This window comes from Terrisporobacter othiniensis (genome assembly GCF_000808015.1).
Taxonomy (GTDB): Bacteria; Bacillota; Clostridia; order Peptostreptococcales; family Peptostreptococcaceae; genus Terrisporobacter; species Terrisporobacter muris.
In genome coordinates, this window is sequence record NZ_JWHR01000110.1 from 1 (window position 1) to 53,686 (window position 53,686).

The window sequence follows — 53,686 nt, forward strand, 5'->3', positions numbered from 1 at the left end:
TCCTTTTATATATTTATAAGATTATTATTTGTCTTAAAAAAATTAAAATTCTTATAAAAGATTACCAGTAAAAATCATAATCAAATTATTATTTAACTATATATATTAGTAAGTAGAATTTTTAATTGCAAGTAGGATTAAATAAACTTATGATTAATATTGAAGAGTTTTTAGTAATTTTAATAAATGATAGATACATATCAGGGGGAATGTTAATGATTCAAAGACTTAATAATACTCATCATAAAAAGGTTGTTGAATATCTACACAAAGAAAAAGAAGTAAATATATTCTTACTAAGTGATATTGAAAGGTATGGATATGATAGTTATTTTTTTAGTATTTATGGTGGAATAAATGAAGATGGAGAAATTGAAGGGATTTTGTTAAAATGTTTTGAATTTATTATATTTTATGCTTATGATAAATTTGATGTGGATAGTTTTGCAAAGTTTATCAATGATAGTAATTGTGAAGAGGTTTGTGGAAAATCACAAGTATTAGAAAAATTAGAGACGAAAATTAATTTGCAAAGATATAGAAAGGTCAATATTTTTAAACTAACTAATAAAAATCTACTACCTCCATATACAGAAGATAATGTTAAACTTAGAAAAATTAGATTTGGTAATTTAAATAAAATAGTGAAGTTGTATGAAGAAATAGATGAATTTGAAAATACAACGGTAGATAATATTAAATCAAGTTTAAAAACTGGAAGGGGATATTGTGTAGAAAGAGAAGGAAAAGTAGTCTCTATGGCTAAAACCACTTCTGAAAACAAAAATAATGCTATGATTATAGGAGTAGGGACTCATCCAAAATACAGAAATCGAAACTATGCTACTAAGTGTTTAATAAAAATTTGCAATGAATTGATAGAAGAAAATAAGATTCCTTGCTTATTTTGTGATAATGAAGCAGCCAGTATTATTTATAAAATGTTAGGATTTGAAAAAATTGGATACTGGAGTATATACAGAAGATAGAAAAAATTGTAAAAAGATAATTTGAATTTTCAAGTTATCTTTTTTTATTTGTGGGTATAAAATAATTATCACTAAGTTTAAGAATTAATTCTGATAAAAATAGTCAGAAATAATCTTGACAAAAATAGTAGGAAATAATACAATGATATCAAAGTAATTCATACAAGTTTACTATGAATTGTATTGGACACAGAGGGTGATAAAAAATGAAATTATCAACTAAAGGTAAATATGGCCTAAAAGCAATATTTGAATTATCTTTACATGTTAATGAAGGCCCTATGCCTTTGAACATGATTGCTAGTAAACAAAAAATACCAGAGCAATATTTAGAACAAATATTTTCTACATTGAAGAAATCACAATTAATAACTAGTGTAAGAGGAGCACAAGGAGGATATTTTCTTAATAAAGATCCTAATGATGTTACTGTTGGGGACGTACTTACTATACTTGAAGGGCCAGTAGCACTTTCTCAATGTATTATAGATGAAGGATCCTGTGAAAATTCAAATGATTGTTCCACTAAACTAGTATGGGAGAAGTTGAAAAAAGGGATAGAAGACGTACTAAATTCCATTACACTTCAAGATATGATTGATGACTACAATAAGAAGAATCACATAAAAGAATTTGATATAACAGAGTTAATGAATAATAAAAAATAGGAGATGAATTTACGATGGAAAAAAGAAGATTGTACATGGATTATTCAGCTACTACTCCAGTAAAAAAAGAAGTATTAGATGAAATGATGCCATATTTAACTGATTATTTTGGAAATGCTTCAAGTTTCCACTTATTTGGGAGGGAAGCAAAAACAGCTTTAGATAAATCTAGAAAACAAGTAGCATCGCTTGTTAACGCGGATCCAAGTGAAATATACTTTACAAACGGTGGAAGTGAAAGTGATAACTGGGCCTTAGAAGGAACGGCTTTTGCAAGAAGAGATAAAGGAAATCACATTATAACAAGTAAAATAGAACATCATGCGATACTTCATACTTGTGAATACTTACAAAAAGTACATGGATTTGAAGTAACTTACTTAGATGTTGATGCAGATGGAAAAGTAGACTTAGAACAATTAAAAAGAGAAATAAAAGATACTACTATACTTGTAAGTATAATGTATGCTAATAATGAAATAGGAACTATACAACCTATAAAAGAAATAGCTAAAATAGCCCACGAGCATGGTGCTTTAATGCATACAGATGCAGTTCAAGCAGCTGGTAATATACCGGTAGATGTTAAAGATATAGATGTAGATTTAATGAGTATGTCTTCTCATAAAATATACGGACCAAAAGGTATAGGTTCTTTATACATCAAAAAAGGTGTAAGAATACACAATCTTATACATGGTGGAGCTCAAGAAAAAAGAAAAAGAGCTGGTACAGAAAATATACCTTCAATAGTAGGATATGGAAAAGCAGCAGAAATTGCTAAAGAAAATATGGAACATCATATAGCTGAATTAACAAGACTTAGAGAAAAGTTAATAGAGGGTGTACTAGAAAGAATACCTCATACAAGATTAAACGGACATAGAGATGATAGATTACCAGGTAATTCAAACTTCTCATTTGAATTTATAGAAGGAGAAGGAATACTACTATTATTAGATCAAGTAGGAATAGCTGGTTCAAGTGGTTCTGCTTGCACATCAGGTTCTCTAGATCCATCTCATGTATTAATGGCAATAGGATTAACTCATGAATGGGCACATGGTTCTTTAAGACTTACTGTTGGAGATTTCACAACTGATGATGATATAGACTATATATTAGAACATCTTCCAAAAGTAATAGAAAGACTTAGAGGATTATCACCTTTATATCAAACTTATTTAAAAGAGCAAAGTAAATAGAAAATAAATTAATAAAAATAAATAGACAGAGTGAATAATGTTAGGAGGAAAAAATTATGCAATATAGTGATAAAGTAATGGATCATTTCTTAAATCCAAGAAATGTAGGACAAATAGAAGATGCAAGTGGTGTAGGTGAAGTTGGAAATGCTAAATGTGGGGATATAATGAAAATATTCCTTGATATAGAAGATGAAATAATAAAAGATGTTAAATTCCAAACATTTGGATGTGGATCTGCAATAGCTTCTTCATCAATGGCTACTGAAATGGTAAAAGGAAAAACTATACATGAAGCTCTATCTGTAACTAATAAAGCAGTTGCAGAAGCACTAGATGGTTTACCACCAGTTAAAATGCACTGTTCAGTTTTAGCAGAACAAGCTATAAAAGCAGCATTAATAGATTATGCAGAAAAAAATAATATACACATACCAGAATTAGATGGTGTAGTTATAGATGATGATCATGATCATCACCATGATATAGAAGAAGACTAATATATAATAAATAAAATCTTTGGGGTAATGTATCTCAAAGATTTTTTTTGTCAAAGACTAAGGTAAACAAGGTCGTTTATTATATATAAATAAATTACATGAAATGAAAAATATACTTTTAAAAATTATTGAAAATATATATAATATAGAGAATGAGGTGATTTATAAAATGAGCAAAAGAGTAATGATAGGTATGAGTGGTGGAGTAGATAGTTCAGTAGCTGCATACTTACTTAAAAAGCAAGGATACGAAGTAATCGGTGTTACCATGAAATTATGGCAAGACGATGAAGAATATGATTTAATAGAAAATGATGGTGGATGTTGTTCTCTTGAAGCAGTAGAAGATGCAAGAGCAGTTGCAGACAAAATAGGTATACCATTTTATGTATTAAACTTTAAAGATGTATTTAAAGAAAAAGTTATAGATTATTTTATTGATGAATATTTACAAGGAAGAACTCCAAATCCTTGTATAGCATGTAATAAACATATAAAATTCGATGACTTATATAGAAGAGCTATGGCTCTAGGATGTGACTATGTGGCAACAGGACATTATGCTAAGATTGAAAAAGATGAAGAAACTGGTAGACATTTACTAGTTAAATCAGTAACTGATAAAAAAGATCAAACTTATGCACTATATAATCTTACACAGGAACAATTAGAACATACTTTACTTCCGATTGGAGACTATGAGAAAGATAGAGTAAGAGAAATAGCCAAAGAAATGGGTATGGATGTTCATAATAAACCAGATAGCCAAGAAATATGTTTTGTTAAAGATAATGATTATGCAAACTATGTAAAAAGACATTCAAATAAACGTATTAAAGAAGGAAACTTTGTAGATACTAAAGGTAATGTTTTAGGAAAGCATAAAGGGATAATATATTACACAATAGGACAAAGAAAAGGACTAGGTATTGCTTTTGGTAAACCTATGTTTGTTCTTGATATAAATCCAGAAACTAATACTGTTATATTAGGTTCAAATGACGATTTATTCAGTAATGAATTAATAGCAACAGATGTGAATTTAATTACAGTAGACGAGATTACAGAACCTATTAGGGTAGAAGCGAAAATAAGATATTCTGCAAAACCATCACCAGCCACAGTATATAACAATGGAAAAGACTCTGTAAGAATAGTGTTTGATGAACCACAAAGAGCTATTACTAAAGGGCAATCAGTTGTAATGTATCAAGGAGATAAAGTAGTTGGTGGAGGAATTATAGACAAAAGTTTATAATTATACTTGATTATAAATTAAAAATTTAGTAGAATTACTATAAGAAAATATAATTTTACAAATAATTTAAATACAGTGAAAAGAAGTAGTAAGATATTTGAAGTCTTCACAGAGAAGGAGAAATGGTGAGAGCTCCTAGAATAGAATATTTGAAGCAGTCTTGGAGTATCAGTCTGGAAATTAAGTATAGATTGACGGTAGTTACGTTATAGCTAAGGTTTTCCGAAGATATCATACTCAATATGATAATTAGGGTGGTACCGCGAATATACCTCGCCCCTATATAGTTTTATATAGGTGCGAGGTTTTTTAATTGTAGAGAAGTTATATATTATTTATTCTGTAGATAATATATAATTTCCAACTTTGTGACTTGAGCAGAGTGAATTTTTAATATATTTACTAAAACTGGTTAAATATATATTTTAATTAGTTAAAAAGTAGAAAATTTTATTTGTAAAGAAAATAAAGATATAAATTTATAGGAGGAAAAACTAATGCAAAAATTAGGAACTAATGAAATTAGAAAGAGATTTTTAGAGTTCTTTGAATCAAAAGGACACTATGTAGGGAAAAGTGCATCTTTAATACCAAATAATGATAAAAGTTTATTACTTATAAACTCAGGTATGGCACCACTTAAAAATTACTTTTCAGGTGTGGAAGTACCACCAAGCAAGAAAATGTCGACTTGCCAAAAATGTATAAGAACAGGTGATATAGAAAACGTAGGGAAAACTGCTAGACACGGTACTTTCTTTGAAATGATGGGTAACTTCTCATTTGGAGATTATTTCAAACCAGAAGCTATTACATGGGCTTGGGAGTTTATAACAGAACATTTACATATACCAGTAGATAAATTATGGGTAACTGTTTATTTAAATGATGATGAAGCTCATGAATTTTGGGAAAAGGAAATAGGAGTACCAGCTGATAGAATAGTTAGACTTGGAAAAGATGATAACTTTTGGGAAATAGGCCTTGGACCATGTGGACCATGTTCAGAAATTTACTTTGATAGAGGAGAAAAATTTGGTTGTGATAATCCAGATTGCAAGCCAGGATGTGACTGTGATAGATACTTAGAGTTTTGGAACTTAGTTTTCACTCAATTTGATAGACAAGAAGATGGAAGCTATCCAGAACTTGATAACAAAAATATAGATACAGGTATGGGTCTAGAAAGAATGGCATGTATAATGCAAGACGTAGATAATATATTTGAAATAGATACTATAAAATATATTATTGAAGGAATAGAAGAGTTAGCTAATATAAAATATGGTGAAGATGCTAAAAAAGATGTATCAGTAAGAATAATTACTGACCATATGAGAGCTATGAGTTTCTTAATAGCAGATGGAGTATTACCATCAAACGAAGGTAGAGGATATGTTCTTAGAAGATTACTTAGGAGAGCAGCCCGTCATGGTAAATTACTTGGAATAAAAGAAGATTTCTTATATAGACTATTTGACAGAGTTAAAGAAGTAAGTGGAGATGCTTATCCAGAATTAGTAGAAAAAGAAAACTACGTTAAAAAGGTAATAAAAATAGAAGAAGAAAAGTTCAACGAAACACTAGATCAAGGTGTAGAGATATTAAATTCATATATAGCAGAATTAAAAGCAAATAATGAAAAAGTTTTAAGTGGAGAAAAAGCATTTAAACTATATGATACTTACGGATTCCCTATGGACTTAACTCAGGAAATTCTTGAAGAACAAGGTTATGAAATAGATGAAGAAGGATTCCATTCAGAAATGGAAGCGCAAAGACAAAGGGCTAGAGCTGATAGAGGAGCTATGGAAGATGAAAGTTGGAAAGAAGATCCATTATCAAGACTTGATGCAAATATAGCTTCTACATTTGACGGATATGTTAACTTAAATGTATGTGGTAATGTTACTGCATTAGTAAAGGGTGATGAAGTTGTAGATACTATATGTGAAGGTGAAAAAGCTGTAGTAGTATTAAATGAAACTGCTTTCTATGCAGAAGGTGGTGGGCAAGTTGGAGATATGGGAACTTTAGAAAATGAAGATACTATATTTGAAGTTGTAGATACTAGAAAAGGTGCAAATAATACTATAAAACATGTGGGATTTGTAAAAAAAGGTAAAATAAGTGTAAATGATAAATTAGAATCAAAAGTTAATAAAGAAATAAGAATGGCTTCTGCAAGAAACCATACTGCAACTCACTTATTACATGAAGCATTAAAAGAAGTTTTAGGTGATCATGTTAATCAAGCAGGATCACTAGTAACTCCAGAAAGATTGAGATTTGATGTAACGCACTTTGAACCAATATCAAAAGAAGAATTAAAAATAGTTGAAGAAAAAGTAAATACAGCTATTTTAGATGCATTAGACATAAATTGCGAAATAATGAACATAAAAGATGCAAAAGAAAAAGGAGCTATGGCACTCTTTGGCGAAAAGTATGGTAATGAGGTAAGGGTTGTATCCATGGGAGACTACTCAGTAGAACTTTGTGGAGGAACTCACCTTAATAATACTTCTCAAGTTGGATTATTTAAAATATTATCTGAAGGTGGAGTAGCAGCTGGTGTTAGAAGAATAGAAGCTATAACAGGTAAAGCTGTTTACGACTATTTAACAAATAAAGAGGTAGTAATAAATGATATATGTGCAGCTTTAAAAACAAAAGAAGATAATTTAGTTCAAAGAGCTCATACTTTAGTAGAAGAGAATAAGTCTCTAGCTAAAGAATTACAAGATGCAAAAACTAAATTAAACTTACAATCAGTGGATTCTTTATTAGATTCAAAAGTGGATGTATGTGGAGTAAACTTATTGTGTGCTAAATTTGAAGGGATAGATATGAACTCTTTAAAAGAAACAGCAGATTCTTTAAGAGATAAAGTTGGAAGTGGTGTAGTAGTTCTTTCAAATGTAGTAGATAATAAAGTAAACTTTGTTGTTACAGCAACAAATGATGTAATATCAAAAGGAATACACTCAGGAAATATTGTAAGAGAAGTTGCAAAAATAGCTAACGGTAAAGGTGGCGGAAGACCAAACATGGCACAAGCTGGAGCAACTGATGTATCAAAGGTAGACGAAGCTTTAAGTTATGCAAGTGAGGTTATAAAAAGCCAAGTTAAATAACTAAAGGGGGGAATTATTTTGGATAATAATTTCGATTATACAGTAAAATTTGAAGGAGTTACAGAAAATAAAAGTATGAGTGTAGGCGAGACAATAAACCATGTTTATCATGCTTTACAAGAAAAAGGATATGATCCTATCAATCAAATGATAGGATATATCCTATCTGGTGACTCTAGTTATATAACAAGTTATAAAGATGCTAGAACAGTAATAAGAAAATATGAAAGAGATGAATTGCTAGAAGAAATTCTTAAGTATTATTTATCAAAATAGAAAGTAGGTCAACTTAATGAGGAAAAAAATAATATCATTATTATTGTTAATCATGATATGTGTTGGATTTATTCCTAATTATTCTTTCGCAGCAGAAGAAGGTAAAGTTATTTATATTAGCATGAATAGAACAAATATAAATGATTTACAAAAGATTCCTGTTTTGCAAGAAAAGTTAAAAAACAGTGGATATATTGGGTTAATGAATACAAGAGGAGATCAAGGAAATGACGATGCAAGGTCATATGCTACTATAGGAGCAGGGACTAGGGCCAATGTAGTTAATAATGAGGTCATATCTTTTGAAAATTTAACTGATGAGAATGGAAAATTATACAAAACAGCAACAGGAGAAGAACCAAAAGGTATAAATAATATATCTATCAATAAATCTATTAATAATAATGCAGAAAAAGGAAGTTATGGATCTACATTAGGGCTACTTGGTCAAACATTATCTGATAATAACAAAAAAGTAGCATTATTAGGTAATAGTGATATTGTAGAAAATAATCAATTGATAAAAATAAGAAATACAGGATTAATAGCCATGGATACTTTAGGTCGTGTAGAATCTGGTAATGTGGACAATATTTCTGTAAAAGATTTAAGTATGCCTTATGGATTGAGAACAGACTACAATAAATTAATTACTGATACAAAAACATATTATGAAAGTAATGATGCCTTATTTATAGAGCTTGGAGACACATATAGATTAGATGAGTACAAATCTAACTTAAATGAAAACACATATAACAAGACAAAAAAACAGATATACTCTCATATAAATACTTACTTAAAAGAAGTATTCAATATGGTAAATGAAAATGATGTTATATATATTGTTAGTGAATTCCCAAGTACTCTAGACTATAATAACAAAAGACGTTTAGCTCCTGTTATTAAATTTTCTGATAATAAAAAAGGATTATTAGAAAGTGCAACAACAAGGAGAGGTGGAATAATAGCCAACTTAGATTTAGGTGTAGACATTTTAAATGAATTTGGACTAAAAAATGAAGCTATGATAGGAAGAGCGTTAAGTAGTATTGAAAAAGATGACAATATAGACTTCTTATCTGGAGAATATAAAAAAATAGTTTCAATAAATAATATAAGATCTACAGTAGTAAATACTTTTGTTGGAATTGTATCTACATCGTGGGTTATAGCTATGCTAGCCTTATTATTCAAGGATAAGCTACCTAACAAAGAAAAAGTATTTATAGTATTAAAAGAACTAATTAAATTGGGATTAATAATGCCTCTAACTTTATTACTATCACCAATATTTAATTTTAAAAGTCAATTAGGATTAGTAAGTGGTGTTGTAATAATGACCATAATACTTTATTTATCAGGAAGAATATTGTTTAAAAATAACGATATTAAACAGATGGGATATTATGCACTCCTTACCATATTATTAATTGTTATTGACTCAGTTATAGGAACGTACTTTATGAAAAACTGTATAATGAGTTATGATGCCATAGTGGGAGCTAGATATTATGGTATAGGTAATGAATATGAGGGGGTAACAATAGCAAGTGCTGTATTTGCTTTATCTGTACTTCTTAACTATAAGAAAATGCCAAAATGGCTAACAATTGTTTTATCAGTTATAATTCTTATCACAAGTGCATTTCCTTCAATGGGTGCAAATGTAGGAGGAGCAATATCTGAATGTGTAGCGTACTTGTTATTTATTATGTTAATATTTGACGTTAAATTAGACTTAAAGAAAATTATGATATTAGGTTTAGCAGCAGTTGTTTTAGTTTTAGTATTTGCAGGTTTAGACTTAGTTTTAGGAATGGAGTCTCACTTAGGCGTATTTACACAACAAATAATACAAGAAGGACCACAAGCTATATTTAATACGTTTGGTAGAAAAATATCTATGAACTTAAAACTTGCTAAGTCATCTGTGTGGGTAAATATATTATTAGTTGGAATTGCTGTAATAGGTATATTTATATTTAGACCTTCAAAACATATGAAAAATATATCTAATAAATATCCTATGATATTTAAAGGATTTATAGCATCTATGGTAGGATGCCTAATAACATTATTAGTAAATGACTCGGGAATAGTAGCAGCAGCTACAGCATCCATATATATTCTTATACCAATATTAATTATTAGTATTAATATGATAATTTTTAATGATAAAAGAGAATAGTAATGAAAATTAGCCAGAATTTAATTCTGGCTAATTTTTGAGAAATGGACTTGTTTGAAAATGTATGACGACCGCATAGTGATTTGAAGTATTAAGGAAGATATGTAGTTGTCCATATGAATTGAGAGAATTTTAAATATAATATAAAATAAGGTATGAGAAAATTAAAATAAGATAAAATAATAGAAGTCCCTATTGATTAAAATTATGTGAAAGTAATTTAAAAATTAATAAGGATGATGATGGCTATATAAAGGAGAATAAACATGCTTGATGGAAGAATAATGGGTCTTGATATAGGAGATAAAACCATAGGAGTTGCTGTAAGTGATATAATGGGTTTAACTGCTCAAGGTGTAACAACTATAAAAAGAGTTGGTAAGAAAAAAGATATAGAAGAAATTAAAAAGATAATTTCAGAAAGACAAGTAAATAAAATAGTATCAGGTCTACCTAAGAATATGAATGGTACTATAGGAACACAAGGAGAAAAAGTCCAAAAATTCTGTGAGTTATTAAAACAAGAAACAAATTTACCTATAGAATTTTGGGATGAAAGATTATCTACAGTAGCAGCAGAAAGATCTTTAATTGAAGGTAATGTTAGAAGAGAAAATAGAAAAAAAGTAATAGATATGCTAGCAGCAGTGATAATATTACAAGGATATTTAGATTTACAAAGAAATTTCTAATAATATTTTAATAATATATTTGAAATTATCTCAGTATAATATATAATATAAAAAAGAAGAAAGAATTTGAGGTGATTTAGATGCAAGATAATATAATAAGTTTAGTTGATGAAAATGGAGTAGAAAGCGAATTTGAAGTCATACTAACTTTAGAAGCTGATAATAAGGAATATGCTATATTAATGCCTGTTGATGATGAAGAAAGTGATGAGGCTTTAGTATTTAGAATAGACCAAGATGAAGAAGGAGAAATGTTAGTTCCTTTAGAAGATGACAAGGAATATGAAATAGTTGTTGATGTTTATAATACATTAATGGACGAAGAAGGACTTAATGACGACGAATTCTAATAATAAAAAAACTACCTTTTAGTAGGTAGTTTTTTTATGTTTAAAACTAAAAATAATATACATAATTATAGAGTTTAATTTTAAAATCACTTGGGAAAAATATTGAAAAATAGTAAAGGGGATGACTGAATGAAAAAAAAGATTCTAATAACATTAATACTTATGATAATTTTTTCCATGATATTAAATAATAGTGCTCTGGCTAAAGATATAAATTCTTACACTGAAAAAGAAATTTATAATATATTATTAATAGGAAAAGATGGTATAGGAGAAAAAACTTCTAGAGCAGATACTATGATTATTTTAACTGTAGACAATAAACATAAGGGTTTAAAACTCACATCTATAGCTAGAGACACATTAGTATATATACCTGGAAAAGGATATGATAAAATAAACCATTCTTTTTATTATGGAGGTTGTGAATTATTACTTAAAACAATAAATGATAATTTTGACCTTGACATAAAAGACTATGCTATAGTAGATTTTAAAAGTTTTGTAGATGTTATAAATGTACTAGGAGGCGTAGATATAAATATTGAAGATAGAGAAATTGATGGATTAAATAAAGTAATAAATGCATGTTATGGATTAGAAATTGAAAATAAGGGTAATAATATAGAATATATAACTAGTAGTGGGAATCATTTACTAAATGGATATCAAGCTTTAGCTTACTGTAGACTTAGAAAAATAGACAACTGTTTCTATAGAGATGCTAGACAACGAAAAGTATTAGAGAGTTTAGCATATAAATTATCAAAAGTATCAGTTTTTAAATATCCAGAATTGATAAAAATACTACTTAAGCATGTAAGGGTTAATATCTCTCCAGATAAAATCTTAGACTTAGCTATAATATCAAGAGATTTAACTAATTATAAAATAAAACAATTAGAATTTCCTATCAATGAATATAGAGAAGATGGAAGATTAGAATGTAATTCACAATATGTAATTAAATGGAGAAAAGAAGAAAATTTAAAATTGTTACATGATTTTATATATAACTAAGTATAATAAATATGGTTATAAAAAAATAAATATATTAATAATTCTCTAAACATTGACATGAGTGAATTTATCATTTACAATAATTACAAAAGATTATCAATTGAAAACGGGTGGTATTATGTGTAATACAATGGAAAATTTGAAAATTAAATTAAAAGAATCAGGACTAAAAATTACTCCTCAAAGAAGAGCTATAATAAATATACTTCTTGACAATGAAAATAGGCATTTAAGTAGTGAAGAAATTTATGATTTAGTAAGGGAGAACTGTCCAGAGATAGGGCTTGCAACAGTCTATAGAACAATGCAATTATTAGATGAAATTGGAGTAATATCAAAATTAAACTTAGATGATGGATGTATTAGATATGAAATTAATTTAAATAAATCAGAAAGTCATAATCATCACCATTTAATTTGTAAAAAATGTGGGAAGATAATCGAAGTAGAAGATGATTTAATGGACAATGTAGAAAAAGAAATACAAAGTGCTTATAAGTTTAAAATATTAGACCATGATGTTAAATTTTATGGATTATGTGAAGACTGCAATAAAGATATAAGTTCTAAGTAGAACTTATATCTTTTTAATTGTAAGGAAAAAATATTAAAATTTGTTTAACAAGCTGTAAGATTTTATCTAGTAAAAAGATGTTTTAACTAGATTATGGATAAAAGTATTTTAAATATACTTAAAATATAAGGGATTTTATGATACAATAAACTTAGTTGGTAAAAAGTGCGTGATTTAATATTATTTTTATATGCAAGATTAAAATGAAAATTGAATAGACAGAGGAGATGATGCAATTGTTTAAGAAAAACACCAACAAGGTTAAGGTAATGGCTTTAGGTGGTCTTAACGAGATAGGCAAAAACATGACCGTAATAGAGTATAAGGATGAGATTGTTGTAATAGATGCGGGTTTAAGTTTTCCAGAAGATGAAATGTTAGGTGTTGATATAGTTATACCTGATATAACTTATTTACTAAAAAATAAGGATAAGGTAAAAGGAATATTTATAACACATGGACATGAAGATCATATAGGAGCTCTTCCATATATACTGAAAAAAATTGATGTACCTGTGTACGGAACTAGATTTAGTATTGGACTAATAGAAGCTAAATTAAAGGAACATAAACTTAATAATGTAAAATTAAATGTTGTTACTCCTAAACAAACAGTTAAGCTTAAAAATATTAGTGTAGAATTTATAAAGAATAACCACAGTATACCAGGATCTTGTTCGCTGGCTGTACATACTGAACAGGGGGTTATTTTCCATACAGGAGACTTTAAGATTGATCTTACACCAATAGATGGAGACGTTATGGATATTCACAGAATATGTGAGCTTGGAAGTTCGGGAGTTCTTTTAATGTTAGCAGACAGTACGAATGTGGAAAAACCAGGGTTTACTATGTCTGAAAGAACAGTGGGAGCAGGTCTAGATGATTTATTTAGAAAAGCTAATGGTAGTAGAATTATAGTTGCTACTTTTGCTTCGAATGTTCATAGATTACAACAAATTATCAATATGGCGGTTAAGTTTAATAGAAAAGTGGCTATCTCAGGAAGATCAATGGTTAATGTAATAGGTGTTGCTAGAGAACTTGGGTATTTAGATATGGAAGATGAAACACTGATAGATTTAAATGATATATCTAAGTACGATGACAATGAATTAGTAATTATAACTACGGGAACACAGGGAGAACCAATGTCAGCACTTGCAAGAATGTCAAGTAGCGAACATAAAAAGGTAGAAATTAAAAAGGGAGATTTAGTAATAATTTCAGCTCATCCAATACCAGGAAATGAAAAACTAATCTCAAAAGTAATAAATCTTTTATTTGAAAGAGGAGCAAGGGTTGTTTATAACGACTTAGCTGATATACATGTATCAGGTCATGCGGCTCAAGAAGATTTAAAACTTATAAATAGAATGGTAAAACCAAAATTCTTTATGCCAGTTCATGGAGAGTTTAGGATGTTAAAGCGTCATGCAGCACTAGCTGGTGAGCTTGGTATGCCAGAACAAAATGTATTTGTAATGCAAACTGGTCAAGTACTAGAATTAGACAGAAATTCTGCAAAAATTACTAATACGGTTCCAACAGGAAATGTACTTGTTGATGGACTTGGAGTAGGAGATGTAGGAAATATAGTTCTAAGAGATAGAAAACATTTATCTGAAGATGGCCTTATGATAGTAGTTGTAACTATATCTAAAGAAGATGGTAAAGTACTTGCAGGACCTGATATTATATCTAGAGGATTTGTTTATGTTAGAGAATCAGAAGATTTAATGGATGGAGCAAAAAATGTAATTAAAGATGTTTTACATGAATGTGAAGAAAAGAATATAAAAGAGTGGGCATATTTAAAAAATAATATTAAAGAAAACTTAAAAGAATATTTATATATAAAAACTAAGAGAAATCCAATGATATTACCAATAATCATGGAAGTATAATTAGAAATACCTCAGTATTTGAATTAAAAATACTGAGGTATTTTTTGTAAGTATAAACAAAACTATATTTAAAATGCATATATACTTATAACAACTAAAATTTAAACAGGGATTAGGAGGATAATATGAGTGTATATGATACAGCCACAAAGTTGGCCAGTGAAATAAGAAGTAGCAAAGAATATAAAGATTTTGTTAATAATATGAAAGAAATAAAAAGTGATGAGAATAATGAATATCTATTAAGAGAGTACAAAAAGACAGGATACAATCTTCAATATGCCACTATGAATAATAAAAAAATGGATAAAAAATCTATTAAAAAAATGGAAGAAATTCAGAATAAAATTAGACACAATGAAAAAATATATAATTATCTATTAGCTGAAGAAAAGTTTAATATAATGATGGATAGTATAAATAAAATAATAGCTCAAGCCATAAAAGAAGACTATAAATAGAAAAGAGGAATTAAAATGAAAATACTAGTTATTAAAGTTGATTTAAGAGCACCTTATGCACATTCTTTAAAAGAAAAGAGGATGATTGTAAAGAGTATAATAGGTAAATTGCAAAACAAATTTAATATTAGTATAAGAGAAGTTGAAAATCAAGATTTACATCAAAGAATAAGTATTGGTATGGTAAAGCTTGATTTAAATAATAAAGATAGCGATCAATCAAAAGAAAAAATTATAAATTTTATAGAAGAAAACTGTGAGGCAGAAATAATTGATATTGAAAGTGAAATTATTAATTATTGAGAAATATAACATGTAAAAGATACTAATTATAAATTAGAAATATTGGTAAAAAATAATATAAGAGAAATAATAAAAAAGTTAATAAAATTATAGACAATTAAGAGGTGAAGTGATGAAAAAGTTTATTAGCTTTCTACTTGTATTAGTTTTTGCAATAAGTCAAGGAAGTGTTATTTTTGCCAGTACCCAAGATGCTAAATTAGATATAGCATCTAAATCCGCTATATTAATGGATGCTTCAACAGGTAAAGTTTTATACGAAAAAAATAGTCACGATAAATTACCACCAGCCAGTGTAACAAAGGTAATGACTATGCTTTTAATTTGTGAAGCTTTAGAAGGTGGAAAAATTAAAGAAGATGATGATGTCCAAGTAAGTGAAGTTGCAGCTAGTATGGGAGGTAGCCAGATATTTCTTGAACCAGGAGAAATACAAAAGGTAGATACATTATTAAAATCCATAGCAGTTGCATCTGCCAATGATGCTTGTGTTGCTATGGCAGAATATATAGGTGGTAGTGTGGAAGAGTTTGTAGTTCTTATGAATAAAAGAGCTAAAGAGCTGGGAATGAATGATACAAACTTTGTTAATACAAATGGACTTCCTGTAGATAACCACTATACTTCAGCTTATGATATAGCACTTATGTCTAAGGAATTACTTACTCATAAGAAAATTTCTAAGTATTTGACTACATGGATGGACGAAGTCGTAGTTGGTAAAAAACAAGCTAAAATAGGGATTGCAAATACGAATAAGTTAGTTAAACATTATGCAGGAGCTACAGGAGTGAAAACTGGCTTTACTCAGCAAGCTAAATATTGTTTATCAGCATCAGCAATAAGAAATAATACACACTTAATAGCCGTTACATTATGTGCTGAAACTTCTCCAATAAGATTTAAAGATGCAACAAGTCTTTTAAATTATGGATTTGCAAACTACGAAAGTGTTAAAATTTGTGGCGCAAATGATAAGGTTGCTACAGTTAAATTTGAAAAAGGTGAAAAAGAAAATATTGATTTAGTAGCCAAAGATAATTTAAGTGTATTGATAAAAAAGGGTTCCAAAAGAAAGTAGAAATAAAACAGGATTTAAAACTTCCAATAAAGAAAAATACAGAATTAGGAGTTGTTAAAGTTTATAGAGGAAAAGAACTTGTGGGAGAAACTAAAATAATAAATAGTGAAGATATAAATAAGGCATCTTATTTACAAATGTTAAGAAGAGTAGTAGACAATTTATTATAATGCTAAAAAGCTATGTAGTGCATATTTTTATGTACTTCATAGCTTTTTATAATTAATAAAAATATAAATCTTTTGATTATAATTTTATAAATGATATAATAATAGTATTACAAAAAAAGTAGGAGAGAATAAATATGTTTAACTTAAGTAATTTATTAGCATCATTGGTAGGAATCGCTATGGCCATATCTATTCATGAATTTGGTCATGCTTATTCGGCACATTTACTTGGTGATGATACGGCTAAGTATAATGGAAGAATGACATTAAACCCTGCCAAACATGTGGATCCTTTAGGGTTAATAATGTTAATATTATGCCATTTTGGATGGGCAAAGCCAGTTCCAGTTAATCCAAATAATTTTAAAAGCTATAAAATAGGTAATATAATAGTTTCTTTATCAGGAGCATTAGGAAACTTAATAGGAGCGATTATTTGTGCTTTAATAGTTAAATATGTGGATATGTATGCTATTCAAGTAATATTTGATAATGCTATGTGGATTAACATAGGTTTTGGAGCATTTAACTTACTTCCTATACCACCACTTGATGGATGGGGAGTTATATCATCATTACTTCCATATAAATATAATGAATTTATCTATAAATATGAAAATATAGGTTACGTTGTATTACTAATTGCTCTATTTACAAAAGCATATACAATAGTAACAACACCAATAATGATGGTATTTTATAATATAGTAAGTATATTTATGTAAGAGGTAATTTAATGAAGTACAATATACATTTAAATGTTTATGATGGACCTTTAGACTTACTTTGTGATTTGATTTCAAAACAAAAAATAGATATAAAAGATATATCAATCTCAGAAATTACAAGTCAATATTTAGCTTATATAGATATGTTGAATGAGATGGACTTGGAGGTTGCCAGTGAATTTATAATAATGGCATCAAAATTAGTTGAGATAAAATCAAAATATTTATTATATAAACAACATCATGAAGAACATGAAGAAGATCCAAGATTAGAATTAGTAGAAAAATTAGAAGAATATAAGAAATTTAAAGAAGCTTCTTTAAACCTTAAAGAAAATGTTCACTATACTTGTGATACTTTCTTTAGAGCTAAAGAAGAAGTAATTGTAGATAATAAAATAGACTTAGATGAAATATCTATAGAAGCTATCAGGACAATTCTTCCTATGATATTAAAAACAAAAGTTATAGAAGGTTTTGATAAAACAGAAGAATTAGATATGATAGTGAAAAAAAGAGTAGTATCTTCAGAAGAAAAAATGTCGGACTTAAGAGAATTAATGAAAACTGAAGATAAAGTAAGTTTTGTTGAACTAGTCGGACCTTATGATAAGGATGAAACTATAGCCACATTTTTAGCTATTCTTGAATTAATAAAAGAAAAGCTAATAGTTGTAGTTCAAAATGAATTTTTTGATGATATTCTTATAATAAAGCGTGGAGTGTAAAATGAATAGAGAAGAAATAAAATATATAATTGAATCAATTATGTTTGCTTATGGAGAACCTATAAGTATAAAAGAACTTAATAGTGTTATCAATGAAGAACTTTCGCATAAAGAAATAGAATTTATGTTAAATTCTTTAATTGATGAATATAGAGAAAATAATAGAGGTATTCAAATTATAAAACTAGAAAATAAATACCAAATGTGTACAAATAAAGATTATGCTGACTATATAAAAAAGGTACTAGAGCCAAAGAAAAGAAAATCTTTAAGTCAAGCTACACTAGAAACTCTAACTATTATTGCATACAAACAACCTATTACTAAAGTGGAAATAGAAAGTATTAGAGGTGTTAAATGTGATAAAGTTTTGCAAACACTTTTAGAACATGAGTTAATAAGAGAAGCCGGACGACTTAACAAAATAGGGAAACCTATCATATACAAAACAACTCAGGAATTTTTAAAATTATTACAAATAGAAAGTCTAAAAGATTTACCACCAATAGATACTTTTGAAGGTGAAGAAGAAATTTAGTAAAAAATTCGCTTTGCTTGACATAGGAAGTGGACGAATTACTTACTATCATTTTAGGTAATAACCTTGCTCAAAAATCAATAAAAAAATATTATATGCTGTAAGGTGTGATAGTATTTCAATAAGAGGATAAAAAGTTAAGGGGGATAAATATGAAAAGTAAACTTGCAATGATTGTATATGTATTATTTGCAATAGTAAGTTTTTTCTTTGGAGTAATGATGTTTAGAATGGGTGATACTTTAAGAGGTGTATTATTCATGGTTGCAGTTGCATGTTGGGGTATGTGCATCTACAACAATAGTGGAACAATTAGAAGACAAAAGCAAAGAATGGCACCTTCTACAAAAAATTCTGTATCAAACAAAAATAATAAAAAGAAATCAAAATCTAGATAAAAAATCATAGGCGTATAGCCTATGATTTTTTTGCCCTAAGGCCTATCTTCTTTTATTTAGTATATATCCATAAGTTTTGCAAACAATATAGAATATGAGATATTTTAATTTGAAATATATATGTTTATGTATTTTTTTAATATTAATTTTGTTATAAAATTAAAAATTAAATTATTATTCAAATTAATAAGACTAAAAATTCAACTATATCCTTCAAAGAAAATTAAGCGTAAGAAAAAAAGAGGAAGTTTAAAGGATTTAAAAAAATTAGATGGAGAGTTAAGTAATATTATTAATTTGATAAAAAAAGTAAAAATAATAGAAATTTACTCAAATATATATTTTAGCAATAGCAATCCATATGTAACTATATATATTAATGCATTAATTAATGGTATTTATGGAACCATAACAAATATATGTGAATGTGAAAAAATATATTTAAACATAGTGCCTAAGTTTACTGAAAATAATATTAAAGGAAGTGTAAAAGTACATATAAAATTTAGACTAAACACCATGTTTAAGTCTATTCCAATACTTATAAGAATAATAAAATTAAAATTTAAATCTAAGGAAGGTGACAAAAAATGACAGCAACAAATTCAATACAAAGCATTATGGAGACAACTCTTGAGACTATAAAAAATTCCATAGATTCTAATACTATAGTAGGTAACCCAATAAAAGCGGAAACATCTGTTATTGTACCCATATCAAAGGTAACTGTAGGGTTTGGTATTGGAGGAGGGGAGTATAACAAAAGTTGTAAAACTAATACAAATTGTGATGCAAATTTTGCGGGAGGAAGTGGAGGAGCGATTACAATATCCCCTGTAGCTTTTGTTGTAGTAGAAAATGGAGAAACACGTTTAATTTCCTTAGAGGATAATGTTAATCTAGTAGATAATATATTAACAGTAACTCCAAGAATAATAGATAAGGTTCAAAGAATTTTAAAACATGATAGCAATGTTAAGTTTCAAGAGGATATGGATAATAATGTCGAAATAAATAAAAGAAAATAATTAAAAAGAATAAGTTCTATTGCCGTTTTATGTCAAAGAACTTATTTTTTTAATAAATAAATGTAAATTTTAATAAATAAAGGTAATTTTATAGATTTTTTTGGGAATAATATGTATTAAGAAGAAGTAGGACAATAAATGGGAAGGTGTTTCTATGAACATACTTGAAGCTGCATCAATTATAAAAGACTCAGCCGAGAAAATAGCACAAGAAAAGGGTATAAGCGAAGAAGAAGCATATTATGAAGCTGTTTTAATATATAAAGATGTATATGAAAAGGAAAAAGAATAAGGTAAGACCTAATCTTACCTTATTTTTAATATATTATGTAATTTTTATATTTTGACTTATTTATAGTATTACTTGTGAAAGTACTTTTCCTATGGAATCATTAATTACTACAGAGGCTTTTGTATCATAACCTGTGCTACTTTTATTGATAAGTACTATACTATCACCATTAAAGTAGTCAATAAAGCTAGCTGCAGGATAAACCACTAATGAGGTTCCACCAATAATTAATAAATCTGCATTGCTTAAAGCATTAACAGTTTCGTTTACAACAGAGTTATCTAATGGTTCTTCATACAAAACCACATTAGGTTTAACTATACTACCACAAACATCGCAGTAAGGTACATTTCCACCTAAGTTTAACAATTCTTCTAAGGTATAAAACTTTCCACATTTAGTGCAATAATTTCTATGTACAGATCCATGAAGTTCTAAAACATTTCTGCTTCCAGCCATTTGGTGAAGACCATCAATATTTTGAGTAATTATAGCATTTAATTTACCCATGTATTCTAGTTTGGCTAGTGCTATATGAGCATTGTTTGGTTTAGCATCTTCATAGATTAATTTATCTTTATAAAATTTAAAAAAATCTTCAGGATATCGCATAAAAAAGGTATGAGATACTAATTGTTCAGGAGTAAAATTTCTGTTCAATCTTTCATTGAATAAACCAGAGGCACTTCTAAAATCTGGAATGTTAGATTCTGTAGATACACCTGCCCCACCAAAAAATACAATATTATTATGACTATCTATAAGTTCTTTTAATCTTTTAATATTATCATCCATATATAGATACCTCCTAAAATAATATTTATAATATTATAATACCAAATATTCACAAAAATAAGTACAAGTATGCAAAAAAATGTGATTATTTTAATTATTTCAAACAAAGTTATATCAAAATGTATATGTTTTAAGAAAAAAATTGCTTTGTCTTAGCCACTGTGTGGGTAGCCCTTTTGTTTTAGTGTATTAAGTTAGAAGTTCAATATTAAAAAGCTTTCTTGTTTTTAAAGAAAGCTTTTTATATTATCAAACAAAATATCTTTTATATTTAAAGAAAACCTCTAAATTATTTTCTTTTACAATAGTTTTAAGATCACCATAATTGTATGTTGCAAGAGCATACTCTCTAATTTTGGAAAATAAAAACTTTTCATTTTCATTTTTAAAATTCATAATAGTTTTTGCGATTTCCCAGGCAATAGATTCTCTTTTTATTAAATTTTTCTTGAAAGTTACTACACTTTCTTCTAAATCTTTAGGTAAGTTATTCTTATAATAGTCATCTTGAGAAATATCGACATTATAATATATCATTTTTTCAATAATATCAGTCAAAATTTGAGAATGTTCCCATTTATTGTTGGATATACTTTCGTCTAATATATGACCAACTTCATGAGAACAGACACATTTAGCTATTATTCCTAAATTTTCTTCTGATATATGGATATTATAATAATCAAAGGTATTTACATAAAAATAGAAATTATAACAAAATGATAGAAAGCCAATTTTAGTTACTAGTAACAATCTTAGTTTTGGCAGCGCACATATGGGTGTATCTTTTTTATTAGAATAATAAAGATGTACCTTTTTATCTATTTTTGAATTGAATTCTTTTATACAGCTTTTAAATAACTTTTTTCCTCCCAGATTATCATAATATGTGGACATATAATTTATGTCAAAAATATTATCGCATGCCATATTTAACACCGCCTTACTTTTAATTGTGGTCATACTATATAATATTAACTAAGTGATATTTTGAAGCTAATCCCAAAGAATAAATTTTATTTTATTTAACATAATAATAAATTTATTTTAGATGTGATATAATAATTTATCTAGGAAAGGAAGTGATAATCTCATGGATAGTATTAAAGACTATTTAGAAAAGTTAGAAATTAAAAATAGTAGATTAGAAAGGCAGTTAAAAGAAGTAGAAGTATCTAAGGTTGTATATTTTAAAGAGGACAGAATTTTTTATATGTATTTAATATCAAAGGATATAATATCTCATGAGATTCTAGATGAACTTAGAGAAGAATTACTAGGTAAATTGAAATACTTTAAAAATATTAGACTTAAAATTAAGTTTAATGGTTTTGGTAGAAAATCAGAAAAAGATATAGTAAAAGCTTATTGGCATAATATCTTGTATATATTAAAAAAAATCTGCCCAGCTATCGAAGGATGGAAAAAACAAGTAGAATATATGTGTCTAGATAATACACTAAAAATAAAAATTCCTAAAGATATTTTTTATGAAAAATTGAAAAAGAATAATATAGAAGAAGTTGTAAGAAATGTATTATTAGAAGAATTGGAAATTGATTATGAAGTTAAAGTAGAAAAAGCTATTACCGAAAAGATAGATAGAAAAAAAATAATGGAAAAAACTGACAAAGAGATTGAGGAATTAATCAAAGAAATGGAATTTGAAGTGGTATCTGAAGAACATGAAGAAGAAGGATATGTAATTAAGGATGAACATGATGAACATTTAATTTATGGAGAAGATGTAAATAGTTTAGTACATCATATTAAAGACTTAAATCAAAATTCTAAAACTGTAGCTATTGTAGGTGAAATATTCAATATAGAAAATAAAGAATTAAGAAATGGTAAAATACTTTCGATTATGTCTATAACAGATAATAGTAGCTCTATTAACTGTAAATTATTCTTAAATGACTTGAATAAAGATAAAGTACTAGATAGAGTAAAAGAAGGTTCTTATGTAAAAATAAAAGGTGATATATTGTATGATACTTACCAAAGAGAAATAACCATGACTATAAGTGGTATTAGGCAAGAAGAAAAGCCTCAAAGAAAAGATAAATGCAAAAAAGGTAAAAGAGTTGAACTACATGCTCATACTCAAATGTCTTCTATGGATGCGCTTTGTCCCACTAAAAAACTAGTTAAGCAAGCCGCTACTTGGGGACATAAGGCAATTGCCATAACAGACCATGGAGTGGTACAGGCTTTCCCTGAGGCTATGGATGCAGGAAAATCAAATAATATAAAAATACTTTATGGAGTTGAAGGATATTTAGTAGAAGATAATCTACCTGTAATACAAAAAGCTAATGATAAAGACTTATCTCAGACATTTGTAATATTTGACTTGGAAACTACAGGTTTTTCAAATAAAAATGATAAAATAACTGAAATTGGTGCTGTAAAAGTTGAAAACTTTAAAGTTGTAGATAGATTTAGTCAGTTGATAAATCCTGAAAAAGATATTTCTTATAAAGTGCAAGAGCTTACAGGAATTACAAATGATTTAATAAAAGATAAACCTACTATAGAAGAAGTATTGCCAAAGTTTGTTGAATTCATTGGAGATAGTGTCTTAGTTGCTCACAATGCAGATTTTGATATGGGATTTATGCAACAAAAATGTAGGGAGCAAAATATTGAATTTAAAAATACTTCGGTAGATACATTGACATTAGCTAGAACCCTACTTCCTTATATGAAAAGATTTAGATTAAATCTTATAGCTAAGGAACTGGGAATTCCTTTACTTAATCATCATAGAGCCGTAGATGATGCGGAAGCTACAGCTCATATATTTATTAAGTTCTTAGAAATGATACGTAAAAAAGGTGGAGAAAAACTAAGTGATGTAAATACAATTTTAGGGGATATAGATTATACAAAACTTAGAACAAATCATGTTACATTAATTGCTAAAAACCAAATTGGGATTAAAAATTTATATAAAATAGTATCTGATGCCCATGTAAATCATTTTTACAGAGCGCCTAGAATATTAAAAAGTGTTTTGGAGGAATATAAAGAAGGAATAATAGTTGGATCAGCTTGCGAAGCAGGAGAAATATTTCAAGCGGTAAAGCAAAATAAAAGCGATGAAGAGATGGAAAGAATAATATCTCTTTATGATTATGTTGAAGTTATGCCAATTGACAATAATAGATTTATGATTGATAAAGGCGAAGTAGAAGGTGAAGAAGAATTAAGAGATTTAAATAGAAGAATGATTGAAGTGGCAAAACGTTTTGGAAAAATTCCTGTAGCCACAGGAGATGTCCACTTTATTGATAAGCATGAAGCTGTATATAGAAAGGTACTTAAGTATTCACAAGGATTTAAAGTAGATGAGGAAGAAACTTACCTTCATTTTAGAACAACGGATGAAATGTTGGAAGAATTTAAGTATTTAGGAGAAGACTTGGCTTATGAAGTAGTTGTGGAAAATACTAATAAAGTGGCAGACTTAGTAGAAGACGTACTACCTATTCCAAATAAAACTTTCCCACCTGTAATTGAAGGTTCAGACGTGGAACTGAGGGAAATGTGTAATGAAAAGGCAGAAAGAATTTATGGTTCGCCTCTTCCTGATGTTGTTAGAAAAAGACTAGACAGAGAGTTAAACTCAATCATAAGCAATGGTTATGCAGTTATGTATATAATCGCTCAAAAACTAGTTGCAAAATCTTTGTCAGATGGATATCTGGTTGGGTCAAGGGGATCTGTTGGTTCATCACTGGCAGCTACCATGAGTGATATAACAGAAGTTAATCCACTTCCAGCCCATTATGTTTGTGAAAATCCAGAGTGTAAATACTCTTATTTCTATGAAATAGGTGAGTGGGGTTCAGGAGTAGATTTACCAGATAAAGATTGTCCTAAATGTGGTAAACCACTAAAAAAAGATGGTCATGATATACCATTTGAGGTTTTCCTTGGATTTGAAGGTGATAAAGAACCGGATATAGACCTTAACTTCTCGGGTAGTTATCAATCAGTAATTCATAAATATACAGAAGAATTATTTGGAGAAGGTCATACTTATAAGGCAGGAACAATAGGTACTGTAGCTGAAAAAACAGCATTTGGTTATGCTAAAAAATTTGTGGAAGAAAATGATTTAAATTCTACATCAGCAGAAGTGCTTAGACTTGCTAATGGATGTACTGGGGTAAAAAGAACGTCAGGACAACATCCTGGAGGCATAATGGTTATTCCAGACTATATAGATGTATATGATGTTACACCTATACAATATCCTGCCAATGATACAAGTTGTGGAGTTATAACTACTCACTTTGACTACCATTCTATAAGTGGTAGGATACTAAAACTTGATATACTTGGGCACGACGTTCCTACCATCATCAGAATGATTGAAGATATTACAGGAAAGATTGCAACAGAAATTCCTCTAGATGATAAGGAAACTATGTCATTATTTACATCTACCAAGGCTCTAGGAGTTACGCCGGAGGAAATTGACTGTCCAATAGGTTGTCTGGCAATTCCTGAATTTGGGACAAAGTTTGTTCGACAAATGCTTCTTGATACAAAACCAACAACATTTGCAGAACTTGTACGTATTTCTGGATTATCTCATGGTACTGATGTTTGGTTAAATAATGCTCAAGATTTAGTTGTGGAAGGAACTGTTGAGTTTAAAGATGTTATATCTACTCGTGATGATATAATGAACTACCTTATATTTAAAGGGCTTCCACCAAAGATGGCATTTACCATAATGGAAAGTGTTAGAAAAGGTAAAGGTTTAAAACCTGAATTTATAGAAGAAATGAAGAAATATGATGTGCCAGACTGGTATATAGGATCATGTCAAAAAATAAAATACATGTTCCCCAAAGCCCATGCCGTGGCATATGTTATGATGAGTTTCAGACTTGCATATTATAAAGTTCATTATCCAGCAGCTTTTTATGCAACTTATTTTACAATTAAAGCAGAAGATTTTGATGCAGATTTAATTGTAAAAGGAATAGATGTTATAAGAAATAAGATGAATGAAATTCATGAATTAGGTAATGATGCAACAGCTAAAGAGAAAAATATGTTAACAGTTCTTGAGGTTGCTTATGAAATGTATGCAAGAAATATAAAAATACTACCAGTAGATATTTATAAATCTGATGCAGCGGAGTTTAAAGTTATAGATGATAATACAATTTTACCACCAATGATAGCTCTTCAAGGAGTGGGTGAAAATGCAGCTATTCACATCCAACAAGAAAGAGAAAATGGAGAGTTTATATCTAAAGAGGACTTAAGAAAGAGAACAAAAATATCTAAAACTGTAATTGAAACTCTGACAATTCATGGATCCTTGGATAACATGAGTGACAAAAATCAACTTTCATTATTTTAATAAATTATAGCTGAATTATAGTATGAAAAATGAACAAACTAAGTATATTAATGTATTTATAATTATAAGGAGGAATTAATATGTTTAGTTTTGAGCCCATAGAGTTAGTAGGATATGGTGCATCTATTTTAATTGCAATATCACTTACAATGACAGATATGTATAAGTTAAGAATAATAAACTCAGTAGGATGCTTAATGTTTGTTATATATGGCTTAAATGTGGGTGCCTATCCAGTAGCTTTAGCTAATGCTATAATAATTATTATAAATATTTATAACGTATATAAATTAAGAGGAATGAATGAAAAAAGTTAAAAAATATAAAATTTTTATAATTGATATTTAATTAAAGTAATGTGGCTATAGATACAAAATAAGCACAAAAGCTTGTAAACATAAGATTTTTATGATATTATGATATATAAAATAGTATATTTGCAGAAACTAAGAGTGAGACAAAGGTGCTCACTCTTTTATTTTAAATACTATAAATACAACTGAATAGGAGGTAAATAATATGAAAAAGAACATAGCTACTGAAATAGAACAATTAGTATTACCTATTACAGAGGCAAACGACCTAGAGTTAGTAGATGTTGAATACGTTAAAGAAGGCGGAGAATTCTTCCTTAGAGTTTACATCGACAAAGAAGGTGGAGTTTCTTTAAACGAATGTGAATTAGTTACAAGAGCATTAAATCCAATTCTAGATGAAAAAGATCCAATAAAGGATAATTATTATTTAGAAGTATCATCTCCAGGTCTTGATAGACCGCTTAAAAAAGATAAAGACTTTGTGAAATACCAAGGTAGAGATGTGGAAATAAAACTTTATAAATCAATGAATGGTTCTAAAGTACATGAGGGAGAACTTGTTAGTTTAACAGAAGAGAAAAATATTAAAGTTATAATAGATAATGAAGAAGTCGAATTTAATAAAAAAGATGTTGCACTTATTAGATTAGCTATAAAATTTTAGTGGTAATATTAATGTGTTAACATTAATATAGGGAGGATAAAATAATGAATCACGAATTCATAGAAGCACTAGATGAATTAGAAAAGGATAGAGGCATCGATAAAGATGTACTTATAGATACTATAGAACAAGCATTACTTACTGCATACAAAAAGAACTTTGGTTCAGCACAAAATGTTAGAATAGATTTTAACAGAGAAAGAGGAGACGTTAAAGTTTACTCACAAAGAAGAGTTGTTGATGAGTCAGACTTATATGATAACTTCTTAGAAATAGAACTTGATGAAGCAAGACAAATAAATCCAAAATACGAACTTGGAGATATAATAGAAAATGAAGTAACTCCAAAAGATTTTGGTAGAATAGCAGCTCAAACAGCTAAACAAGTAGTTGTTCAAAGAATAAGAGAAGCTGAAAGAGAAATAATATACAATGAGTTTATAGAAAAAGAAGGAGAATTAGTAACTGGAGAGGTTGCTAGAGTATCTGATAACAAGAAAATAGTTTACGTAAGACTTGGTAAAATAGAAGCATCTATGCCAGAAACAGAACAAATACCAGGGGAATACTTTAAAGCTGGAGATAAAATAAAGGTATATATATTAGAAGTGAAGAAAACTAATAAGGGACCTCAAATAGTAGTTTCTAGAAGTCATCCAAATCTAGTTAAGAGATTATTTGAATCAGAAGTGCCTGAAATATTCCAAGGTATAGTTCAAATAAAATCTGTATCTAGAGAAGCTGGTTCAAGAACTAAAATGGCTGTTCACTCAATAGATGAAAAAATAGATCCAATTGGAGCTTGCGTAGGACCAAAAGGAACTAGAGTTAAATACGTAGTTGATGAATTAGGTGGAGAGAAAATAGACATAATAAACTACAGTGAAAATCCAGCAGAATTTGTATCTGCATCTCTTAGTCCATCAAAAGTAGTTAAGGTAGAAGTTAATGAAGATGAAAAATCAGCGTTAGTTGTAGTTCCAGATTATCAACTATCTTTAGCTATAGGTAAAGCAGGACAAAATGCTAGACTTGCGGCAAAACTTACGAATTGGAAGATAGACATCAAAAGTGAATCTCAACTAAATGACGAAGAGTAAGGAGGGATTACTTTGAATAAAACAAAAAAAGTACCTCAAAGAAAATGTATTGCTTGTCAAGACAGAGACAACAAAAAAGAATTAATTAGAATTGTAAAAAATAAAGAAGGCGAAATTTTTATAGACTTAACTGGAAAAGCAAATGGAAGAGGAGCATACATATGCAAGGATTCTGAATGTTTAAAAAAAGCTATAAAGAGTAAAGCTTTAAATAGAGCATTTAAAATGGAAGTGCCTAATGAGGTATATGAAAAATTATTATCGGAGTTAGAATCTTATGAAAAATAATATGGACAAAATACACTCATTACTAGGCCTTGCAATGAGAGCAGGTAAATTAGTATCTGGAGAAGATGCAACGATGTTAGATTTAAAAAAAGGAAAATTAAATTTAATTATAGTTGCAGGTGATGCATCAAATAATACAAAAAAATTATTTAATGATAAATCATCTTATAGAAAAGTAAATTGTGTAGAGATATCTACAAAAAGTGGTTTAGGAATATCTATTGGTAAAGATTCTAGAGCAGTTATAGGAATTAAAGATATAGGGTTCGCAAATAAAATTATACAGTTAATGGATTAACAAATATTAATAGGGGGTGATCTTGTGAATAAAACAAGAGTATACCAAATAGCAGAAGAAGTAGGAATGTCAAATAAAGACATCTTAGCAAAAGTAAAAGAATTAGGAATAGAAGTAGAAAATGAAAAATCTGAATTAGAAGAAGAAGATATTGAATTATTGCTTGATTTAATAAAAGAAGAAAGTGGAAATTCTAATGTTATAACTGTTGAAGGATCTTTAACAGTACAAAACTTATCAGATGCATTAGGAAAGTCAGTAAATGAAGTAATTATGAAACTTATGAAAATGGGAACTATGGCATCAATAAACCAAGAAGTAAGTTTTGAAATAGCATCTTTAGTAGCTAGTGATTATGGATTTGAGTTATCAGAAGGAAATGATAAGGATGATGAAGAGGAATTAGAAGCAATAGATGCTCTAATAGAAATAGAAGAAGATAGTGAAGAAGATTTAGTGAAGAGACCACCAGTTGTAACTGTAATGGGACACGTTGACCATGGTAAGACATCTTTACTTGATGCAATAAGACAAACTAATGTAACTTCAAGTGAAGCAGGAGGAATAACTCAACATATAGGTGCTTCTGAAGTTATGGTAAATGGAGAAAAGGTAGTGTTCTTAGATACTCCAGGACATGAGGCCTTCACTTCAATGAGAGCAAGAGGAGCTCAAGTTACAGACATGGCAATATTAGTTGTTGCTGCAGATGATGGTATAATGCCTCAAACAATAGAAGCTATAAACCATGCTAAAGCTGCTAATGTTCCTTTAATAATAGCTATAAACAAAATAGATAAGCCAGGAGCAAACCCTGATAGAGTTAAGCAAGAACTAGCTGACCAAGGTTTATTAGTTGAAGACTGGGGTGGAGATGTTATATCAGTTCCAGTATCAGCTTTAAAAAGAGAAGGTATAGATACTTTACTTGAAATGGTTCTTTTAGTTGCTGAAATGGAAGAATTAAAAGCTAACCCTAATAAAAGAGCTGTAGGTACTGTTATAGAAGCAGAACTTGATAAAGGTAGAGGACCAGTTGCAACTATACTTGTTCAAGGAGGAACTCTTAAAGTTGGAGATCCGATAGTAGCAGGTGTTGCTAGTGGTAAAATAAGAGCAATGATAAACTCTAAAGGTAAGAGGGTTAAAACTGCTGGACCTTCTACTGCCGTAGAAATATTAGGATTATCAGAAGTTCCACAAGGTGGAGATCAAGTTGTTGCAGTTCCAAATGATAAGGTGGCAAGAATAATATCAGAGAAGAGACAACAAATGGCTAGAGAAGAAATGTTAAAATCTAATCAAAGAATGTCACTTGATGATTTCTTCTCACAAATGGGAGATGCTGACGTTAAAGACTTGAATATAGTTATAAAAGCAGATGTTCAGGGTTCTGTTCAAGCAGTTAAACAATCACTTGAAAAATTATCTAACGATGAAGTAGCAGTTAGAGTAATACATGGTGGTGTTGGAGCTATAACTGAATCTGATATAATGCTTGCAACTGCATCTAATGCTATAATAATAGGATTTAACGTAAGACCAGTTCCAAGTGCAGAAATGTTAGCTAAAAAAGAAGGTGTAGATGTAAGAACATACACTATAATATACAAAGCTATAGAAGATGTTCAAGCAGCTATGACTGGTATGCTTGACCCAGAATATAGAGATGAGGACACAGGTAAAGCAGAAATAAGAGAAGTTTACAAAATATCTGGTGTTGGTACTGTATCAGGATGTTATGTTACATCTGGTAAAATATTCAGAAATGGTAAAGTTAGAATCGTAAGAGATGGAATAATAATTCACGAGGGTGAAATACAAGCACTTAAGAGATTCAAAGATGATGTAAAAGAAGTTAATAACGGATACGAATGTGGTATGAGTTTTGTTAACTACAACGACATAAAAGTTGGAGATATAGTAGAATCATATATAACAAAAGAAGTTGAGAGAAAATTAAAATAATTAACAAGAGTAAAGAAGGTTGATATTATGGCATCGTATAATAGAACACGTAGAATAGGCGAAGAAATCAGAAAAATAGTAAGTACTATGCTTATTAACGGAATAAAAGACCCTAGAATAAACTCTATGGTAAGTGTTACAGATGTGGAAGTTACTAGCGACTTAAGCTATGCCTACATATACGTAAGTATTTTAGGTGGAGATGAAGAATCTACTTTACAAGGTTTAAGAAACGCAGAAAGCTACATCAGAAGAGAAATAGGTAGAAGTATAAAAATAAGACATATCCCACAAATCATATTCAAAGTAGATGATTCTTTATTAAAAGGTATGTATATGGACAGCCTTATAAAGAAAGTATCACAAAAAGATCAAGACAAACTTCAAGTTGAGGATAATGAAAATGAATAGTATAGATACTATTTTAAAATATATACATGGAAGTGACGATTTTGTCGTTACTTCTCATGTTAATCCAGATGGAGACAATATAGGTTCAACTCTTTCAATTTATTATTTCTTAAAAAAAATTAATAAGAGGGTTTACTATGTAATGAATGATGGCATGCCTTTAAACATGCAATTTCTTATTGAAGACATAAATATAATAAACTCTAGAGAATTTAAAGAGATGAATATAGACAAATATAATTTGATTACTTTAGATTGTGGAGATAAAAATAGAATATGTGTAGATGCTGATATTAAAGATAATTGTATGAAACTAATCAATATAGATCATCATGCAAGTAATGATTTTTATGGAGATTTAAATCATGTAGTAGCTGAAGCATCTTCCACTTGTGAATTAGTATATAATTTACTTATGAGAAATGAAGAAATAAATAATTTCAAGTATATAGATAAAAATATAGCTACAGCTCTTTATACAGGTCTTATGACTGATACAGGGAAACTTACATATTCAAATACTCATGCAAGTAGTTTTGATATGGCAAAAAACTTGCTGATATGTGGAGCTGATACACAAAAAGTAGTTCAAAATGTTTTTGGTAGTAATCCATTTAATTTTTATAAATTGTTAGGAGAATCACTAAATACTCTTGAGATTATAAATACTAAAGTGGCAATAATGATGGTAACAAAGGATATGCTTGAAAGATATAATATAGATTTTAAGGATATAGATGGCATTGTTCCATATGCTAGAGATATAGAAAATGTAGAAATAGGAATTTTGCTTAAAGAAAAAAGTAAGAATGAAATTAAAGTTAGCTTAAGATCAAAATCATTTGCAGATGTAAGTCGTGTGGCTAAATCATTTGGTGGAGGTGGTCATGTAAGAGCTGCTGGTTGTACTATAAATGATAGTATTGAAAATGCAAAAATAAAAATATTAGAAGAAGCATTAAAAGAAATTTAAGGATGATTTTTAATGAATAAAATAGTAAATATATTAAAACCTACAGGAATGACATCTCATGATGTGGTAAGTAGTGTGAGAAGAATTTTAAGCATAAAAAAGGTTGGCCATACGGGTACATTAGACCCTGATGCAGCTGGAGTTCTTCCTATATGTTTAAATAAGGCTACAAAAGTAAGTGAACTTATTTTAAACAAAGAAAAATCGTATATATGTGAATTAACATTAGGCGCTGCTACAGACACTTATGATTCTTCTGGAGTAATAACATTTGAAGGAGATGCTTCTAGTATTACAAATGAAGATATCTACAAGGCTTTTGAAGGACAAAAAGGAGAGATTAATCAGTATCCTCCTGTCTATTCAGCTTTAAAAGTTAATGGTCAAAAAATGTGTGACTTAGCTAGAAAAGGAAAAGCAGACACTATTGAAATTAAACCAAGGAAAGTTAAAATAGAAAAAATAGAAATTTTAAATATAATTGAAAATAAAATTTTGTTTTTAGTTAAATGTTCAAAAGGGACTTATGTTAGAAGTATATGTCATGATATTGGACAGTACTTGAACTGTGGAGGGCATATGTCCTTTTTACTTAGAACATCTTCTGGAAAATTTAACTTAGAAAATTCAATAACTCTAGAAGAATTAGAAAAATATTATAATGATAGCACTTTAGAAAATTACTTATATGATATTGATTATGTTCTAGATAATTTTAAAAAAGTTGAATTAAAAGATACTGCTCTTAAATACTATAGAAATGGTGGAACAATAGATTCTAAAAGATTTACAAATGATAATTTATCAAAAAATGATGAATATGTTAGAGTATATTGTAATGATGAATTTATAGGAACTGGGAAATTATTAAAAAATAATAACACTATTAGTCTAAAGAGTGATAAAATTTTTATAGAATAACTATTATATCAGTGGGGAAAAGACATGATTATTATAAATTCTTTAAATGAAATAGAAAGTTTTGATAAAAGTGTTGTCACTATAGGTAAATTTGACGGTATTCATAAAGGGCATGAAATACTTATAGAAAAAGCTGTTGATTATTCAAAAAGAGAAAAATTAACAAGTATAGTTTTTACATTTAAAAATAGCCCTATAAGTTATTTTTCTAATATTATAACAAGAGAAATAATTACAGAAGTTGAAAAAATGAATAAGCTTGAGGCATTAGGTGTAGACGTAACTATAGATATACCTTTTAACAAAGATATGGCAGAGATATCTGCTGAAGATTTTGTAAAAGAAATACTAGTCAATAAGCTATGTGCAAAAAAACTGGTTATAGGTCATGATTTTGCTTTTGCAAAAAATAGAGAAGGTACTCCACCAGTATTAAAAATACTAGGGAAAAAATATGGATTTGATGTAGAGGTAATTGCTCCTGTAATTATTAATAACATAAGAGTAAGCAGTACTCATGTAAAAGATTTAATATATGCAGGTAGAGTTGATGAAGTAAAGAGTTATTTAGGAAGAAACTATACAATTGAAGGTATGGTAATTCAGGCAAAACAGCTAGGTAGAACTTTAGGATTTCCAACTGCAAACCTTAAATTACAAGAAAATCTTATTATACCTAAAAGAGGGATATATGCTACAAAGGTACATATTGGAAATGAAGTGTACGTAGGTGCTACAAATATCGGTTATAATCCTACAGTAAATGGAGAAAAAATGTCAGTAGAAACAAATATATTGCAATTTGACAAAGATATTTATGGCAAAACTATAAAACTTGAGTTTTTGGAAAGAATAAGAGATGAAAAGAAGTTTAAAGATTTAAACGAATTAAAAATACAATTGAAGATGGATACTAATTATATATATAAAAAGTATATTTGCAAAAGTAGCTAAGTTATGATAAAATAATCAAAGTAACCATTACTCGGCATATGAATACTCCAATCAATGCTTAGTAAATGGCGATTATATTAAAATATTTGGAGGTATATCAAATGAATAAAACAGAAATAATAAGAGAATTTGGAAGAAAAGAAGGAGATACTGGTTCTCCAGAAGTTCAAATAGCTTTATTAACAGCTAGAATAAACGAATTAAACGAGCATTTAAAAGTTCACAAAAAAGACCACCATTCAAGAAGAGGATTATTAAAAATGGTTGGTAGAAGAAGAAACTTATTAGCTTACTTAAAAGAAAAAGACTTAGAAGGTTACAGAGCATTAATAGCTAAATTAGGATTAAGAAAATAATCTTATTACTTTATTTAAAAAGCAGGTATACTTATAGTACCTGCTTTTTTGTATTAATAAAAAAGTGAATAATTAATTTCTATGAGGGGGCAGTAGCCATGAATATTAAGATATTATGCGACAGTATGTGCGACATTCCTGAGGAAATATTAAAAAAAGACTTTTTAGAAATGATTCCGCTTACTATCAATATAAATGGGAAAGAATATAAAGATGGCATAGATTTTACTAAAGTAGAATTTTATAATATTTTAGAAAGTAATGAAACTTTACCTAAAACATCTCAAGTTACATATATTCAATTCAAAGAAGCTTTTGAAAAATATGTAAATGAAGGTTATGATGTAATTTGTTTGACAGGTTCATCAAAAACTTCAGGCACATATCAAAGTGCAACTATGGCCAAAAATGATGTTGATGGGAATATATATATTTTTGATACATTATTTTTATCTCTAGGAAGTGGTCAATATGTAATTAAAGCTTGTGAATTAGTAGAAGAAAGTAATTTGAGTGCTTCTGAAATAGTTGATGAACTAGAAAATATTAGAGAAAGTGTCAATTTATTTTTTGTACCATTTACATTAAACTATTTGAAAGAGAGTGGAAGATTGCCAAGTGTGGTATCTTTTGTAGGAAATATGTTAAATATAAAACCTATATGTACCATGGAAGATGGAAAAAATAAAATAGTAACAAAAGTTAGAGGATCTAGACAAGTTGCCTCTAAATTGGTAGATATGATTTTAGAAGCTAATGGCAATGATTTAGAATCTAAAATTATTACAATAGGATATGGTTCCAATGAATCAGATTTTGAAAAGCTTAAAGAAGAAGTTGCTAAAAGAATAAAGGCAAAGAAAATCTTTATTACTAGAGGTGGATCTTGTATATGTGCTCATACAGGGCCAGAAATTTTGGCAGTAAGTTCTTCCAATTAGTTAATAAATAAGAAGACATACTAAAACGCTAATTCTTTACATTGTATAATTATATTGTTAATTAGTAGTAATTTTGTTAATATAGTACATAGAAGAAATAGTGGTTTTAGTATAAGAGGAGGTACAAGCATTAATGTTTGAACATAAAATTTTCACAATGGATTTAGCAGGAAGAGAGCTTTCTGTTGAAATAGGAAAAATTGCACAGCTTGCAAGCGGTAGTGCAATACTTAGATATGGTGAGACTATGGTTATGGTTAACGTATCTAAATCAGCTCAACCAAGAGAGGGAGTAGATTTCTTCCCACTAAGTGTTGATTATGAAGAAAAATTATATTCAGTTGGTAAAATACCAGGTGGATTCTTAAAAAGAGAGGGTAAACCATCAGAAAAAGCTATACTTACATCAAGACTTATAGATAGACCTATAAGACCTTTATTCCCAAAGACTTTTAGAAATGATGTACAAGTAGTAGCTACAGTTTTATCTGTAGATCAAGACTGTACTCCTGATATAGTTTCTATGATAGGTTCATCAGTTGCTTTATCAATATCTGAAATACCTTTCAACGGTCCAACAGGTTCTGTATGTATAGGTTTAGTTGATGGAGCATTAGTTGTAAATCCTACAGCAGAAGAAAGAGAAAAAAGTGAACTACACTTAGTAGTTTCAGGAACTAAAGAAGCAGTAATGATGGTTGAAGCTGGAGCTAATGAAGTACCAGAGTCATTAATGCTTGAAGCAATATTAAAAGCTCATGAAGAAATTAAGAAAATAGTTGAATTTATAGAACAAATCCAATCTGAAGTTGGAAAAGAAAAAATGGAATTTGTTGAAACTAAACCAAATGCTGAGATAGAGGCTAAAGTTAGAGAAATAGCTACTGAAGGTATGAAAGAAGCTGTTAGAGTTGTTGAAAAGCTTGAAAGACAAGAAGCTATGGATGCTGTTAAAGAACAAACTATAAATAGTTTTGATGAAGAAACTTTAGAAGAGTTTGGAAATGATATACTTGCTACTTTAGATTCTATAATAAAAGAAGAAGTTAGAAAAGCTATAGTACATGAAGGTAGAAGACCAGATACTAGAAAAACTGATGAAATAAGACCAATATGGTGTGATCATGGATTTATACCAAGAGCTCATGGTTCAGGATTATTCACAAGAGGACAAACTCAAGTAATGACTGTAACAACTTTAGGAGCTTTAGGTGATGTTCAAATATTAGATGGACTTGACGAAGAAGAAAACAAGAGATATATGCACCACTACAACTTCCCTGCTTACTCTGTTGGTGAAGCTAGACCATCAAGAGGTCCAGGAAGAAGAGAAATAGGTCATGGAGCTTTAGCTGAAAGAGCATTAATTCCAGTAATACCTTCAAAAGAAGAATTCCCTTATGCTATAAGACTTGTGTCAGAAGTATTAAGTTCAAATGGTTCTACATCTCAAGGTTCTGTTTGTGGGTCTACATTATCTTTATTAGATGCAGGTGTACCTTTAAAAGATATGGTTGCAGGTATTGCAATGGGACTTATAGAACACGATGGGAAAATGGCTATACTTTCAGATATACAAGGTATGGAAGATCATTTAGGTGATATGGACTTTAAAGTTGCTGGTACTGAAAAAGGTATAACTGCTATACAAATGGATATAAAAATAGCTGGCATAGATGAAGAAGTATTAACAAGAGCTTTAGCTCAAGCTAGAGTTGGTAGACTTCATATCTTAAATGAGATGAAAAAATGTATAGATAAGCCAAATGAAGAATTATCTAAATATGCACCAAAAATAGTTACTATGAGAATAAATCCAGATAAGATAAGAGATGTTATCGGAGCTGGTGGTAAAGTAATAACTAAGATAATAGATGAGACTGGTGTTAAAATAGATATAGAACAAGATGGTGAAGTATTCATAGCTGGTATAGATATGGATATGATTAGACTTGCTCAACAAAAAATATCTGATATAGTAGCAGAAGTAGAGTTAAATGAAATATATAAAGGTAAAGTAACAAGAGTAGTTAACTTTGGAGCTTTCGTTGAATTACTTCCAGGAAAAGAAGGATTACTTCGTATAGGAAACATAGCACACGAAAGAATAGAAAAAGTTGAAGATGTATTAAACGTTGGAGATGAAGTAGAAGTTAAGGTTACTGAAATAGATGATAAAGGTAGAGTAAATTTATCTAGAAAAGTGTTACTACCTAGACCAGAGAGAAAAAATAAATAATAATTAATTTATAAAATAAGGGAACGAGACATAGTCTCGTTTTTTTTATTTTATAAATTTTTATTTTATAAATTAATTATTTGAAAATATGAATTGAATTTTAAGCAACATATTTGTCTGAAGCGTGAGCAAAGACATAATGTTGGCGCTATGAAAGAATTGAATTTTAAGCAACATATTTGTCTGAAGCGTGAGCAAAGATATAATGTTGGCGCTATGAAAGAATTGAATTTTAAGCAACATATTTGTCTGAAGTGTTATGCAAAGATATATCGTTGGCATGATATTTTTAGATAACAAATCCTATTCCTAAGAATAAATTATAAGTTGTAATAATAAACTTAAAATAAGAAATAATTTGTACATATTAGGAGGAAACCCATATGATAATGATGGTGCTAAACAAAGGTAAATTAAAAAAAATAATAATTTTTATTCTAATCATTGTGCTTATAGCATGTGGAATTACATTTACGCTTAAGAAGAATCAATCAACCCCAAGTATTAATATTTTAGATCTGGCCAAAGCCCCCTATACTCAGGGGACAAAAAAAGATAGTGGCTATGTTGCACTAACCTGTAACGTAGATCTGGGGTGGGAAGATGAGTATGTAATATCTATTTTGGAAACTTTAAAAAAGGAAAATGTTCATATTACTTTTAATGTGACGGGTAAGTGGGCCGAGAATAAAAAGGACTTGCTTTTGAGGATTAAAAAAGAAGGCCATGAAATAGGAAATCATGGATACAAGCATTTAGATTATGCTAATTTGTCTTACGATGATAATTACAATCAAATAAGTACTTCTAAAAAAATAATTGAAGATATTATAGGTGAAGAAACTAAATTTTTTCAAGCACCAGCAGGATCTTTTGGTTCAAACACAATTAAAGCAGCAGAAAAATTAAATTACATATGTTTTAAATGGGATGTGGACACTATAGATTGGCAAGATAGGGATAATCCAGAAAAAATAATTGAAAGAGTAAAAAACAAAAATATAGTAGATGGAAGTATTGTTTTAATGCATCCAACAGATGCCACAACAAAATGCTTGGATGATATTATTCAAATAATAAAAGATAAGAACTTAAAGCCAGGAAGGCTTAGTGATGTGTTTGTTGTTGATTAAATTAAGTTCCTAAACTATAATTAATACTATAAATTTTTTTAATTTATAAAAATTAAAGTGTATAATGACGTTATGTAAGAATTTGGAGGACGATATGTATAAATGTCAAACCCTAAAAAATGGGCTTACCATTGTAGGAGAAGAAATACCTTATTTAAAATCTGTGTCTCTTGGGATTTGGATAAATACAGGATCTAGACTAGAAACACCTAAGGAAAGTGGCGTGTCTCATTTTATTGAGCATATGTTATTTAAAGGAACTAAAAATAGAAGTGCCAAAGATATAGCAAGAGATATAGACAATATTGGAGGGCAAATAAATGCTTTTACAAATAAAGAATGTACATGTTATTATGTTCACCTTTTAGATGAGCATATAAATATCGGTATAGATGTTTTAAGTGATATGATATTAAATTCAAACTTTAATAATAAAGATATAGATAAAGAAAGAGCAGTAATATTAGAAGAATTAAAAATGTATGAAGACTCTTTAGATGACTTATCCTATGATCTACTAGTAGAAAATATATATCCTAATGATGGTCTAGGTATGAACATACTTGGTAATAGAGAAACTATTAAAAGTTTAAAGAAAAAAGATATTTTAAATCATTATAATAAGTATTATGTTCCTAATAATGCGATTATATCAATTTGCGGCAATTTCAATTTTGAAGAAGTTGTAAAAGAAATAGAAAAAAAGTTTAGTAGTTGGGAAGAGAGAGAAGTAAATATTGAGGTAGAAGAAGCTGAGTTTCATTCTTGTTTTATAACTAGAAATAAAGATAGTGAACAAGTTAACATAGCAATTAACTTAAAGGCGATACCAGAAGAGAACGAGAAAGAATCATATGCTTTAGCTGTTGTAAACAATATATTTGGTGGAAGTACCAGTTCTAGATTATTCCAAAATATAAGGGAAGATAAAGGATTAGTATACTCCATATATTCATCTCAAACCTTGTATAAAAAATGTGGAGAGTTAGGAATATTTGCTAGCACCAGTGAAGAATACTTAAAAGAAGTTTACAATTTAATAATGAAAGAAATAAAAAATATAAAAGAAAACTATGTTACAGAAGAAGAACTTAAAGAAAGTAAGGAACAGTTGAAAGGTAATTATATATTAAGCTTGGAAAGTATTAGCTCAAAAATGTTATCTAATGGTGAATCTATGCTGCTTAATAATAAAATCAAAGATGAAGATGAGATTATTGAACATATAAATAGTGTAAATATGGAACAAGTTAAAGCAATTATTAATAAAGTATTTAATATAGAGAACTTAGGAGTATGCATAGTAGGAAAAAACGTAGAAGGTGTTCAGATATAATTATAAAAAGTAAAGTTTAATCAAGACGATCCTTTAAATGATAATGAGGATATATCGTTGACGCTATGAGCAAAGCAAATTTTAAAATTTATCGGGGTGAAAAATATGAATTTATCTGAATTAGCTGGAAAAGAAATAGTAAACTTAGTTAGTGGAGAAAGACTTGGAGTAATTGGTGAGTGCGATATTATAATAGATGAAACTACAGGTAAAATATTAGCACTATCCATACCAAGAGAAAGAGGATTTTTTGGTATAAGAAGGGATAGAGGAGATTTAGAAATTCCGTGGAGGAATGTAAAAAAAATTGGCAATGATATGATAATCATTGAATACGATGGTATATATTAGGAGGCATATATGGGGATTTTAGTACAAAAATTTGGTGGTACATCAGTAGCATCAGTTGAAAAAATGAATGAAGTATGTAATATAATAGAACAGTATAAAAAAAAGGGGAACGACTTAGTAATAGTAGTATCAGCCATGGGAAGAAAAGGAGAACCCTATGCGACTGATACACTAATAAATTTATGTACTAATGTTAACAAGAAAACTAAAAAACGAGAACTTGACTTAATAATGTCTTGTGGAGAAATAATATCAGGAACCATACTAACTTCAATGTTAGAAGGAAGGGGAATACCAGCTGTATTTCTAACAGGAATGCAAGCAGGAGTAATAACAACTAAAGTTTTTTCAAACTCAAAAATAAAAGAAATAAATCCGACGAGAATTCAACGAGAATTAGATGAAGGTAAAGTAGTTGTGATAGCAGGTTTCCAAGGAGGCACAGAAGATGGAGAAGTTACAACTTTAGGAAGAGGAGGTAGCGATACATCTGCAGTTGCCATAGGAAAAGCTCTAGGATGTGAAACTGTACAAATTTATACAGATGTAGATGGTATAATGACTGCAGATCCAAGAATAGAGCCATCAGCAAAAATACTTGATTACTGTGATTATGAAGAAGTATTCCAAATGGCAGAAAAGGGAGCCAAAGTTATTCACCCAAGAGCAGTGGAACTTGCGAAGAATGGGGATATTGTTTTAGAAATAAAAAATACCTTGAATCCTACATGTAAAGGTACTAGAATTGGTTTAACTCGTTGTGTTGTAGGCGATTATGAAGATTTCCAATCTAGATTTATGACATCGGTAGCTCATAAAGATAATATAGCTCAAGTTAAAGTAAGGTCCTCTGAAGAGTTATTTTCAAAAATATTAAATGAAATGGAAGAAAAATATATCAACTTAGATATGATAAACTTCTTTACAGAAGAAAAGGCATTTGCCCTAGATCAAAATAATATTTCTATAGTAGAAAAAATTTTGCAAAAATACGATGTAAAATATGATATTAGAAGACAATGTGCAAAAGTAACTCTAATTGGTTCAAAAGTTACAGAAACTCCTGGTGTTATTGCAAAAGTAGTGAGAGCTTTATCAAAGGCAGGTATTACTCTTTTACAATCATCAGACTCGTATACATCTCTTACTTGCTTAGTAAAAGAAGAGGATATGATAGAAACTGTTCATGCGATTCACAAGGAATTCTCAAATCAATAGCAAACCCAAAAAGCAAGATATATTGTATCTTGCTTTTTAGCGTGGAAAACTTGGTATAAGAAAGTTAAGAATTATTTCATACTCATTGGGAAACATAAAATTAAATATATTATATGAGGTGAAATAAATGATAAAAAAAGAAAATAATATGAATGAATACATAAATGATAACTATAATTTAAATGAATTGGAATTAGAAGATAAACCTAAAGAAGATGAAGAAAAAAATAAACCTAAAAATAATGAAAGTAACAATATAAAAAATAGTAATATCGAAGAAGATGATGATGACAGTGATAAACTTCAGGATATAAAACAAATGGGAGTTCCTAATATGCCTCCTAACTCAACAAAAGAAATTCAATGTATAACTATAATAGGAGAGATTGAAGGACATTTTGTAGGAAATCCTCAAAAAAAATCAACAAAATATGAGCATATAATACCTTTGCTATATTCAGTTGAAGAAAGTAGCGAAATAAAGGGAATACTTGTTATACTAAATACTGTTGGAGGAGATGTGGAAGCGGGTCTTGCTATGGCAGAATTAATAAAGAGTATATCTAAAAAAGTAGTCACTTTAGTCCTTGGAGGAAGTCACTCCATAGGAGTACCTCTTGCTACTTCGGGAGATTATTCTTATATAGCTCCAACGGCAACAATGATAGTTCATCCAATAAGAACAAATGGATTGGTAATAGGTATTAATGAAAGTTTTGAATACTTTAAAAAAATGCAAGAGAGAATAGTTGAATTTATAACAAGAACTTCTAACATTGAAAGAGAAGAGCTTAATAAACTGATGCATGCAAAAGATGAACTTATTACTGATGTGGGAAGTGTTTTGATTGGTAAGGAAGCCGTTGAATGCGGCCTTATAGATGAAGTGGGTGGACTAAAAGAAGCTCTAGCAAAACTAAGAGAGTTAATAAAAGAAGATAACAAAAATGAAGGAAATAAATAAGATTTGTTTAAAATAAGTAATATGTGATATAATGATTTAATAATTAAAAGTGTTAATGTATACCATTAACACTTTTAAATTTTAATGAATTTATAATTTATTTGGCTTGTGGATGAATTATAAATTTGAATTGATAAGGGATAAGAAATAAGAGGTGAGATTGGTGGCTAAGAAAAAAAGTAAAGGCGCTAAGAATAAAAAGTATAATAAAGATAAAATGATGGTATCTGGAGAATACTACAATCTAGTAACTGTATTTGTGGGCATATTTCTATTATATAGCTTAAACTCAAATTCAATGGGCCTTATAGGACAATTTATACAAGACACTTTTAAAGGGTTATTTGGAGCTCTTGCCATAATTATTCCATTACTAATAATAATTATAGGCATTCTTGGATTTTTTGAAAGAAATGAATATGTATATAGAATGAAAAAAAGTAAAACAGTCTATATTTTTATAGTCTTTTTATTTATTTTTTATGGGTTATTTAATGCAAGAAAAATACCAGTAGATAATCCTCTAAAAGCTAATATGTATGCAGATGTTATGCAAATGGGAATAGATGGAAGTGGTTGCGGCCTAATTACATCAACAATAGCATACTTCATTAAGGCAGTGTTTGGATTAACAGGAGGATGGTTAATTAGTATATTTGTTTTGTTCATTACAGTAATGTACACATTTAATATATCCCTAAAAGACATGATAGAAGCTATTAGTAATAAGTCTAATAAAATAAAAAGTGGAAATGTAAATGTAAAAGATAAGATGTCAAACTTAAAAGAATCTGCAATTAATTTAGTAACTGAGGAAGTTGACGAAACTACTCAAATGGGTAAAAATAAAAAAGGTTTCTTAAAGAATATTTTTGATAAAAATGATAAAAATGAAAAAATAGAAGATACTTTAGTTGAGTCTTCATCTGATTTTGATGACGAAGATAAAACAATAAAAATTGTAGGATTCAATAAAAGTGATGATGATTACTTAGAAATTTTAGAAGGTACAAATAGTATGCCAGAACTAGACGTACTTAAAGACCTTCAAAATACAAATCCTAATGTGAAAATGAGCAACACAATGAGCGGTACAATGAATAATACTAAAAATAATGTAAGTATTGAAAAAACTGCTCCAATGAATTTAGGAGATACAAATGATTTACAGATTAATAGTCAATCAAATTATGAAAACTACACAAAGCCAGGTTTAGATTTATTAACTAAAATTGGACATAAAGGTAATGAAAATGATAAGAGAAAGGCATTAGAAAATGCATCTTTATTAATCAAAACATTATCTAATTTTGGCGTTGATACAAAAATGGGTCAAGTAACTTTAGGTCCTACTATAACAAGATATGAAGTGCAACCAAATCCAGGAGTTAAAGTAAGTAGAATTGTAAACTTATCAGATGACATAGCTCTTTCTTTAGCTGCAAAAAGTATAAGAATAGAAGCTCCAATACCAGGTAAAAGTGCTATAGGAATAGAAGTTCCTAATGATGAGCCTCAAGTTGTGGGGCTTAGAGATGTACTTGGAAGTAAAGAATTTAAAGAAGACTCATCATCGCTAGCCATAGGACTTGGAAAAGATATAAGTGGTAACCCAGTTATTGCAGATATTGGTAAAATGCCACATTTACTTGTTGCAGGAGCTACGGGTTCAGGTAAGTCAGTTTGTATAAATACAATAATAAACTCTGTATTATATAAAGCTACACCGGAAGAAGTAAAATTATTACTTATAGATCCTAAGGTAGTTGAGCTTGCTCATTATAACGGAATACCTCATTTACTATCACCAGTAGTGACAGATCCTAAAAAGGCAGCTAATGCTTTAAATTGGGCAGTAGTAGAAATGAATAAAAGATATAAACTATTTGCTGAGCTAGGGGTTAAGGATATAACAAGCTATAATGAAAAAAGTGAAACTAAGCTTCCTAAAGTGGTAATAATAATAGACGAGTTAGCCGATTTAATGATGGCTTGTGCAAACGAAGTAGAAGATTATATTTGTAGACTAGCTCAAATGGCAAGAGCTGCAGGTATGCATTTAATTATAGCAACTCAAAGACCTTCTGTTGATGTAATAACAGGGGTTATAAAGGCAAATGTTCCATCTAGAATTGCTTTTGCAGTTTCATCACAAACAGATTCAAGAACAATACTAGATATGGGTGGAGCAGAAAAATTACTTGGAAAAGGCGATATGTTATTTTATCCACTAGGAGCAGCAAAACCAGTAAGATTACAAGGGGCTTATATATCTGAGGATGATTCTGAAAAAGTAATAAACTTTGTAAAAGGCCAAGTAAAAGAAGAAATTAAATACGAAGAAGAAATAATACAAACTATTTCAAAAACTGCTAACATCAAAAACAATGATGTGGATGAATTCTTAGAAGACGCTATTGCCTTTGTAGTACAAAGTGGGCAAGGATCATCTTCTATGTTGCAAAGAAAGTATAAAATAGGATTTAACAGAGCAGCTAGACTAATCGATTCGATGGAAGAAAGAGGAATAGTTGGGCCTAGTGAAGGAAGTAAGCCTAGAAAAGTACTAATAACAATGGAAGAATTAGCAAAATTAGAAGGTGAATAAAATTTGAAAACAATTAAAATAGAAGATGCTTTAAAGCTGGAAAAAACCATTTTTATAGATGTTAGAACAGAAAAAGAATATTTAGATGATCATATACTAAATGCTTATAATATGCCGTTATTTGATAATGACGAGTATTGTGAGGTAGGTACTATATATAAACAAGAGGGAAAGCATGAAGCCATAGATAAAGGTTTTGAATTTGTTTCTCCAAAGCTAAAGGATATGTATAAAGTAGTAAAAGAATTATCAAAAGAATATGAACATATAGTAATATACTGTGCAAGAGGTGGAATGAGAAGTGGATCTGTAGCAAATTTACTTGCATCCATTGGAATTGATTTGTACAAATTAGAAGGAGGATATAAATCTTATAGAAATTATGTACTAGATTATCTAAGTACAATAATGGATAAAAAACAATTTATAGTTCTTCATGGATTAACTGGAGTTGGAAAGACAGAGTTACTAATAGAATTAGATAAAAATAATATAGATATAGTAGACTTAGAATATATGGCAAGAAATACTGGCTCTGTTTTTGGATTTATAACATATGATGAAAAACCACCAACTCAAAAAACTTTTGAAACTAGAATATTTGAATCATTATTTTTCTCAAAAAGTGATTACTTGTTTATAGAAAGTGAAAGTAAAAGAGTAGGGCATGTACTTGTTCCAAATGATATATATGAAGGCATAATAAGAGATGGCTATCATATACTTGTAGAATGTGATATAAAAGATAGAGTAAAAAGACTTTGCAAAGATTACATCTACGATAGAAATGAAGAAAATATACAAGCTTTAAGAGGATGTATAAGTACATTTAGAAAAAGACTAGGAAATAAAACTGTAGATGAATACTTAGAATTACTGGATAATGAACAATATGAAGAGTTAGTTGAAAAGTTTTTAGTGTTTTACTACGATCCTCTTTATATGCACTCAGTAAACCAATATAAATATAACGACGTAATAAAATTTGAAGACATAAATGACATAACAGAAAAATTAATAAGTTTTCATAAGACAGCAGTGGAAGGAGTTAAACAATGTTAAAAATAGCACTAGAATCTTTAGGTTGTTCGAAAAACCTAGTAGATGCAGAAATAATGATGGGTATATTAAATAAAAAGGGATATAAACTTACAGGAGATTTTGAGGATGCAGATGTAATATTAGTAAATACATGTGGATTTATAGAATCAGCAAAACAAGAATCTATAGACACAATAATAGAATTTGCTAATCTTAAAGAAACTGGAAACTTAAAGTTACTTATTGTTACAGGGTGTTTAGCTCAAAGATACTCAGATGAATTAAAAGAAGAAATTCCTGAAATAGATGCAATAGTAGGTACAGGAAGTTACCAAAATATTGATGAAATATTAGAAGGACTACAAAAAGAAAAACAAATAGTTAGCTTAAATGATATAGAAGTTGTTTACAATGAAAATCTACCAAGATATGTTTCTACACCAGAATATATGGCTTACTTAAAAATAAGTGAAGGGTGTGACAAGCACTGTACTTACTGCATAATACCTAAATTAAGGGGTAAGCAAAAAAGTAGAAAATTAGAAGATATAGTGGCTGAAGCTAAAAGTTTAGTGCAAAATGGAGTTAAAGAGCTTGTAGTTATAGCACAGGACTCTACAATGTATGGTTCTGATATATATGGAGAAGCAAGACTACCACAGTTACTAGAAGAGCTAGCTAAAATAGAAGGCGCAAAATGGATAAGAATAATGTACTCATATCCAGAATCAATAACAAAAGAATTAGTAGATGTTATAAAAAGAAATGACAATATTTGTTCTTACTTTGATATGCCAATACAACATGCAAGTAACAAAATATTAAAATTAATGAACAGACAAACTACTAAAGAAGAATTATTATCTAAAATAAATATGATTAGAAGTGCTATACCAGATGCAACACTTAGAACCACACTAATAACAGGTTTCCCAGGTGAAGATGAAAAAGATTTTGAAGAACTTGTGGAATTTGTTAAAAAAGTTAAGTTTGATAAATTAGGTGTGTTCCCTTATTCAAGAGAAGAAGGAACTGCAGCAGATAAGCTTCCTAATCATTTAGAACAAGAAGTAAAAGAAGAAAGAAGAGATGTTATAATGATGATTCAACAAAGCATCTCAGAAGAAATAAATCAAAGTAAAATAGGTAAAACATACGAAGTACTAATAGAAGAACAAATTGAGGACAATGTATACATTGGAAGAACTCAATACGATGCAGAAGAAATTGATAGTATAGTATATGTAAAATCACATACTACTCTAGATCCAGGAGAATTTGTGGATGTTAAAATAAACACTGCATTAGAGTATGATTTAATGGGGGATATACAAGATGAACTTACCAAATAAATTAACACTACTTAGAATTTTGTTAATACCGGTATTTATAATTATAATGATGCTAGATATTCCAAATCATTATTTAATAGCCTGTTTAATATTTGTTGTTGCATCGATAACAGATGCATTAGATGGCTATATTGCAAGAAAAAATGATTTAGTTACTGACTTTGGAAAGTTTATGGACCCTTTAGCAGATAAATTATTAGTAATATCAGCTCTTATATGTATGATAGAATCAAGCTTAGTTGCAGGATGGATGGTTATTATTATAGTTGCAAGAGAACTTACTGTAAGCATTTTAAGAGCTATAGCTGCGGCTGATGGAAAAGTTATAGCTGCCAGTGGTGGAGGAAAAATAAAAACAATAAGTCAGATGTTAGCAGTAATAATATTACTGCTTGGTGCTAACTTAAGTAATAATTTATTATTACAAGTTGGAACAATATTTATGTTAATTGCAACATTTTTCACTTTATATTCTGGAGCAGATTACTTATATAAAAATAGGAAATTATTTATGAATAGTAAATAACTTAAGAATAGTAAATAAATCAAAAATCCTTCCTTGATTAAATTCAGGAAGGATTTTTTTAAAAAAATAAAAAATATTCGTATAAAAGTTTACATATAAGTTTATAAATATAAATGTAGGCCTCTAGATAGAAAGTAATTTATAATATATGTGAAGACAAACCTTTATTGCAGAGTTTTGAGATAAAGATCAAATTCAATTGACTAAGAAAGTTTTATAGGATATAATAAATATAATGCATAGAACAAATGTTTGCGAAAAAGGAAGGATGAATAAGATGAGTATAGAAAAAGAAAAATTACAAGCACTTAATCAGGCTTTAGGAAAAATAGAAAAAGACTTTGGTAAAGGATCTGTTATGAGACTTGGGGAGGCAACATCAATGAATATAGATGTAATATCTACAGGTTCTATAGGACTAGATATTGCAGTAGGTATAGGTGGACTTCCAAAGGGGAGAATAGTTGAAATATACGGGCCAGAATCTTCAGGTAAAACAACGGTTGCACTTCATACAGTAGCTGAAGCACAAAAAAATGGAGGTATAGCAGCATTCATAGATGCAGAGCATGCTCTAGATCCAGTATATGCAAAAGCTTTGGGTGTAGATATAGATAATTTAATCATTTCACAACCAGATACAGGAGAACAAGCTCTTGAAATAACAGAAGCTTTAATAAGATCTGGTGCCATAGATATAATAGTAGTTGACTCAGTTGCAGCTTTAGTTCCAAAAGCAGAGATTGAAGGAGAAATGGGAGACTCTCACGTTGGTCTTCAAGCAAGACTTATGTCTCAAGCTTTAAGAAAGTTAACTGGTTCAATAAAAAAATCAAACTGTGTAGCAGTATTTATAAACCAATTAAGAGAAAAAGTTGGTATAATGTTTGGTAATCCAGAAACTACAACAGGTGGACGTGCTCTTAAATTCTACTCATCAGTAAGACTTGATGTAAGAAGAATAGATAGCATTAAACAAGGAGATAAGGTACTTGGTAATAGAACAAGAGTAAAAGTTGTTAAAAACAAAGTAGCTCCTCCATTTAAACAAGCTGAATTTGATATAATGTATGGAGAAGGAATATCTAAAATAGGTGATTTACTAGATATAGCAGCAGATGTTGATATAGTTAAAAAATCAGGTTCATGGTATGCATACAATGATATAAAACTTGGACAAGGTAGAGAGAATGTTAAGAAATTCTTAGCCGATAATATGGACTTGACTGATGAAATAAATGCTAAGGTTAGAGCACATTATAATCTTGATAAAGCAGTTGTGGAAGAAGATAGTGAAATTGAATAATAAAAATAAATACACCCCTCCTATAAACTTGACATGAATTAGAAAAAATTATAAAATTAAAAGAGGATAAAATATTTTAAATTATGATGATTTTATTTAAAGTATTCCAAGATTATAGATAAAGAAACTTTATTAAATTTAAAACTTGGGCCTTCTAGTTAAAAAAGGCATAATTTAAATGATGTTAAAGAATAATATTGATATTTTGGGATTATTACAAAAGGAGGTGGATGTCATAGAAATAATAGCAAGCATAGTTGGTTTAGCTATTGGTATTATAGTTGGATATTTTGTTAGAAAAAACATATCTGAAACTAAAATTGGTGAAGCTAAAGACTTAGCCAAAGATATAATAGATAAAGCAAATAAAGACTCAGAAACAATAAAAAAAGAAAAATTATTAGAAGCAAAAGAAGAAATTCATAAATGGAGAACTGACGCTGAAAATGAACAAAAAGAAAGACGTAAGGAAGTACAAAATTACGAAAGAAGAGTTCTTCAAAAAGAGCAATCAATAGAAAGAAAACAACAAAATTTAGAAACTAAAGAAACAACTTTAAATGAAAAGTTAAAAGTAGTACAAAGAAAAGAAGAAGAAATAGAAGAAATAAAAACTAAGCAACTTGAAAAGCTTGAAGATATATCTGGAGTTACTTGTGAAAAAGCTAAAGAAATAATTCTTACTAATGCTGAAAGAGAAGTAAGACATGAAATGTCTATAATGATAAAAGATATTGAAACACAAGCTAAAGAGGAAGCTGAAAAGAAATCTAGAGAGATAATAGGCTATGCTATCCAAAAATGTGCAGCAGATCATGTTGCAGAAACAACAGTAACTGTTGTTAATTTACCAAATGATGAAATGAAGGGGAGAATAATAGGTAGAGAGGGAAGAAATATAAGGACTTTAGAAACTTTAACAGGTATAGATCTTATAATTGATGACACTCCAGAAGCTGTGATTTTATCAGGTTTTGATCCTATTAGAAGGGAAGTAGCAAGAATAGCTTTAGAAAAGTTAATATCAGATGGAAGAATACATCCAGCGAGAATAGAAGAGATGGTAGAAAAAGCAAGAAAAGAAGTTGATAATATCATCAAAGAGTTTGGAGAACAAGCTACTTTCGAAACTGGGGTACATGGATTACATCCTGAGTTAGTTAAATTACTTGGTAGATTAAACTACAGAACAAGTTATGGACAAAATGTATTAAAACACTCAATAGAAGTTGCTCATATAGCAGGAATTATGGCTGCAGAAATTGGTGCAGATATAAAATTAGCTAAAAGAGCTGGATTACTTCATGATATAGGTAAGGCAGTAGACCATGAAATGGAAGGAACTCATGTTGAAATAGGTATGGATTTACTTAGAAGATACAAAGAATCTAAGGATGTTATACATGCAATGAGTACTCATCATGGAGATTATGAACCACAAATTGTTGAAGCGGTTCTAGTTACAGCAGCAGATGCAATATCAGCAGCTAGACCAGGAGCAAGAAGAGAAACTCTAGAAGCTTACATTAAGAGATTAGAAAAACTTGAAGAAATAGCTAACTCTTATGAAGGTGTAGAAAAATCTTATGCAATACAAGCTGGTAGAGAAATTAGAATAATGGTTAAACCAGATAGCGTAAATGATGAAGAGCTTCATTTATTAGCTAGAAATATGACTAAACAAATTGAGGACGAGCTTGAATATCCGGGTCAAATAAAAGTAAGTATAATAAGAGAAACAAGAGCTATAGAATATGCTAAATAATAAAAAGGAGAGTTTTGCTCTCCTTTTTTTATTATAAGGAAACTATATGTTATCTGTTTTGGAGATGACATATATTTGTGACTTGAGCAACAGGAGAAGCTACTAGCGACATGAAATGTTTCGTAGACGTAGTAGCTCAGGCGAAGTGGCTTTTTTGTTGTAAAAAAGTTAATTAATTATAACAAAATGTATATATTTGATAATATAGTAAAATATATGTTTAAATGATATAATTACTATAAAGGGGGAATGTAAATTGAGACAAAACATTAATATCAACTCACAATTAGATGCATTAAAGGTGAAAGAAGTGGAAAAAATCTTTTACCAAATGAACGATGACAATACAAATGTAGTGCCAAAAGTTACACCTTTTAGAGGAATTAACACAGATTTATTATATATAAAAAATAATAAAATACTTTTTCTCAAATTTATGGATACGAGTGAAGATTTATTTTCCATATTAGATGAAGAATTAATTGAAGTAATGAATGAAGAATATGAGTTGTTAAAACTGAAAATGGCTCAATTTCATAATAATATTAGTTTTAATTATGTATTTGTAATGCCATATGTTGACATAGAAGATACATACGATTTTGAAAACTTTGTAAATCAAAATATAATAGATAAAAGCAAATTAGAAAATATAATTAAAAATAGGGAAGAAATAGACTCTTATTTAAAAGAAGAAAATAATGAAATAGAGCTAAACTTGTACATTTTAGATATATGCCCAGAATACTACGAGTTAAATGGTGCTTATCATCTTAACAAAGAGTTTAAAAAAATAACTTTTTCTCAAGATGATTACACTTATAGCGCTACTATGCTTACAGATGAACAATTACAAAAGTCTCTTTCTATTAATTATGGGAAAACCTTAATAGAAGGTCCTACAGGTAGTGGAAAAACAACCATTATGATGAGTAGAGCTATAAAATTAGCGCGTATATACCCACATCATAACTTTATAATTTTTACTCATACAAAACAACTTTGTAATCAGCTTAGAGAAGGTCTAAAATTACTATACAAAGAGAATAATAACTTAGAAGTTCATACAATTTCATCTTTTGTATTTAAATTATCTAAAAAGTATAATTTAATAGTAGATTATGGTTTATTAAAAAAAGATTATGAAAAAACTTTTAATAATTTAATAAAACAAGCTAAAAATGTTATAAAGAATAAAAAAATGTTTAAAGGTATTTTTATAGATGAAAGTGAAAGTTTTGATAAAAGAGATGTTGAATTTATTCAAGAGTTTTTATACGAAACGAAATATATATTCAACATGTACTATTGTGAATCTTTAAATATATATAATAGTGTAAATATATTTAAAACATCTTTAGAGTATATTGATTTTGATGAAAAAATATTACTTACAAAAAATTATAGACAGAAAAAAATAATTATTGATTTCTCTAACAGATTTTGTGAAAATGCCAATAATTATATAAAAGACTTAAGAAGTAATATAGATAGAGATATATATAAGTTTGGTGATGCAATTATTGAAGAGGGAATTACAGCTCAGATTGTAAAGGTAGAGGACTTAGAAGACCAAATAAACTCAATATTATGGGAAATTGAATACCTTGTAAATAATCAGGGATTAGATTATAGTGATATAGCTATAGTATTTCCATATAATAAAAAGAAATTAAAAAATGGTAAAACAATATACTTCCAATATCTTCTTAGAAAAGCATTGGATGATGTAAGTATTCCATATATTATTGGAGATGATAATTTAACTAAATATGGAAAAAGAAGTGGTATAACTATATCAAATTTATATTTTATTAAGAGTTTAGAATATAAGGCAGTAGTATTTTGTGAATTAGAAATGCTGTATAATCAAACAATAAATGAAGAAAATCAAGACTATCAGGTGAATGATTTCGTTGGAGATTTAAATAAAATATATATGGTTATGAAGAGAGCTATCGAGTATTTAACATTTATA

Annotated in this window: 50 protein-coding genes, 1 pseudogene and 1 other annotated feature; of the genes and pseudogenes, 49 read left to right on the top strand and 2 right to left on the bottom strand. The window is 28.9% G+C overall.

Features of this window, described 5'->3' with window-relative positions:
- Positions 1 to 215 precede the first annotated feature (215 nt).
- The 23 genes and pseudogenes from QX51_RS12540 to QX51_RS20930 all read left to right on the top strand — a co-directional run bounded on the left by QX51_RS12540 (position 216) and on the right by QX51_RS20930 (position 20,494).
- Positions 216 to 989, top strand: coding sequence for a GNAT family N-acetyltransferase (locus tag QX51_RS12540; protein WP_039680261.1), 774 nt, complete (start codon positions 216 to 218; stop codon positions 987 to 989).
- 206 nt (positions 990 to 1,195) lie between these two features.
- Complete coding sequence (locus tag QX51_RS12545; RefSeq protein ID WP_039680262.1) at positions 1,196 to 1,657, top strand: RrF2 family transcriptional regulator; 462 nt, start codon at positions 1,196 to 1,198, stop codon at positions 1,655 to 1,657.
- A gap of 14 nt (positions 1,658 to 1,671) precedes the next feature.
- Positions 1,672 to 2,862 carry a cysteine desulfurase NifS gene (gene nifS / locus QX51_RS12550; protein ID WP_039680263.1) on the top strand — a complete coding sequence of 397 codons (1,191 nt, stop codon included), beginning with the start codon at positions 1,672 to 1,674 and terminating at the stop codon, positions 2,860 to 2,862.
- Between the two features lie 56 nt (positions 2,863 to 2,918).
- Positions 2,919 to 3,362, top strand: a complete 444-nt coding sequence (gene nifU / locus QX51_RS12555; RefSeq protein ID WP_039680264.1) for a Fe-S cluster assembly scaffold protein NifU — start codon at positions 2,919 to 2,921, stop codon at positions 3,360 to 3,362.
- Positions 3,363 to 3,465: 103 nt separating this feature from the next.
- Positions 3,466 to 4,620, top strand: coding sequence for a tRNA 2-thiouridine(34) synthase MnmA (gene mnmA / locus QX51_RS12560; protein ID WP_074429197.1), 1,155 nt, complete (start codon positions 3,466 to 3,468; stop codon positions 4,618 to 4,620).
- A gap of 66 nt (positions 4,621 to 4,686) precedes the next feature.
- Positions 4,687 to 4,904, top strand: a binding site (T-box leader).
- Between the two features lie 213 nt (positions 4,905 to 5,117).
- Positions 5,118 to 7,757, top strand: a complete 2,640-nt coding sequence (alaS, locus tag QX51_RS12565) for an alanine--tRNA ligase (RefSeq protein WP_039680266.1) — start codon at positions 5,118 to 5,120, stop codon at positions 7,755 to 7,757.
- An 18-nt stretch (positions 7,758 to 7,775) separates the two neighbouring features.
- Positions 7,776 to 8,033 carry an IreB family regulatory phosphoprotein gene (locus QX51_RS12570; RefSeq protein WP_039680267.1) on the top strand — a complete coding sequence of 86 codons (258 nt, stop codon included), beginning with the start codon at positions 7,776 to 7,778 and terminating at the stop codon, positions 8,031 to 8,033.
- Between the two features lie 16 nt (positions 8,034 to 8,049).
- Complete coding sequence (locus QX51_RS12575; RefSeq protein ID WP_039680268.1) at positions 8,050 to 10,224, top strand: hypothetical protein; 2,175 nt, start codon at positions 8,050 to 8,052, stop codon at positions 10,222 to 10,224.
- 266 nt (positions 10,225 to 10,490) lie between these two features.
- Positions 10,491 to 10,916 (top strand): Holliday junction resolvase RuvX, encoded by a 426-nt coding sequence (gene ruvX, locus QX51_RS12580; protein ID WP_039680269.1) that lies wholly within the window; start codon positions 10,491 to 10,493, stop codon positions 10,914 to 10,916.
- Positions 10,917 to 10,996: 80 nt separating this feature from the next.
- Entirely contained in the window at positions 10,997 to 11,266 is a 270-nt protein-coding gene (locus tag QX51_RS12585) for a DUF1292 domain-containing protein (protein ID WP_039680270.1), read from the top strand.
- Positions 11,267 to 11,395: 129 nt separating this feature from the next.
- Entirely contained in the window at positions 11,396 to 12,286 is an 891-nt protein-coding gene (locus tag QX51_RS12590) for an LCP family protein (protein WP_079764698.1), read from the top strand.
- Positions 12,287 to 12,404: 118 nt separating this feature from the next.
- Positions 12,405 to 12,860 carry a Fur family transcriptional regulator gene (locus QX51_RS12595; protein ID WP_039680271.1) on the top strand — a complete coding sequence of 152 codons (456 nt, stop codon included), beginning with the start codon at positions 12,405 to 12,407 and terminating at the stop codon, positions 12,858 to 12,860.
- Positions 12,861 to 13,090: 230 nt separating this feature from the next.
- Positions 13,091 to 14,767 (top strand): ribonuclease J, encoded by a 1,677-nt coding sequence (locus QX51_RS12600; protein ID WP_139044987.1) that lies wholly within the window; start codon positions 13,091 to 13,093, stop codon positions 14,765 to 14,767.
- Between the two features lie 125 nt (positions 14,768 to 14,892).
- The gene (locus QX51_RS12605; RefSeq protein WP_039680273.1) at positions 14,893 to 15,228 is read left to right on the top strand and encodes a YlbF/YmcA family competence regulator; all 336 of its coding nucleotides are present in this window, start codon (positions 14,893 to 14,895) and stop codon (positions 15,226 to 15,228) included.
- A gap of 15 nt (positions 15,229 to 15,243) precedes the next feature.
- Positions 15,244 to 15,531 carry a DUF503 domain-containing protein gene (locus QX51_RS12610; RefSeq protein ID WP_039680274.1) on the top strand — a complete coding sequence of 96 codons (288 nt, stop codon included), beginning with the start codon at positions 15,244 to 15,246 and terminating at the stop codon, positions 15,529 to 15,531.
- A gap of 229 nt (positions 15,532 to 15,760) precedes the next feature.
- A pseudogene (locus QX51_RS12615) lies at positions 15,761 to 16,674 on the top strand (serine hydrolase); the annotation flags it as partial.
- A 242-nt stretch (positions 16,675 to 16,916) separates the two neighbouring features.
- Positions 16,917 to 17,507, top strand: a complete 591-nt coding sequence (locus QX51_RS12620; RefSeq protein ID WP_039680275.1) for a site-2 protease family protein — start codon at positions 16,917 to 16,919, stop codon at positions 17,505 to 17,507.
- A gap of 11 nt (positions 17,508 to 17,518) precedes the next feature.
- Positions 17,519 to 18,238 (top strand): segregation and condensation protein A, encoded by a 720-nt coding sequence (locus QX51_RS12625; RefSeq protein WP_039680276.1) that lies wholly within the window; start codon positions 17,519 to 17,521, stop codon positions 18,236 to 18,238.
- 1 nt (position 18,239) lies between these two features.
- Positions 18,240 to 18,776: an SMC-Scp complex subunit ScpB gene (gene scpB / locus QX51_RS12630; protein WP_039680277.1), complete on the top strand. Its 537-nt coding sequence runs from the start codon at positions 18,240 to 18,242 to the stop codon at positions 18,774 to 18,776.
- 152 nt (positions 18,777 to 18,928) lie between these two features.
- The gene (locus tag QX51_RS12635) at positions 18,929 to 19,174 is read left to right on the top strand and encodes a hypothetical protein (protein ID WP_039680278.1); all 246 of its coding nucleotides are present in this window, start codon (positions 18,929 to 18,931) and stop codon (positions 19,172 to 19,174) included.
- Between the two features lie 126 nt (positions 19,175 to 19,300).
- Positions 19,301 to 19,768: a DUF2953 domain-containing protein gene (locus QX51_RS12640; RefSeq protein WP_052233046.1), complete on the top strand. Its 468-nt coding sequence runs from the start codon at positions 19,301 to 19,303 to the stop codon at positions 19,766 to 19,768.
- On the top strand, positions 19,765 to 20,202 hold the full coding sequence (gene ytfJ / locus QX51_RS12645) for a GerW family sporulation protein (RefSeq protein ID WP_039680279.1): 438 nt from the start codon (positions 19,765 to 19,767) through the stop codon (positions 20,200 to 20,202). The genes QX51_RS12640 and ytfJ overlap by 4 nt, the downstream gene beginning before the upstream one ends.
- Positions 20,203 to 20,356: 154 nt before the next feature.
- Positions 20,357 to 20,494: a hypothetical protein gene (locus tag QX51_RS20930; protein WP_200886402.1), complete on the top strand. Its 138-nt coding sequence runs from the start codon at positions 20,357 to 20,359 to the stop codon at positions 20,492 to 20,494.
- 60 nt (positions 20,495 to 20,554) lie between these two features.
- Here QX51_RS20930 and QX51_RS12650 read toward each other — a convergent pair whose 3' ends face one another.
- Both QX51_RS12650 and QX51_RS12655 read right to left on the bottom strand, forming a co-directional pair.
- A complete protein-coding gene (locus QX51_RS12650; RefSeq protein ID WP_039680280.1) occupies positions 20,555 to 21,289 on the bottom strand; it encodes an NAD-dependent protein deacylase in 735 nt (244 codons plus the stop codon).
- Between the two features lie 249 nt (positions 21,290 to 21,538).
- On the bottom strand, positions 21,539 to 22,219 hold the full coding sequence (locus QX51_RS12655; protein WP_039680281.1) for a hypothetical protein: 681 nt from the start codon (positions 22,217 to 22,219) through the stop codon (positions 21,539 to 21,541).
- A 163-nt stretch (positions 22,220 to 22,382) separates the two neighbouring features.
- Here QX51_RS12655 and QX51_RS12660 point away from each other — a divergent pair, with 163 nt between their 5' ends.
- The 26 genes from QX51_RS12660 to QX51_RS12785 form a co-directional block, all read left to right on the top strand.
- Complete coding sequence (locus QX51_RS12660) at positions 22,383 to 26,678, top strand: PolC-type DNA polymerase III (RefSeq protein WP_039680282.1); 4,296 nt, start codon at positions 22,383 to 22,385, stop codon at positions 26,676 to 26,678.
- 80 nt (positions 26,679 to 26,758) lie between these two features.
- Positions 26,759 to 26,995 carry a YgjV family protein gene (locus QX51_RS12665; RefSeq protein WP_039680283.1) on the top strand — a complete coding sequence of 79 codons (237 nt, stop codon included), beginning with the start codon at positions 26,759 to 26,761 and terminating at the stop codon, positions 26,993 to 26,995.
- A gap of 202 nt (positions 26,996 to 27,197) precedes the next feature.
- On the top strand, positions 27,198 to 27,659 hold the full coding sequence (locus QX51_RS12670; RefSeq protein ID WP_039680284.1) for a ribosome maturation factor RimP: 462 nt from the start codon (positions 27,198 to 27,200) through the stop codon (positions 27,657 to 27,659).
- Positions 27,660 to 27,703: 44 nt separating this feature from the next.
- Entirely contained in the window at positions 27,704 to 28,759 is a 1,056-nt protein-coding gene (gene nusA / locus QX51_RS12675) for a transcription termination factor NusA (protein ID WP_039680285.1), read from the top strand.
- 12 nt (positions 28,760 to 28,771) lie between these two features.
- Positions 28,772 to 29,047, top strand: coding sequence for an RNase P modulator RnpM (rnpM, locus tag QX51_RS12680; RefSeq protein WP_039680286.1), 276 nt, complete (start codon positions 28,772 to 28,774; stop codon positions 29,045 to 29,047).
- Positions 29,037 to 29,345, top strand: a complete 309-nt coding sequence (locus QX51_RS12685) for a L7Ae/L30e/S12e/Gadd45 family ribosomal protein (RefSeq protein ID WP_052233047.1) — start codon at positions 29,037 to 29,039, stop codon at positions 29,343 to 29,345. The genes rnpM and QX51_RS12685 overlap by 11 nt, the downstream gene beginning before the upstream one ends.
- 24 nt (positions 29,346 to 29,369) lie before the next feature.
- Positions 29,370 to 31,313, top strand: a complete 1,944-nt coding sequence (gene infB, locus QX51_RS12690) for a translation initiation factor IF-2 (protein ID WP_039680287.1) — start codon at positions 29,370 to 29,372, stop codon at positions 31,311 to 31,313.
- A 27-nt stretch (positions 31,314 to 31,340) separates the two neighbouring features.
- A complete protein-coding gene (gene rbfA, locus QX51_RS12695) occupies positions 31,341 to 31,724 on the top strand; it encodes a 30S ribosome-binding factor RbfA (RefSeq protein ID WP_039680288.1) in 384 nt (127 codons plus the stop codon).
- Positions 31,717 to 32,697: a DHH family phosphoesterase gene (locus QX51_RS12700; protein ID WP_052233048.1), complete on the top strand. Its 981-nt coding sequence runs from the start codon at positions 31,717 to 31,719 to the stop codon at positions 32,695 to 32,697. Before rbfA ends, QX51_RS12700 begins: the two co-directional genes overlap by 8 nt.
- 12 nt (positions 32,698 to 32,709) lie before the next feature.
- Entirely contained in the window at positions 32,710 to 33,618 is a 909-nt protein-coding gene (gene truB, locus QX51_RS12705) for a tRNA pseudouridine(55) synthase TruB (RefSeq protein ID WP_039680290.1), read from the top strand.
- Between the two features lie 24 nt (positions 33,619 to 33,642).
- Positions 33,643 to 34,572 (top strand): bifunctional riboflavin kinase/FAD synthetase, encoded by a 930-nt coding sequence (locus tag QX51_RS12710; RefSeq protein WP_039680291.1) that lies wholly within the window; start codon positions 33,643 to 33,645, stop codon positions 34,570 to 34,572.
- Between the two features lie 101 nt (positions 34,573 to 34,673).
- Entirely contained in the window at positions 34,674 to 34,928 is a 255-nt protein-coding gene (gene rpsO / locus QX51_RS12715; RefSeq protein ID WP_039680292.1) for a 30S ribosomal protein S15, read from the top strand.
- 98 nt (positions 34,929 to 35,026) lie between these two features.
- The gene (locus QX51_RS12720; protein ID WP_039680293.1) at positions 35,027 to 35,869 is read left to right on the top strand and encodes a DegV family protein; all 843 of its coding nucleotides are present in this window, start codon (positions 35,027 to 35,029) and stop codon (positions 35,867 to 35,869) included.
- A 133-nt stretch (positions 35,870 to 36,002) separates the two neighbouring features.
- Positions 36,003 to 38,108, top strand: coding sequence for a polyribonucleotide nucleotidyltransferase (gene pnp, locus QX51_RS12725; RefSeq protein WP_039680294.1), 2,106 nt, complete (start codon positions 36,003 to 36,005; stop codon positions 38,106 to 38,108).
- A gap of 383 nt (positions 38,109 to 38,491) precedes the next feature.
- Positions 38,492 to 39,241: a polysaccharide deacetylase family protein gene (locus QX51_RS12730; protein ID WP_039680295.1), complete on the top strand. Its 750-nt coding sequence runs from the start codon at positions 38,492 to 38,494 to the stop codon at positions 39,239 to 39,241.
- Between the two features lie 94 nt (positions 39,242 to 39,335).
- Positions 39,336 to 40,577, top strand: coding sequence for a M16 family metallopeptidase (locus QX51_RS12735; RefSeq protein ID WP_039680296.1), 1,242 nt, complete (start codon positions 39,336 to 39,338; stop codon positions 40,575 to 40,577).
- A gap of 105 nt (positions 40,578 to 40,682) precedes the next feature.
- Entirely contained in the window at positions 40,683 to 40,928 is a 246-nt protein-coding gene (locus QX51_RS12740) for a YlmC/YmxH family sporulation protein (RefSeq protein WP_039680297.1), read from the top strand.
- 9 nt (positions 40,929 to 40,937) lie between these two features.
- Complete coding sequence (gene dapG / locus QX51_RS12745) at positions 40,938 to 42,146, top strand: aspartate kinase (RefSeq protein ID WP_039680298.1); 1,209 nt, start codon at positions 40,938 to 40,940, stop codon at positions 42,144 to 42,146.
- A 127-nt stretch (positions 42,147 to 42,273) separates the two neighbouring features.
- Positions 42,274 to 43,110 (top strand): ClpP family protease, encoded by an 837-nt coding sequence (locus QX51_RS12750; protein ID WP_079764700.1) that lies wholly within the window; start codon positions 42,274 to 42,276, stop codon positions 43,108 to 43,110.
- Positions 43,111 to 43,327: 217 nt separating this feature from the next.
- Complete coding sequence (locus QX51_RS12755) at positions 43,328 to 45,718, top strand: FtsK/SpoIIIE family DNA translocase (protein ID WP_052233050.1); 2,391 nt, start codon at positions 43,328 to 43,330, stop codon at positions 45,716 to 45,718.
- A 3-nt stretch (positions 45,719 to 45,721) separates the two neighbouring features.
- A complete protein-coding gene (gene mnmH / locus QX51_RS12760; protein WP_039680300.1) occupies positions 45,722 to 46,780 on the top strand; it encodes a tRNA 2-selenouridine(34) synthase MnmH in 1,059 nt (352 codons plus the stop codon).
- A complete protein-coding gene (gene rimO / locus QX51_RS12765) occupies positions 46,774 to 48,111 on the top strand; it encodes a 30S ribosomal protein S12 methylthiotransferase RimO (RefSeq protein WP_039680301.1) in 1,338 nt (445 codons plus the stop codon). The genes mnmH and rimO overlap by 7 nt, the downstream gene beginning before the upstream one ends.
- A complete protein-coding gene (gene pgsA, locus QX51_RS12770; protein ID WP_039680302.1) occupies positions 48,095 to 48,637 on the top strand; it encodes a CDP-diacylglycerol--glycerol-3-phosphate 3-phosphatidyltransferase in 543 nt (180 codons plus the stop codon). Before rimO ends, pgsA begins: the two co-directional genes overlap by 17 nt.
- Positions 48,638 to 48,914: 277 nt before the next feature.
- Positions 48,915 to 49,943: a recombinase RecA gene (recA, locus tag QX51_RS12775; RefSeq protein WP_039680303.1), complete on the top strand. Its 1,029-nt coding sequence runs from the start codon at positions 48,915 to 48,917 to the stop codon at positions 49,941 to 49,943.
- 181 nt (positions 49,944 to 50,124) lie between these two features.
- Positions 50,125 to 51,708, top strand: a complete 1,584-nt coding sequence (gene rny, locus QX51_RS12780; protein ID WP_277613700.1) for a ribonuclease Y — start codon at positions 50,125 to 50,127, stop codon at positions 51,706 to 51,708.
- Positions 51,709 to 51,964: 256 nt separating this feature from the next.
- A partial coding sequence (locus QX51_RS12785; protein ID WP_039680304.1) for a DEAD/DEAH box helicase family protein occupies positions 51,965 to 53,686 on the top strand: 1,722 nt, incomplete at its 3' end.

What these genes read in the sequence shown, in the direction of transcription:
- QX51_RS12540 (WP_039680261.1), top strand. Translation starts at nt 216, where the DNA reads ATGATTCAAAGACTTAATAATACTCATCATAAAAAGGTTGTTGAATAT.
- QX51_RS12545 (WP_039680262.1), top strand. Translation starts at nt 1,196, where the DNA reads ATGAAATTATCAACTAAAGGTAAATATGGCCTAAAAGCAATATTTGAA.
- nifS (WP_039680263.1), top strand. Translation starts at nt 1,672, where the DNA reads ATGGAAAAAAGAAGATTGTACATGGATTATTCAGCTACTACTCCAGTA.
- nifU (WP_039680264.1), top strand. Translation starts at nt 2,919, where the DNA reads ATGCAATATAGTGATAAAGTAATGGATCATTTCTTAAATCCAAGAAAT.
- mnmA (WP_074429197.1), top strand. Translation starts at nt 3,466, where the DNA reads ATGAAAAATATACTTTTAAAAATTATTGAAAATATATATAATATAGAG.
- alaS (WP_039680266.1), top strand. Translation starts at nt 5,118, where the DNA reads ATGCAAAAATTAGGAACTAATGAAATTAGAAAGAGATTTTTAGAGTTC.
- QX51_RS12575 (WP_039680268.1), top strand. Translation starts at nt 8,050, where the DNA reads ATGAGGAAAAAAATAATATCATTATTATTGTTAATCATGATATGTGTT.
- ruvX (WP_039680269.1), top strand. Translation starts at nt 10,491, where the DNA reads ATGCTTGATGGAAGAATAATGGGTCTTGATATAGGAGATAAAACCATA.
- QX51_RS12585 (WP_039680270.1), top strand. Translation starts at nt 10,997, where the DNA reads ATGCAAGATAATATAATAAGTTTAGTTGATGAAAATGGAGTAGAAAGC.
- QX51_RS12590 (WP_079764698.1), top strand. Translation starts at nt 11,396, where the DNA reads ATGAAAAAAAAGATTCTAATAACATTAATACTTATGATAATTTTTTCC.
- QX51_RS12595 (WP_039680271.1), top strand. Translation starts at nt 12,405, where the DNA reads ATGTGTAATACAATGGAAAATTTGAAAATTAAATTAAAAGAATCAGGA.
- QX51_RS12600 (WP_139044987.1), top strand. Translation starts at nt 13,091, where the DNA reads ATGCAATTGTTTAAGAAAAACACCAACAAGGTTAAGGTAATGGCTTTA.
- QX51_RS12605 (WP_039680273.1), top strand. Translation starts at nt 14,893, where the DNA reads ATGAGTGTATATGATACAGCCACAAAGTTGGCCAGTGAAATAAGAAGT.
- QX51_RS12610 (WP_039680274.1), top strand. Translation starts at nt 15,244, where the DNA reads ATGAAAATACTAGTTATTAAAGTTGATTTAAGAGCACCTTATGCACAT.
- QX51_RS12620 (WP_039680275.1), top strand. Translation starts at nt 16,917, where the DNA reads ATGTTTAACTTAAGTAATTTATTAGCATCATTGGTAGGAATCGCTATG.
- QX51_RS12625 (WP_039680276.1), top strand. Translation starts at nt 17,519, where the DNA reads ATGAAGTACAATATACATTTAAATGTTTATGATGGACCTTTAGACTTA.
- scpB (WP_039680277.1), top strand. Translation starts at nt 18,240, where the DNA reads ATGAATAGAGAAGAAATAAAATATATAATTGAATCAATTATGTTTGCT.
- QX51_RS12635 (WP_039680278.1), top strand. Translation starts at nt 18,929, where the DNA reads ATGAAAAGTAAACTTGCAATGATTGTATATGTATTATTTGCAATAGTA.
- QX51_RS12640 (WP_052233046.1), top strand. Translation starts at nt 19,301, where the DNA reads ATGTATTTTTTTAATATTAATTTTGTTATAAAATTAAAAATTAAATTA.
- ytfJ (WP_039680279.1), top strand. Translation starts at nt 19,765, where the DNA reads ATGACAGCAACAAATTCAATACAAAGCATTATGGAGACAACTCTTGAG.
- QX51_RS20930 (WP_200886402.1), top strand. Translation starts at nt 20,357, where the DNA reads ATGAACATACTTGAAGCTGCATCAATTATAAAAGACTCAGCCGAGAAA.
- QX51_RS12650 (WP_039680280.1), bottom strand. Translation starts at nt 21,289, where the DNA reads ATGGATGATAATATTAAAAGATTAAAAGAACTTATAGATAGTCATAAT.
- QX51_RS12655 (WP_039680281.1), bottom strand. Translation starts at nt 22,219, where the DNA reads ATGGCATGCGATAATATTTTTGACATAAATTATATGTCCACATATTAT.
- QX51_RS12660 (WP_039680282.1), top strand. Translation starts at nt 22,383, where the DNA reads ATGGATAGTATTAAAGACTATTTAGAAAAGTTAGAAATTAAAAATAGT.
- QX51_RS12665 (WP_039680283.1), top strand. Translation starts at nt 26,759, where the DNA reads ATGTTTAGTTTTGAGCCCATAGAGTTAGTAGGATATGGTGCATCTATT.
- QX51_RS12670 (WP_039680284.1), top strand. Translation starts at nt 27,198, where the DNA reads ATGAAAAAGAACATAGCTACTGAAATAGAACAATTAGTATTACCTATT.
- nusA (WP_039680285.1), top strand. Translation starts at nt 27,704, where the DNA reads ATGAATCACGAATTCATAGAAGCACTAGATGAATTAGAAAAGGATAGA.
- QX51_RS12685 (WP_052233047.1), top strand. Translation starts at nt 29,037, where the DNA reads ATGAAAAATAATATGGACAAAATACACTCATTACTAGGCCTTGCAATG.
- rbfA (WP_039680288.1), top strand. Translation starts at nt 31,341, where the DNA reads ATGGCATCGTATAATAGAACACGTAGAATAGGCGAAGAAATCAGAAAA.
- QX51_RS12700 (WP_052233048.1), top strand. Translation starts at nt 31,717, where the DNA reads ATGAATAGTATAGATACTATTTTAAAATATATACATGGAAGTGACGAT.
- truB (WP_039680290.1), top strand. Translation starts at nt 32,710, where the DNA reads ATGAATAAAATAGTAAATATATTAAAACCTACAGGAATGACATCTCAT.
- QX51_RS12710 (WP_039680291.1), top strand. Translation starts at nt 33,643, where the DNA reads ATGATTATTATAAATTCTTTAAATGAAATAGAAAGTTTTGATAAAAGT.
- rpsO (WP_039680292.1), top strand. Translation starts at nt 34,674, where the DNA reads ATGAATAAAACAGAAATAATAAGAGAATTTGGAAGAAAAGAAGGAGAT.
- QX51_RS12720 (WP_039680293.1), top strand. Translation starts at nt 35,027, where the DNA reads ATGAATATTAAGATATTATGCGACAGTATGTGCGACATTCCTGAGGAA.
- pnp (WP_039680294.1), top strand. Translation starts at nt 36,003, where the DNA reads ATGTTTGAACATAAAATTTTCACAATGGATTTAGCAGGAAGAGAGCTT.
- QX51_RS12730 (WP_039680295.1), top strand. Translation starts at nt 38,492, where the DNA reads ATGATAATGATGGTGCTAAACAAAGGTAAATTAAAAAAAATAATAATT.
- QX51_RS12735 (WP_039680296.1), top strand. Translation starts at nt 39,336, where the DNA reads ATGTATAAATGTCAAACCCTAAAAAATGGGCTTACCATTGTAGGAGAA.
- QX51_RS12740 (WP_039680297.1), top strand. Translation starts at nt 40,683, where the DNA reads ATGAATTTATCTGAATTAGCTGGAAAAGAAATAGTAAACTTAGTTAGT.
- dapG (WP_039680298.1), top strand. Translation starts at nt 40,938, where the DNA reads ATGGGGATTTTAGTACAAAAATTTGGTGGTACATCAGTAGCATCAGTT.
- QX51_RS12750 (WP_079764700.1), top strand. Translation starts at nt 42,274, where the DNA reads ATGATAAAAAAAGAAAATAATATGAATGAATACATAAATGATAACTAT.
- QX51_RS12755 (WP_052233050.1), top strand. Translation starts at nt 43,328, where the DNA reads ATGATGGTATCTGGAGAATACTACAATCTAGTAACTGTATTTGTGGGC.
- rimO (WP_039680301.1), top strand. Translation starts at nt 46,774, where the DNA reads ATGTTAAAAATAGCACTAGAATCTTTAGGTTGTTCGAAAAACCTAGTA.
- pgsA (WP_039680302.1), top strand. Translation starts at nt 48,095, where the DNA reads ATGAACTTACCAAATAAATTAACACTACTTAGAATTTTGTTAATACCG.
- recA (WP_039680303.1), top strand. Translation starts at nt 48,915, where the DNA reads ATGAGTATAGAAAAAGAAAAATTACAAGCACTTAATCAGGCTTTAGGA.
- rny (WP_277613700.1), top strand. Translation starts at nt 50,125, where the DNA reads ATGTTAAAGAATAATATTGATATTTTGGGATTATTACAAAAGGAGGTG.